Genomic DNA, 43,663 nt, shown 5'->3' on the forward strand with positions numbered 1-43,663 from the left:
ACCAGCCCCCGAGCGCGCCGCCCGGCCCGGACTCCACCGCGGACACGACGTCGGTCCGCTGCCGCCGCCCGGCGCCGCCGGGCGCGATCCGCAGCGCGAACACGTGCATGTGGCCGTCGGCGGTACGCGCCAGCCCGAGCCCGGGCGCGAGCACGCCGCCCCCGGGGCCGGGGAACACCTCGGGCCGCCGCCATGTGCCGCTGCCCGGCGCCGACTCGCGCCACCGGGCGATCCCGCCGTCGAGCACCGCCCACGCGGTCAGCCGCCCGTCGGGTTCGGCCGCGAGCCACGGCCCGGCCGCCGGATAGCGGTAGGTCGTGCTGCGCGGCCACGGCCCGTCCATGGCCCGCCCGCCGATCTTGCGGTCGCCGCAACCGGCTTTGTCCCCGCAGTAGTTCACCCCGTCCGCCCACCCGTACGCGTCCAGCGGACCGCGCTTCGCCGCCAGCGCGCCGGGCCCGAGGTTCGCCGGCCACCGCTCGTTGTAGTAGCCGCGGTACGCGGTCACCGACACGTGCCGCCCGCCGCCGGGCCCGGCGTACTCGCGCAGCGCCTCCCACGCGAAGAGCGCCGCCGCCGTGTGGTCTTGGTGGTCCGAGTGGTCCCCGAAGTCCGCGTGTTGCGGGTGCGCGGCGTCGTGTTCCTGGAGGTCCGGATCCGGGTCGAGCGTGCGCACCACGGTCGGACGCACCGCGCGGAGCAGGTCGACCAGCGACCCGATCAGCCCCGCCCTTGTATAGGAGTACGGTCCGCCGGCGCGGCTGCCGTCCGGCACCAGCGTCACGAGCCGGTCGTGCCGCCCGCTCCAGAGCGTCCGCAACCGCGCCCGCCCCGCGAGGGCCTTCTCCCCTTTACCGGTGTCGAGGAAGACGAGGCGCACGCGCGGCGCCGCGACGAGCGTGTCGAGTTCCGCGACCGCGCCGTCCCGCAGGCGAACGCTCTGCCGGCGCCACGCCGATGCGCGGTCGCCGGTCGCCATCACGGCGTACGCGGCGCGCGCGCCGTTGTTGCGGGCGGCCGCGTAGGCGTTCGTGTCGGGCCGCGCGCCGGGGCCGTTGCGCCCGTCCGACTCGCCCGCCGTCAGATACACCGTGACCGAGCCCGCGCCCGAGGCGATGCCGCGCTCGACGTCCGGGTTCATGAAGTAGAGGTCGTCGTCCTGGTGCGCGACGACCTGTAACGCGGTCCCCGGCACCGCCGCCGCCCCGGCACCGAGTTCCGCGAGCGGCACGACGTCGCGCGCCGGCCGCGTCGGACGCAGGTGCGGGCGCACGACCACGACGGTCGCCGCCGCGACCAACAGCGCGACCAGTACCGTGCCGACGAGGAAGCGCCGGGTGCCGGGAGGCGGGTTCACGGGCACGATTCTCGCCCGCCCGTCGTCCCACATCGCCCATATTCGGGGCGCTTTGCCCCCGCGCCCCTTTCCGCACAGCTCCCGAGGACCCGCCGCGACGGGGCCGTTCCAGTTTTCGAACCGACTGTGGGTCGGGCACCGGGAATAAGTAGCATTGCCGGATGTCTCCCTCCCGTCCCCGCGCCACCAAGGCGGTCATACCCGCGGCCGGTCTCGGCACGCGATTCCTTCCGGCGACCAAGGCCACGCCGAAGGAGATGCTGCCGGTCGTCGACAAGCCCGCCATCCAGTACGTCGTCGAAGAGGCCGTCGCCGCCGGACTGCGCGACGTCCTGATGGTGACCGGCCGCAACAAGCGTGCCCTGGAAGACCACTTCGACCGCGCCCACGAGCTGGAGCTGCTGCTCGCCGAGCGCGGCGACGAGGACCGCCTGGCGCGGGTGCGGGCGTCGAGCGAACTGTGCGCGATGCACTACGTACGCCAGGGCGACCCGCTGGGCCTCGGCCACGCCGTGCTGTGTGCGCGCGCCCACGTCGGCGACAACGCGTTCGCCGTCCTGCTCGGCGACGACCTGATGGACGAGCGCGACCCGTTGCTGTCGCGCATGCTCGACGTCCAGCAGCAGTACGGCGGCAGCGTGGTCGCGCTCATGGAGGTCGACCCCGCGCACATCCACCAGTACGGCTGCGCCGCCGTGAACCTGACCGACGAGGACGACCTGGTCCGCATCGTCGACCTGGTCGAGAAGCCCAAGGCCGAGGAGGCGCCGAGCAACCTCGCCGTCATCGGCCGCTACGTGCTCGCGCCGCAGATCTTCGACGTGCTCGCCGAGACCCGCGCCGACGGCCGCGGCGAGATCCAGCTGACCGACGCGCTGCGCCAGCTCGCCGCGACCGGTTCCGGCGGCCCGGTGCACGGCGTGCTGTTCCGCGGCCGCCGCTACGACACCGGCGACCGCAGCGACTACCTGCGCACCATCGTCAAGCTGGCGTGCGAACGCGACGACCTCGGCCCGGACTTCTCGTCCTGGCTGCTCGAGTACGTGGAGAAGGAGCTGGCCCCGCGCCTGCGCGGCGCCTGACCCGGCCCCGGAAGGCACGAGCCCCGGGCGCGAAGACGACAGAAGGCGGGGCGGACCGAGGAGGTCCGCCCCGCCTTCGTCGTCGTACCGCGAAGCGGCCGCGGCGCCCGGCTCAGTGCCGGCGCTGCCAGCCCTCCCACGCCGAGGACACCATGTCCTCGATGTCGTAGCGCGCCGTCCAGCCCAGCTCGTGCGCGATGCGGTCGGTGCGCCCGACCACGCAGGCCGGGTCGCCGGGCCGCCGGTCGACCACGACGGGCGGCAGGTCGGTGCGGCCGGTGACCCGGGCCACCAGGTCGATCACCTCGCGCACGGAAGTCCCGGTGCCGCGCCCGACGTTGAGGGTCAGCGCGGTCTTCGGGTCGGTCGCCAGGCGGCGCGCCGCGACGACGTGCGCGTCGGCGAGGTCCGCGACGTGGATGTAGTCGCGCACGCAGGTGCCGTCGGGCGTCGCGTAGTCGGCGCCGAACACGCGTGGCGGCTCGTCGGCGGTGAGCCGTTCGAGCACCATGGGGATCAGGTTGAAGACGCCCTCGTCGGCGAGCTCGGGGGCGGCCGCGCCGGCCACGTTGAAGTAGCGCAGCGACGCGTACGCGATCCCGTGCGCCTCCGCGGTGGTGCGGATCAGCCACTCGCCGGCCAGCTTGGTCTGGCCGTACGGGCTGAGCGGCACGCTCGGGTAGTCCTCGTCCACCAGGTCGGTGTCCGGCATGCCGTACACCGCGGCGCTGGAGGAGAACACGAAGCGCGAGACGCCGGCGTCGACGGCGGCGGCCAGCAGTATGCGCAGCCCCTCGACGTTCTGCTCGTAGTAGTAGAGCGGCCGCGCCATCGACTCGCCGACCTGCTTCTTGCCGGCGATGTGCACGATGCCGTCGGGCCGGTGCTCGGCGAGCACGTCGTCGAGCAGCGCGCGGTCGAGGATGGTGCCGACGACCAGCGGGACCTCGTCGGGCACCCGCGACCTGGTGCCGGTCGACAGGTCGTCGAGGACGACCGCCGACTCGCCCGAGGCGAGCATCGCCCGCACCACATGGGCCCCGATGTAGCCGGCTCCGCCGGTGACTAGCCACTTCATCTGAGCGATCCTACGGTTCGGTGCGCCGAACCGCCGAGACCGCCGACTGCGCGCCCACCGATTCGGCGGTGCCGGCGCCGGTTCCCTGGGCCGTCCGTGAGCGGTCGCCGGCGGCTTCCGCGCCCTCGCCAGGGGCGGGTTCGCGCAGGTAGAGCACCAGTCCGGTGGCGGCGACCACGATGGCCAGCGCGGGGCCGACGATCTGGGCGGTGACCGCCCAGAAGACCGCGTCGCCGGGGATGAAGAGCAGTGCGAACATTCCGGCGGTGCCCGCGGTCCACGACCACGTCACCCAGCGGTGCCGGTGCGCCGCCACCAGCGCGGGCTGCAGGACCTGCATGACCATGAGCCCGACGGTGCCGACCGCGAGCGCGGCGAGCGCGGTCCGCGAGACGTCGGCGTCGGCGCCGAAGAACACCCGCAGCACGGTCGGGCCGAGCGCCGCGGACCCGACCACGCCGAGCGCGCCGATGCCGACGAGCACGAGCATGACGGTGGTGACGCGGGAGCGCACGGCCGCCCGGTCGTGCCGCGTGACGCTGTCGACGAGCGACGGCATCAGCATCGACTGCAGCGGGCTGAACAGGAACAGCGGGATGCGGGTGAGCACGAACGCCTGGGCGACCGCGGCGGCCAGCTCCGCGTTGTCGTGCAGGCGCGTGTTGACGATGATGGGCGCGACGTTCGCCATCGTCTGCATGAGCAGCGACGCGCCGAGGAGCTGCAGCAGACCGACGCCGAGCACCTTCAGCGTCGGCACCGGCGGGCGGGCGCCGCCCGTGGGCGCCTCCGCGGGTTCGTCGGCGCCGTCGGTGCCCGGCCGCCAGAGCGCCAGGCAGCCGCCGATCAGCGCGAACGCGCCGCCGAAGGCGAACACCATGCAGTAGAGGACGGCGTTGGAGATCCCGGCCACGCCGAGCGCGGCCAGCGGGGCCAAACGGGTGGCGCCCTCGAGGATCAGCGTGAGCGCGTAGCCGCGGTACTGCCGGCGGCCCGCGAGCACGCCGCGCGCCACGGCCAGCGTGCCGAACGACACGACGCAGACCAGCAGCGACGCGAGCAGCCCCCACGAGCCGTGCAGCGGGCCGGCCACCAGCACGGGGGAGACGGCGCAGACGACGACGCCCGCGACGAGCATGAGCAGCCCGGCCAGCCGGCTCATGTGCCGGATGATCGGGGACTGCTCGAAGCCCCACGCGCGGGCCTCGCTGATCGCCCGGTTGGTCTCCTGCTCGACGGGGATCGCGATGCCCGGGCCGACGATGTTGGCCATCAGGTACAGCGACGCCACCGCGCTCGCGCTCTCGGCGCTGAGCGTGCGGCCCGCCAACGCGAGCAGGTAGTACCCCGCGGCGCCGATCAGGATCAGTCCCACGGCGAGCCGTGTGGACGAATTCAGGAAGCGGCGCATGCCCGAGGACTCACTTCACGAAGGCGGGCCGACGCTCGGCCGAGACGGTTGAGGCGGTGCCGACCGGCCGGAGCCGGTCGGCGTGTTCGTCGTGCGGGTCGGGCGCTGGCCCGACCTACTCGGCGATGTGCTTGCTCGGGCCGAAGGTGTGCCGGGAGAGGTTCCGGACGCCTTCCTTGTGCTTGCTCTTCGCCGCGGCGGGCAGCCGGGTGAGGGCGTGCAGGCGGGACGAGACGTGGTGCCGCGCGGCCCGGCCGGCACGGCTCCAGCCGAGCGCGTCGACCTCGTCGGCGATCTGCACGAAGTAGTTGCGCTCCTCGATGAACCGGGTGCCGGCCATCGCGCGCCACGACGAGTCGCTCGCCGCGTGACGGCGGTACTGGAAGCACACCGTCTCGTCGATGACCATGTCCTCGCCGCGCATGATGAGGTCCATCACGAGCGCGAGGTCCTGCACGACGTCGAGGCCCTCCCGGAAGCCGACCTCCTTGATGGCGTCGGTACGCCACGCGAGCGACGGGAAGTACAGCCAGTTGCCGCGCAGCAGGCTGAGCGCGAGGTCCTCGCCGCCCATGACGCGCCGGCCGTGCACCTTCGGCGCGTACAGGCGCCGCTTGGTGGAGTCGATCAGGTTCTTCGACGGCTTGTCCTCACCGTCGATGACCTGGACGCCCGGCTGGATCATGCCGACCGTCGGGAACGCGTTGTACGCGGCCTTCACCGCCGCGACGTACTTCGGCAGCATGAGGTCGTCGGCGCCCATGATGACCGTCAGGTCGTACTCGGCCATGCCGACGCACTTCTGGTAGTTCCGGTTCGCACCGAGGTTGGTCTCGTTGCGGAAGTACCGGATCCGCTTGTCCTGGAGGGACTCGAACCAACCCGGGATGCTCTCGTCGGGGTAGCCGTCGTCAACGACAGTCAGCCGCCAGTCGGGGTCGGTCTGCGCGATGATGCTTCGCACGGTGGCCTGCATCAGGCCAACGTCCCCGTAGTACGGCAGCATGATGTCGATGGTCGGCATGGTGCGCGACGCCTTTCTGGAGTCACCGGTCCGCGACGAACGCATCCCGGGGTCGGGGTTCAGCCGGACAGCTCAGTCGGACAACGGGGTGCCGTCGGTGAAGTACGGCGCGATCTTGTTGTCGTACATGCTGAGCGCGGACCCGATGGCCATGTGCATGTCGAGGTACTGGTACGTGCCGAGCCGGCCGCCGAAGAGCACCCCGCGGGTCACCGTCTCGCGCTTCGCGAGTTCACGGTACTTGACCAGCTTCTCCCTGTCTTCGGGAGTGTTGATGGGGTAGTACGGCTCGTCGCCTTCCTCGGCGAAGCGGGAGTACTCGCGCACGACGACCGTCTTGTCCTCGGGGTAGTCGCGCTCGGGGTGGAAGTGCCGGAACTCGTGGATCCGGGTGTACGGGACCTTCTCGTCCGCGTAGTTCATCACCGAGGTGCCCTGGAAGTCGCCGACCGGGAGGACTTCCTGCTCGAAGTCGAGCGTGCGCCAGCCCAGTTCGCCTTCGGCGAAGTCGAAGTAGCGGTCCAGGGGGCCGGTGTAGACGACCGGGACGCCCTCGGGCAGCTCGCTGCGGACCTCGAAGTAGTCGACGTTCAGGTGGACGTCGATGTTCGGGTGGTCCGCCATGCGCTCCAGCCAGGCGGCGTAGCCGTCGACCGGGAGGCCCTCATAGGTGTCGTTGAAGTACCGGTTGTCGAAGTTGTACCGCACCGGCAGACGGGTGATCGTCTCGGCGGGCAGCTGCTTCGGGTCGGTTTGCCACTGCTTGGCGGTGTACCCGCGGAAGAACGCCTCGTACAGCGGGCGGCCGACCAGCGAGATCGCCTTCTCCTCGAAGTTCGCGGCGTCCGCGCCGGAGATCTCCGCGGCCTGCGTCGCGACCAGCTCGCGGGCCTCGTCGGGGCTCATCGCGCGGCCGAAGAACTCGCAGATGGTCGCGAGGTTGACCGGCATGGGGTAGACGCGGCCCTCGAATATCGAGAAAACCCGGTGCTGATATCCCGTGAATGCGGTGAACTTGTTGACGTACTCCCACACTCGGCGGTTCGAGGTGTGGAAGAGGTGCGCACCGTAGCGGTGCACCTCGATGCCGGTCTCCGGCTCCGCCTCGGAATGCGCGTTTCCACCGAGATGGTCCCGGCGTTCCAGGATGAGTACCTTTTTGTCCAGTTCGCTGGCGGTACGCTCCGCGACGGTCAGCCCGAAGAAGCCGGACCCCACCACGATCAGGTCATAGTCGGTGAAGTTCACCGCTTGAGAATACCGTCTCCGGGGCGACGCGAGCCTGCGCAGGGATGACGGCCGGGCGAGCGGTGGCTGAACGGTGACAAAGGTGTTGCCGGGCGGTAGCCGGGCCGCGACCGCCCGCCGTGTGCGGATTCCCACGGTGTGCGACCATGTCGGCATGACGCTTGAACGGTGCGTCGGTCGGTCGTCCGGCGCCCGGGGCATGCCCTTGACGACGTCGGCTCGGAACCGAAACTATCGTGCCGCAAGTGTCGGCGTGGCCTTCGTGTTCGTGGTTTCCGTGAACCACGGCTGTCGCGTCCGCCCTGGACGCCGGGTTGTGAATGATCCGGACTTCCCGGGGGGATCTGTCCACCTTGTCCCCAGGTTTGGTTCCGTCCCTCCCGAGCATTCGGTAAAGGCGGACCACGGAACCTCCCACCCCGCGGGGCGCGCGGGGCGACGGGGACAGCCAGCGGCCCGGGCACAGGTCCCAGGGTCTGAGCCCCTGATATCGAGTATGTGATGAGACTCACTGTCCTGACCGCCATCACTGGCGTTCTCGTGTTGGCCGTCATTTTCGAGCTGCTGCGCCGTCGTCAGCTGCGCGAGAAATACGCCGTCCTGTGGATGGCCGTCGGCGTGCTGGTGCTGCCGCTCGCCTTCTTCCCGCACGCGCTGGACGATCTCGCGAGCAAGGTCGGCGTCGCGACCGGTATCAGCCTTCTGCTGTTCTCCGGTTTCGTGTTCCTGCTGCTCGTGTGCGTCCACCTCAGCTGGGAGTCGAGCCGGCTCGAGGAGGAGACGCGCACGCTTGCGGAAGAGGTCGCCCTGATACGCACCGAGCTCGCGAAGCGCGAAGAGCGGGAACCCAGCCATGATTAACGGAAAGCGCGTCCTCGTCATCGTCCCGGCGTGGGAAGAGTCGGAGTCGATAGACGCGACCGTCCGCGAGATCCGCGACGTCCTCCCCGAGGTGGACGTGCTGGTCGTCGACGACGGCTCCATGGACAACACTTCGGAGATAGCCCGCAACGCCGGTGCGATCGTCACCCGTCTGCCGTACAACCTCGGCGTCGGCGGCGCGATGCGCCTGGGCTACCTCTACGCGAAGCAGCACGGCTACGACGTGGCCGTCCAGATCGACGCGGACGGCCAGCACGACCCCCGTTACCTCCCCAAGCTCGTGGACCGGCTCGACGAGTCCGCGCTGGTGATCGGCGCGCGTTTCGCGGGTGAGGGCGACTACAAGGTCCGCGGGCCGCGCAAGTGGTCGATGGTGATGCTGTCGTTCGTGCTGTCGCGTCTCGCGAAGCGCAAGCTGACCGACACGACCTCGGGCTTCCGCGCGTGCAACCGCGACCTGATCGAGCTGTTCGCCGGCTGGTACCCGGTGGAGTACCTCGGCGACACGGTCGAGACCACGGTCCGCGTCATCCGTCTGGGCTACAAGATCGAGCAGGTTCCGGTCGCCATGCGCCCGCGTGCGGGCGGCACGCCGAGCCAGTCGCCGGTCAAGGCGATGATCTACCTGGGCCGGGCCTTCATCACGCTTCTGCTGGCGCTCAACCGCCGGTGACCGCCGCACAGGGCGGGTGCGCACACCGCGCGCCCGCCCTGTGCGCTGTCCGGGCGCTGTCAGGAGCGTGTGGGCGCCGCGTGCCGCGGCGCCGAACGTGCCGGTAGGTACGCTTTCGTGGCAGTTTTCGGCATTCCCGGCGGGCGCTCGCGGCGCCCGCCACCCCGGGAGAAGGGCTGTTTGGTGGCGGTACCCGACAACGCGCCGTCCCGGCGCCAGGTGCTGGCGGCGCTCGCGGCGGTACCGCTGGCCGGCGCGCTCGCGTCCGGCTGCTCCGACGACGGCGGTGGCGGCGACCCGCCGTTCACCGTCCCCTCGCCCGACCCCGCGCGGTCGGCCGACAAGGTGCTCAACGTCGTCGCCCACCACGACGACGACCTGCTGTTCATCAGCCCGCAGCTGGTGCGCGACCTCCAGTCGGGCGCGCACGTGCGGTCCTTGTACTTCAACGCCTCGGACTACGAGGACTACCCGAAGTACATGAAGGACCGCGAGGAGGGCATCCGGCAGGCGTACGCGATGGCGATCGGCGCCGACCCGGCCGGGTGGCGCCCGCAGCCGTACACCGCCGCCGGAGTCCAGGCGACGCTGTGGACGCTCGGCGACCGGCTGTCGGTCCTGGAGACGCGCATCCCGGACGGCTTCCGCAAGACCCCGCCCGGCGCCAAGCGGCTGTGGTACCTCTACGCCGAGAACATGCCGATCCAGACCCGGCCCGGCGACACCTTCCCCGAGCAGACCGTCGACCGCACCTCGCTGGTGGCGTTCCTGCGCGCGGTCGTCGAGGAGTTCCGCCCCGGCGTCGTCAACACCCTCGACCCGGTCGCCGACCTGCACGGCAAGCCCGACGTCGAGGCGGGCTTCCACCAGGACCACATCGCGGTGTCGCGCCTGGTGATGCTGGCGACCGAACGGTGGGCCGGCGCGCCGAACGTCGTCTACCACCGCGACTACACGATCGACAGCGAGAAGGACAACCTGACGAAGGAGCAGGCCGCGGCCAAGCGCGCGCTGTTCCACAAGTACACCGAGCACGACCCGGACGCCGCCAAGAACAAGGCGTACGACCCGTGGCTCAAGCGCATGTACCTGTCCGACGCGGCGTGGTGGGGCGACCTGGTCATCCCCATGCCCGCGCCGGTCGACGGCTGGGCCCGGCCGGTCCCGGTCATCGGCCGCACCTACCGGGTCGTGAACCGCGGCACCGGGCAGGAGCTCGTGCTGCCGGCCGGCGGCGCGGCGGCCACCCGCGCGCCCGGCGCGGACGGCCCCGACAACCGCTTCGAGCTGCGCGCCATGCGCCGCGGCTGGGCGCTCGCCGCGGGGGGCGCGGGCGGCACCGCGTGCCTGGAGGTCGCCGAGGCGGACGAGAAGGCGGGCGGCCCGGTGAAGCAGAACACCTGTGCGGTCGAGCCCTATCAGGCGATGCGGCTGCACGGCGCGGCGGACAGCGGCTACCTCGTCGTGCCCGCGCGCACCGACCTTGCGCTGACCGCGGGAGGCCCGGGCGGCGCGGTCACGCTGCAACCGCGCGGCGACGCCGCGGCACAGCGCTGGGACTTCCAACCAGTGGGCTGACCTGCGGTGGACGCCGCCCCGCGAAGGCGGGCGGCGCAGGGGCGCGCGATAGGATTCCGCGGGATCCCGCAGGGTTCCGCATCGGCCGCACCTCGCGCGGGGCGGCCGGAAAGCCGGTGAGCGCCGGCGCGGCCGCCCGGCGGCGGGCGCCCCCTCGGCGGACGACCACCCCTCGGACCCGAAGCGATCGAGGAGCACGTGACGATTTCCCAGACCCCCGCGTCCGCCGTCGCCGGCGGCGGCCCGGCACCCGACCGAGCGTCACGCGGCCGGCGGTATCCGCTGCTGGCCGGGGCGCTCGCCGCCGCGTGGCTGGTTCCGTTCCTCGCGTACCTCGCCGGTGTCGCGGTCATCGTGCCCGTGCTCGTCCTGGCGGGTACCGCGTCCCTGCTGCGCAGCGGCCGCACGGTGCTCGACCGGCTGATGATCGCGCTGGCCCTGCTGTTCGGCGTGACGTGCGTCGGAGGCCTGCTCTTCTCGGTGTGGCCGTGGGGCATCCACCCGGTGGCGATCGGCGGTCTCGGGCTGACCGTCCTGGTGGCGATCTCCGGATTCACCGGGCGGCGCCCGGAGGTCCCGGGCCTCGGCTCGCTGTCCGACCTGTGGGTGGTGGGCGGTGCCGCGGGCTTCGCGGCGGCGATGGCGTGGCCCTTCCTGGTCCGCTCGTTCAGCGGGAAGTTCGCGCTGATCGTGTCCGGCGAGGACCTGGCCCGGCACTTCTTCCTCTACGACACGATCCGCACGCACGGCGGCTTCCCGTGGATGGACAAGGCCGGGACCGCGACCGAGGTCAAGATCAACCTGGTCGCGTATCCGCAGGGCGCGCACATGAACATGGCCGTGCTGGACAACTTCGTGCGCTCCAGCACGGCGGACGGTTCGACGACGACGGCGCTCCACCACTTCATGTGGTTCTACGTCGCCGCCGTGGTCTTCCTGTGCCTGGCGCTGCTGTGGGCGATCCGCTGGGTGGCCGGTCCGACCGTGCTGGTGTGGCGCTGGCTCCCGGTCGCCGTCGCGGTCGTGGGCCTGCTGTTCTGGGGCGACGGGACCGCGATGTTCCTGCGCGGCTTCATGAGCGAGTTCGTCGGACTCGGCCTGCTCGCGATGACGATGGCGGTGCTGGTCCGGCCGCTGTCCCGGCATCGTGAGCAACTGCTGGTGCTGGCCGCGCTGCTGACGGCCGTGTCGTTCACCTACTACCTGTTCCTGCCGGTGTGCGGCCTGATGGCGCTGGTCTGGATGATCACGCGCCGCGCGACGCTGCTGACCACGCCGGTGTGGACCGGCGTGCTCGCCGTCCTCACCGTCGTGCTGACCGCGGTCACGCCGGTGGTCAACTACCTGAACGGCTACGGCTCCGCGGAGGAGCTCAACTCCACCGGCGGCATCAGCCCCGTGAACCGGCACCTGCTGTTCCTCCTGCTGCTGGTCGCCGGACTCGGGTTCCTGTCGCGTTCCGCGTGGCGGAACCCGGTGCGGCGTAACGCCGGGGTGTGGCTCGCACTCTGCTCGGTCGGCGCGTTCGGCATGTTCGCGTACCAGACGTGGGCGCTGCACAAGACGACCTACTACTACGAGAAGGTGCTGCACCAGCTGATCGTGGTGGCGGTCGTCGCCCTCGCGGCGTCGCCGTTCGTCACCCGTGACTGGTCGCTCTCCGCGAGCGCGCAGCGCCGCCGCCCGGTGATGAACATCTGGACGGCCGGGGCGCTGTCCGCCTCCCTGTTCGCGGCGCTGCTGCTGACCGCCGGCCCGGACCGGCCGGTGTTCCGCAAGCCGCCGGGCGAGCTGAGCTGGGGTGCGGCGTACCTCAAGGGCAAGATGCTGCACAAGGACCCGGCCGACGTCATCCTCGCGGGCATCAAGGCACGCAAGGCGGCGCACGCCGACAACCGCGCCAACATGATCCAGGTGAGCCGCAACCCCGAGGGCGCGAAGTGGCAGTCGAACTACTTCGGCAACCAGTGGACCGGCGCGCTGAGCCGCAACTACGGCGCCTCGTGGCCGTCGTGGCCGAGCATGGGCGCCGAGGCGGAGCCGAAGGACCTGCGTGACCTGATCATCGGGTACGGCAAACCGCTGCGTGTGCTGACCGACGACCCCGTCACGTTCGCCACCGTGCAGAAGCTCCGCCAGGAGCGCCCGGACCTGAACCTGGAGCTGTACTTCAGCGCGGTCGGGACCTGCACGTACGACTTCAAGCCGGTCGCGGCCGGGGTGTTCACGCCGCCGCAGGCCGCGGAAGCGGCGCGCTGCTGAACGCGTCCGACCCCGTAACGCCGAACGCCCCGTCCCCGCCGAGCAGGCGGGGACGGGGCGTTCGCCGTAAGGCGGCGGGGCTCAGCGGTGCACGAGCTGGAACACGTGCTCCCAGCGGGCCAGCACGGCGTCCGGCGAGAACCGCTCGGCGTCCTTGCGGGCCCGGGCGCCGAGTGTGGCGCGCAGCTCCGGGTCGCCGAGCAGCCGGTCGAGCTGGTCGGCGAACTGCCGGGTGTTGCCGGTGACGGCGAGCAGGCCGTCGGTGCCGTCCCGGATGATCTCGCGGACCCCCGGGGCGCAGTCGAACGCGACGCACGGCAGCCCGCACGCCATGGCCTCCAGGAGCGACAGCGGGAAGCCCTCGGCACGGGACGCCAGCGCGAACACCGAGGCCTTCTTGAGCGCGCCCTCGATGTCGGAGGTCTGCCCCGCAAAGTCGACGCTTCCGGCGATCCCGAGCGTCTCGGCCTGCGCGCGCAGCGCGGCCTCCTCGTCGCCCGTGCCGTGGAGGCGCAGCGTCCAGTCGGGGTGCTTGGGCGCGACGTCGGCCCACGCCTCCAGGAGAAGGTCGTAGCCCTTCTCGTAGGAGAGCCGGCCGAGGCTGACGACGGTCTTCTCGGTGCCGTCGGCGGGTTCGTCGACGACGAGCGGCAGGGGGTTGGGCATGTAGCCGACGTTGGTCATGTGGTCGACCGCCCACGCGTCGGCGTCCTCGTGGGTCAGCAGCAGCAGCCGGTCGGCGCGCGAGTAGTAGCGCTTCACGCGGCCGTAGCGGCTGGAGGCCCGGGAGGCCTCGTACGACTCGTGGGACATCGCGACGACCGGAAGCCCGGCGGTGTCGGCGAGCGCGACCCACTCCATCGCCCACACCTGCGCGACGATGATCACCGCGTCGGACGGCGCCGCGCGGAACACCTCCGACAACTGGTCGGCGGCCGCGCGCATCCCCGTGTCGCGCCGGTGCTGGCGGATCCGCGCCTTGACGTTGGCGTGCTGCCACGGCCGCCGAGGCCGCCACCCGGGCGGCGGGTGCTCGGTGTACAGCGTGCGCGTGCGGTACGGAACGTCGCGGTAGCCGGCGCGCGTGGTGGCCGGCGTGATGCCGATGAGCTCCACGCGGTGCCCGGACGCGACGAACAGCCGCGCGATGTGGTCGGCCCACCGGGTCAGTCCGCCGAGCTCGTCGACGCTGTTGCAGACGATGAAGATGTCCCGTGCGTGCGTCGTCTTCACCGCGCGCCTCCCGTCGTGCCCTTGCCGCCGAAGAACCGCTCCACGACCGCCCTGGCCGCGGTGCCGGTGTCGTACTCGCCGAACCTCTTCACGAACGCGCCGCGCGCGTCGGCGTACTCGGAGCGGCTCGCGTCGAAGCCGCGCAGCGCCGCGAACAGCCCCTCCTCGTCCTCGACGAACGGGCCCGGCGCGTGCTCGCGCAGGTCGAAGTACGCGCCGCGCTCCTGCCGCGTGTAGGCGTCGAAGTCGTAGGCGTAGAAGAACATCGGCCGGTCGAGCAGCGCGTAGTCGAACATGACCGACGAATAGTCGGTGACCAGTCCGTCGGCGAGCAGCAGCAGCTGCGTGATGTCGTGGATGTTCGACACGTTGCGCACGAAGTCCGCGGCCCCCGGCGGGACGGTGAACTCGTTGAGGTAGTGCGTGCGCACCAGCAGCACCCACTCGGAGCCGAACTCGCGGCCGAACCGGTCGAGGTCGAACGGCATCTCGAAGTCCGCGACGTCGGCCCCGTCCTGACGGAACGTCGGGGCGTACAGCAGCACGCGGCGGCCGTCGGCCAGCCCGAGCCGGGTGCGCAGCGCGGCGAGCTGCTCGGCGAGCGCCGCGCCGCCGTCGACCAGCGCGTCGTTGCGCGGGTAGCCGACCGGCAGTACCTCGGCGCGCAGGTTGAACGCGCGCACCAGGGTGTCCACGTCGTGCCGCGACCGCACCACGAAGTAGTCGAACCGGTCGAGCATGCGGCGCGTGGCGGCGCGCTGCGCCTGCGTGCGCCGCTTCTCGGCGGGCTGGTCGTCGCCCATCTGCTTGAGCGCGGAGCCGTGCCACGTCTGGATGTACGTGGTCTCGGGGCGCTTGAGGACGTCGCGCGGGAAGCCCTGGTTGTCGATCCAGAACTCGGCCTGCGCGAGCGCGCGGTAGTACTCCCACGAGCCGCGCTTGACGAGCTTGGCGTCCTTCGGGAAGCCGTCGGGCTTGCCGCTGTACGACCAGATCGCCTCGAACTTCACGCCGGCGCGGCGCATTTCCTCGTAGATGTACTTCGGGCTGTCGCTGTACTGCTTGCCCATGTGGCTCTCGAAGACCACCGTGCCCTGGCGGACCGGCAGCTTCATGAAGACGTTCGCGTAGACCTTGGCCTTGCTCTTGGGCCCGGTGAGCTTGTGCGCGAGGCCACGCGCGGCGACCGCGCGGCGCACCGTGGCCTCGCCGCGCGGCGAGTGCACGAAGTCGTGCACGAACTCGTGCGTGCGGCGGGCGGCGGCGGACTCCTGGTCGAGCCAGATCTCCAGCTCGCCGCGCGGCCCGCCGACCGCCTGGAACCGGTCGGCGGAGATCGGGCCGGTGAGCGGCAGGACGGGCACGCGCACCCCGTCCAGCGACACGTCGCCCATGGTCAGTCCGGTGACGACCTTCTGGTCGCCGACCTTGAGCCGCAGCCGGACGTCCCACACCTTGTCGACGACGCCGACGGGGTGGACGCGTCGGCCCAGCTCGACGCCGGCCTCCCACTCGACGGCCTCGCCGGTGTGCCGCAGCACGTCGACCGGCACCTCGACGCCGCGCCCGCGCAGCAGCCCGCGGCGCGGCCGGATCTCCAGCACCGCGGACAGCTTGGCGTCCCGGGGGATGCGCCCGAGCGTGTTGACGACGCTGCCGCCGAACACGATGCGCTCGCCCTCGACACCCAGCTTGGTCAGCCGGTTGCCCGGCCACAGCTTGGGCAACGTCCGGGTCTGGAAGCCCAGTTCGGTCACGTCGAGCAGTTCACGTCCGCGCTCGGTGTCGAGGTGTTCGGCGCACCAGTAGACGCGGTCGCCCTCGACGTGCAGCGGAACGGTCACCTTGTGGACCGGCACCGCCGGGACCCGGTCGACGTTCATGAGGCTGTCCGCGGCGGGCAGCAGGTTGTCCCAGTCGTGCCGCGCGGTCAGCAGCGCGCACACAGCGCGCATGCGCCCGGCGGCCTCGTACGCCTCGGGCTCCAGCTGCTCGAGGTACGCCCCGACGGCGTCCGCGAACCGCTCCCGGTAGTCGGTGTCGCGGTGCGGCAGGTCGCGCAGGTGCAGCACGAGGTCGTGCTTGAGGAACTTGATGTCCTTGCGGACCTTGAGCTCGTGGCTGCCGTACCGGGCGAAGACCGCGTCGATCCGCCGGTGGATCTCCATGCGGTCGAGCAGGTTGCCGATCTCGTGGCGCCGGTTGGTGACCGACGGGCGGTCGGTGCGGGTCGCGACGTTCCAGTAGTAGACGATGTTCGGGATGATCGCGATGCGCTCGGCGGCCAGCCACGCCTCCGCCGCGAACAGCAGGTCCTCGTAGAAGACGCCGGTCGGGTAGCGCAGCTCCTTGCCGAGCAGGAAGTCGCGGCGGTAGCACTTGTTGGTCGACAGGGTGTCCCAGACCACCAGGTCGGGCTCCTCGAGGACGGAGTCGAGGACGCGGCTGGTCTCGTACAGCCACGGGTGCCACTCGGTGATCTTGTTGCGCTTGTCGACGTGCACACGGACGACACGCGCCGACACCAGGTCGGCGCCGGTCTCCTCGGCGGCGTCCAGCATGCTCATGCAGGCGTGCCGGTCGAGCCGGTCGTCGCTGTCCAGGAACATCAGGTAGCGGCCGCGCGCGGCCTCGATGCCGGCGTTCCGCGGTCCGCCGCCGCTGCCGCTGTTCTCCGGCAGCTGGAGCGCGCGCACCCGGCCCGGGTGCGCCTCGGCGAGCCGGCGCGCCACGGCGTACGAGTCGTCCGGACTGTGGTCGTCGACGATCAGCACCTCGACGCTGTCGAGGGTCTGGTCGAGGACCGAACGCACCGCGGTCGGGAGACGCTCCGCGTCGTTGTAGACGACGACCACCACCGTGACATCGGGTGTGGCCTCGCCGGCCGAAGGCCCGGACACCGCTCGCTACCTCCCAAGGATGAAGGTCAGGGGAACGGCCCCGACTCTAGCCGCCCGCCCGCCTCCCGCCAGCTCCCGTGTTCGAACGCGCTGCCCGCACGCCACCCGTTTTCCGGGGTCGGTGATCGCACGTATCCGGCCAGTGTGCGGACGGGGGTGATCGGCTAACCTTGCGTGTCCTCTGCGGCACGTGACAGCAGGGGGATCCCCCGTCCCGCCCGCTCGTGGCGACATGCATAGGGAGTGATGGACGCCCTGTCGACCGTCCTGTCGACCGCCTTGGTCGTCACGCCCCCGCCCACCGGTGCTCCACGTGAAGCGCCGCCGGCGGGTCCCGCCGCCGACCTCGCCGCACTGGGCTGCCCGACCGTCGCCGTGCCCGCCGCGGACCTGCCGCGCGCGCTCGCCGAGGCCCCCGGCGACCGGGTGGCCCTGGTCGACGCCCGGTTCGTCGGGCACCGCCACCTGCTGCGCATCGCGGTCAAGGACACCCGCTTCACCGCCGTGCGGCTGCCCGGCGTGCTGGTCGTCGAGGGCGACGCCCGCGAGGCCCTGGCCCGCGTCGCCGCCGGGGCGCCCGGCACCGTCGACGACCTGGCCGCCCGCCTCGCGGCGACCGGCACCCCGCTGCGCGAGCCCGACCCGGGCGTGCTGGTCGCCGAGGTGCCCGCGACCGCCGCCGAGCGGGACGCCGCGCTGGCCCGCACGGCCGCCGTCGACGAGGAGGCCGTCCGGCTGACCTCGGCGGTCAAGGCCCGCGACGGCTTCTTCACCACGTTCTTCGTCAGCACCTGGTCGCGGTACGTCGCGCGCTGGTGCGCCGGCCGCGGCCTGACGCCCAACCAGGTCACCGTCGCCTCCCTGCTGGTCGCCCTCGCGGGCGCCGCGGGCGCGGCGACCGGCACCCGCGCCGGCTACATCGGCGCCGCGCTGGCCCTGTACTTCTCGTTCGTCCTCGACTGCACCGACGGCCAGTTGGCGCGCTACACGGTCGACTACTCGCGGATCGGCTCGTGGCTCGACGCGACGTTCGACCGGGTGAAGGAGTACGCCGTCTACGCGGGCCTGGCCTTCGGGGCCGCCCGCGACGGCGACGACGTATGGCTGCTCGCGGTCGCCGCGATGGCCTTGCAGACCACCCGCCACATCGTCGACTTCGCGTTCAACGAGACACGCGGTGACGGCGGGGGCGGCGGGGGCGGCGAGGACGGCGAGGAGGAGGGCGCGGGCGCACGGCTGTCCGGGCGCCTCGACAGCGTCGGCTGGACGGTCTGGGCGCGCCGCATGATCATCCTGCCGATCGGCGAACGCTGGGCCCTGATCGCGGTCCTGACCGCGACCACCCGCCCCCGCGTCGTGTTCGTCGCGCTGCTGGTCGGCTGCGGCCTCGCCGCCTGCTACACGACGGCCGGCCGCGTGCTGCGCTCGCTGCCGCGCCGCCGCCCGCAGGACCCGGCGGTCGCCTCGGTGCTGTTCGACCTGTCCGACTCCGGGCCGCTCGCGTGGCTGACCTCCCGGCTGCGCCCGCCCGGCGGCGGCGCGCCCTGGCTGGTGCCGCTCGCCGCGGCGACCGCGGCGCTGTGCCTGCTCGCCGACTCGGGCGCCGTCATGCTGGTCGCCGCCGGCGCGTACGTGCTCACAGCGGGCGCCGTCGTCGCCCGTCCGCTGGTCGGCCGACTGGACTGGCTGGTGCCGCCCGTACTCCGTGCGGCCGAGTACACCACTGTGATCACGCTCACAGCCCGGGTCGCCCCGGAAGCGCTCTCCGCGGCATTCGGGCTGGTGGCGGTGATCGCCTACCATCACTACGACACCGTCTATCGCCTGCGTGGCGGCCATCCGGCGCCACCGCGCGCGATCGTCTGGAGTATCGGCGGCCACGAGGGAAGGGTCCTCCTCATGGCCGCGCTCGCGACCGCCGGCTCCGGCGCGTCGCGCACCGGGATCGCGGTGTTCGCGATCGCGGCGGCCGTCCTGGTCGTCGGCGAGAGCGTCGCGTTCTGGGTACGGGGGGCCCGGCCGGACCTCGACGACGTCGTCCCGGCCGCGCAGCAGGACCAGAGCAACCATTCGGCCGGTCCGGACGTGGTAGCCGGTGTGCGTACGGGGCACCCGCTCGGGACCGACGGGCCGCCCACCCGAACAGGAGAACCACGATGATCGGTCTGATCCTCGCCGCGGGAGCCGGTCGACGGCTCCGGCCGTGGACCGACACCCTCCCGAAGGCGCTCGTCCCGGTGCGCGACGAGCGGTCCGTCGTGGACTTCACCCTGGAGAACTACGCGAAGGTCGGGCTGACCGAGGCCGCGATAGTCGTCGGCTACTGCGGCGACGCGGTCCGCGAGCGCAAGGCCTCCCTCGAACGGGCGTACGGCGTCAAGCTCCACCTCGTCGACAACGACAAGGCCGAGGAGTGGAACAACGCCTACTCCCTCTGGTGCGCACGCGACTACCTGGCCGAGGGCGTGCTGCTCGCCAACGGCGACACGCTCCACCCGGTCACCGTCCAGGAGGCGCTGCTCGCCGCGCGCGACGACGCCAAGGGCATCATCCTGGCGTTGGACGACGCCAAGCCGCTGGCCGAGGAGGAGATGAAGGTGCGGCTGTCCGCCGAGGGCGGCGTCGCACGCATCACCAAGCTGATGGAGCCCGCCGAAGCGGTCGGCGAGTACATCGGCGTCACGCTGATCGAGGGCCGTTCCGCGGCCGCGCTGGTCGACGCGCTGGAGACCACGTGGCGGCGCGACCCGAACCTGTACTACGAGGACGGCTACCAGGAGATGGCCGACCGCGGCCTGCGGATCGACGTCCAGTCGATCGGCGGCGCGGTCTGGACCGAGATCGACACGACCGAGGACCTGATGAAGGCCCGGGAGATAGCATGCCGGTACTGACCCGCCTGGTCCCCGCGCCGCTGACGGTCGACATCCGTGCCGGTGCGTTGGACGACCTGACCACGCTGCTCGCCGACGCCCGGATCTCGACGTCCGGGCGGCTGGCGATGGTGGTCAGCGAGGGCTCCGGGTCACGCATGCGCGAGCGCTTCGCGCCGCAGCTGCCGGACGCCGACTGGTACTCCGTGACCGGCGGCAGCCTCTCGGCGGCGGTGGACCTGGCGGACCGCATGCGTGCGGGCAGCTACGACGCGGTGGTCGGCGTGGGCGGCGGGCGCGTGCTCGACGCGACGAAGTACGCGGCGGCCCGGGTCGGGCTGCCGGTCGTCGCGGTCGCCACCAACCTCGCGCACGACGGCATCGCGTCGCCGGTCGCCAGCCTCGACAACGACGCGGGCCGCGGCTCGTACGGCGTGCCGACCCCCATCGCGCTGGTCGTCGACCTCGACCTGATCCGCGAGGCGCCGCAGCGGTTCGTCCGCTCCGGCATCGGTGAGGCGCTGTCCAACCTGTGCTCGGTCGCGGACTGGGAGCTCTCGGCGCGCGAGACGGGCGAGGAAGTCGACGGCCTGGCGGCCGCGTTCGCCCGTACGGCGGCGGAAGCGCTGCTCTACCGGCCGGACACCGCGGACGACGACGCGTTCCTCGTGGCGCTCGCCGAGGGCCTGGTGCTGTCCGGCCTGGCGATGTCCGTGGCCGGCACCTCGCGCCCGTGCAGCGGGGCCTGCCACGAGATCTCGCACGCCATCGACCTGAAGTTCCCCGAGCGCGACGGTCTGCACGGCGAACAGGTCGGGCTCGGCGGGGCGTTCGCGACCTACCTGCGCGGCGACCGGGACCTGACGGACCGTCTGATAGCCTGCCTCGACCGCCACAAACTGCCCGTACTGCCCGAGCAACTCGGGTTGAGCGCGGATGAGTTCGTGGACGTTCTTGAGTACGCTCCGAGCACCCGCCCCGGGCGGTACACCATCCTCGAACACCTCAATCTGGGGCGTGACGCCCTCAGGGACGCGGCGGCGGACTATGTCAACACCTACAGCGGCTGAACTGCGCGCGGTCTGCCACCCCGCGGGGTTGCTCGACCGCCGCAGCGGCGAACACTGGGCCGGGCGCCTCTACATGCGGCGGATCTCGCTGCAGCTGACCCGGCACCTGGTGGGCACGCGCATCACGCCCAACCAGCTGACCTACCTCATGATCGTCGCCGGTGTCGGCGCGGGCGCGGTCCTGGCGCTGCCGGGCCTGGCCGGCCCGCTGCTGGCCGCGATCCTCATCCAGGTCTACCTGCTGCTCGACTGCGTCGACGGCGAGGTGGCCCGCTGGCGCCGGCAGACCTCGGTCACCGGCGTCTACCTGGACCGGGTGGGCCACTACCTGTCGGAGGCCGCGCTGCTGGTCGGCGCCGGCCTGCACGCGTCGGACGTCGCGGGCGACGGCCGGCTCGGCGGCTGGGCGTTCCTCGGCGCGATCGCGGCGCTCGGCGCCATCCTCATCAAGTCCGAGACGGACCTCGTGGACGTCTCGCGCGCCCGCTCCGGGCTGCCGCCGGTACAGGACTCCGCGTCCGTGCCGCGCTCGTCCGGCGCCGCGACGGCGCGCAAGGTCGCCGCGTCGCTCAAGTTCCACCGGCTGGTCGGCGGCGTCGAGGCGTCGCTGCTGCTCCTCGCCGCCGGGCTGCTCGACGCGTGGCACGGCGACCTGGTGTTCAGCCGCGTCGCCGTCGCCGTCCTCGCGGCCGTCGCGGTCCTGCAGACCGTGCTGCACCTGGCGAGCATCCTCCTCTCGAGCAGGCTCAAGTGACGGCCCCGGCACCGGGCGTCCCCGCGTCGGACGGCACCGCCCCCAAGGCCCGCGGCCCGCGCCTGGGCGCGGTCGTGCTGACCATGGGCGACCGCCCCGAGCCGCTGGCCGCGCTGCTGGCCTCGGTCGCGGGACAGCACGGCGACCCGATCGACGTCGTGGTCGTCGCCAACGGCGGCCCCGTGCCGGACGTCGCGACGGCCGACGGCCGGGTGCGCACCATCGGGCTGCCCGAGAACGTCGGTATACCCGCGGGCCGCAACGTCGGCGCGGCGGCACTGGACGTCGACGTCGTGCTGTTCCTGGACGACGACGGCGACCTGCCCGACCCCGGCGTCGCCGAGCTGCTGCGCGCCGCGTTCACCGCCGACCCGCGGCTCGGCATCGTCAGCTTCCGCATCGTCGACCCGGAGACGCAGACCACGCAGCGCCGGCACGTGCCGCGGCTGCGGGCCGGCGACCCGACCCGCTCGGGCCCGGTGACCACGTTCCTCGGCGGCGCGTGCGCCATACGCGCCGACGTGATGGCGGAAGCCGGCGGCCTGCCCGACGACTTCTTCTACGCGCACGAGGAGACCGACCTCGCGTGGCGCGCGCTCGACCACGGCTGGTCGCTCGACTACCGCGCCGACATCGTGCTCACCCACCCCGCCACCTCGCCCGCGCGGCACGCGGTCTACCACCGCATGAACGCACGCAACCGGGTGTGGCTCGCGCGCCGCAACCTGCCGTGGCCGCTGGTCCCCGTCTACCTCGGGTCGTGGGCGGTGCTCACGGTGGCCCGCGGCTCGTCGCGCGCCGGCCTGCGCGCGTGGGCGGACGGCTTCCGGGAAGGGTGGAGGGAGCCGTGCGGACCGCGCCACCCGATGGCGTGGCGGACCGTATGGCGGATGACGAGGCTCGGGAGACCGCCGGTCGTGTGACCGGTGGCCGCCCCGGCGGCCCGTGGCTGGTGAACCAGGCAACCCACTGATGAGAAAGTGTCAATGTGGCCAATAGCGCGCACGCCGACACCCTCCCGCCGGGAGGGCACGCGGCCGACGACGAAGGCGAGCTCGCGCTCAAGGACCTCGCTGCCCGGTACGGGCTGAGCGTCAGCGGCGCGCGCCCCGGGCTGGTGCCGTACACCCGCCAGCTGTGGCAGCGCCGCCACTTCATCGTGGCCTTCGCGAACGCGAAGACGCGCGCCGCCTATGCGACGGCGCAGCTGGGCCAGCTGTGGCAGATCCTCACCCCGCTGTTCAACGCGGCGATCTACTACCTGGTCTTCGGCCTGATGCTGAAGAGCGACAAGGGCGTCCACAACTACATCGCCTTCCTGGTCACCGGCATCTTCATCTTCACGTTCACGCAGAGCGCGGTGCTGGCCGGCACCCGGTCGATCAGCGACCAGCTGCCGCTGATCCGCGCGCTGCACTTCCCGCGCGCGTGCCTGCCGATCTCGTTCACCGTCGTCCAGCTCCAACAGCTGCTGATCTCGATGCTCGTGCTGTGCGGCATCGTGCTGGGCACCGGCGAGCCGGTCACGCTCAAGTGGCTGCTCATCATCCCGGCGCTGGCGCTGCAGTTCGTGTTCAACACGGGGCTGAGCATGATCGTCGCGCGGATCGGCGCGCAGGTCACCGACATGAAGCAGCTCATGCCGTTCCTGCTGCGCACCTGGCTGTACGTCAGCGGCGTGTTCTACAGCATCTCCGTGTTCACCAGGAAGGCGCCGGAAGCGGTGCGGTGGATGCTGGAGGCCAACCCGGCGGCCGTCTACATCGAGCTGGCCCGGGACGCGCTCGTGGAGAGCCACCACAAGATTCCCATGCACACGTGGGCACTCGGCGTCGGCTGGGCGCTGGTGATCGGCATCGGCGGCTACGTGTGGTTCTGGCAGGCGGAGGAGAAGTACGGCCGTGGCTGATCGCAACGTCGCCCCCACCGTGGTCGTCGACGACGTCCACCTCGTCTACCGCGTGCACGGCGCGTCGTCCGGCAAGGGCAGCGCCACGTCCGCGTTCTCCCGTCTGCTCACCCGCAAGAAGGCGGCCGGCGTCACCGAGGTCCACGCGGTGCGCGGCGTCAGCTTCGTCGCCCGCCGCGGCGAGGCGATCGGCCTGATCGGGCGCAACGGCTCGGGCAAGAGCACGCTGCTGCGCTGCATCGCGGGCCTGCTGCCGCCGACCCAGGGGAAGATCTACACGGACGGCCAGCCGTCGCTGCTCGGCGTCAACGCGGCGATGATGAACGACCTGACCGGCGAGCGGAACATCGTGCTCGGCTGCCTCGCGATGGGCATGACCAAGCAGGAGGTCGCGGCGCGCTACGGCGACATCGCGGCGTTCTCCGGCATGGACGACTACAACGGCAAGGACTTCACCAAGCTGCCGATGCGGACGTACTCGTCCGGCATGGCGGCCCGGCTCCGGTTCTCCATCGCCGCCGCCAAGTCGCACGACGTGCTGATGATCGACGAGGCGCTGGCCACCGGCGACCGCGCGTTCCAGCTGCGCAGCGAGGCGCGCATCCGCGAACTGCGCGAAGAGGCGGGCACCGTCTTCCTCGTGAGCCACGGCATGAAGTCGATCCGCGACACGTGCGAGCGGACGATATGGCTCGACAAGGGGATCATCAAGATGGACGGGCCGACCGAAGAGGTCGTCGCGGCGTACGAGAAGAGCGCCTGACCACAGGTTCGGGAGGGAACCGCACAGACCTCCCGAACGTGATCTTCAAGGACGTTCTTCTCGGGAGGTAACCCCACGTGACGCTGCACGCCGTGCCGGCCGCCGTGACCGACGCCGCCCCGGTGCCCCTGGCTTCGGGCGACAACGCCGACCTCGACGTCCTGCGCGGTGTGAACGGCCTCGCCGACCACACCACGTGGGCCAACGGGTTCATGGAGTTCCTGGGGGAGTACGGGCTCCTGGCGGCGCTCGGCGTGGTGCTCGGCATCGCGTGGTTCCGGGCCCGCCGGCGGCCGGACAACGACGTGGCGGTCGCGGGCGTGCTGTGGGCGCCGCTCGCGGCGCTGATCGCCGAGCTCGCCAACATGCCGCTGCGTGACCTGGTCGACCGGCCCCGGCCGTTCGTGACGCACGCGGACATCACCGTGCTGGTCGAGGGCAAGGACGATCCGTCCTTCGCGTCCGACCACGCGCTGCTGACCATGGCGATCGCGGTCGCGCTGCTGCTCGTCGACCGGCGGCTGGGCGCGGTCGCCGCACTGATCGCGGTCCTGCAGGGCTTCTGCCGGCTGTACGTCGGCGTGCACTATCCGACGGACGTGCTGGGCGGGTTCGCGCTCGGGGCGCTGGTCGCGCTCGCGCTGTCGCCGCTCGCGCTGCGGGGGCTGATTCCGGTCGTGCGGAAGGCCGAAGGGACTGTGCTCCGGCCGCTGGTGACGGCCCGCGCGGCGGCCTGACGCGCGGGTCGCACATTCATCCGGTCGGGGCAAACAGTCCGGTTCCGCCCCGGAGCGCGGGTCGTTCCTGTCAGACTCGCCGCGTCCGGTGATCGGATCATCACATCCGATGCGTCACCCCTCCGCGCAGTGCCGGACGGCTTCCGCCTGCCGTCCTCCCGAGGGGTTCCACCGTGCCCGAGTCCGTTGTCTCAGTGCCCGTCCGCCTGTTCGCACCGCTCTTCGCCGCCGCCGTCCTGAGCCTGGCCGCCACGGGCCACGCACAGGCGACCGCCGCCACCCCGCAGCCGCCGAGCACCGACCAGATCCAGGCCGCGCTGAGCCACGTCGTCGACCTGCAACTGCTGCAGCCGACCTGCGGCGAGCCCGGCGCACTGACCGCCGCCGCCGTCCGCGCGCTCGACACCCTCGGCGTCGAGGCCAAGACGACCGGGCTGCGCAAGGTCGACCTCGGCCCGCTCGGCTGGATCGGCATCGGCGAGCAACTGCCGGGCCACGCCGTCGCGCTGGACGTCCATCTCCTCCCGCAGGGCCCGGTGCCGGTCAACGTGACCCTGGGCGACAAGCCCTGCCCCGCGCACCCGACCTCGCGCGCCCTCCCCGCGACGTCGGCGCCCGCGGCACCGACGACCGCCCCGGCCCCCGCGACCGGTCGTGCCGTACCGGCTCCGGCGAGCCTCGCGCACACCGGGAGCGACACCCCGACGTGGCCCTATCTGGCGGGCGGCGTCGGCCTGTTCGCGGTGGGCGCCGCCGCCGCGGCGACGGCCGCGAGGCGTCGCCGGGCGTCGTGACGCCGCTTCCCTCCTGACGCCGGAGCAGGCGCGCGTCGACCGTCCCCGTTCGCGCGGTGCGCGGCGTATGCCCCCTCACGCCCCTGTTGCCGCACGTCACCCGCGGCCCCTGAGCTGCGCCGAGGGTGCCGCTTCGGTTACGGTCTGGTGGGGACGCCGGCCGGCACGGGGGACCGTGCGGCCCTGCGGCGGGGGTGGCGCGCCGTGTCACGGAGGGACTTTGAGGACATGGGCGATGCGGACACCGGCGACGGTGCCGACCCGGCGGGTGACGCGGCCCGGCTCGGGGCGCGGCTGAGCCTGCGCGAGCAGGTCGCGCGGGCGATCCGGTCCGCTCTGGTGGCCGGCGAGATGCGGCCCGGCGTGGTGTATTCGGCGCCGGGACTGGCCGTGCGGTTCGGCGTGTCGGCGACCCCCGTGCGCGAGGCGCTGCTCGACCTCGCCAAGGACGGACTCGTGGAGCCCGTGCGCAACAAGGGCTTTCGGGTCCGGGCGCTGTCCGCCCACGACGCCGACGAGATCCACCGGCTGCGCTGCCTCCTGGAGATCCCGACGGTCGTGGAGCTGGCCAGGACCGGCGTCGCCGACGCGATGCCGATGCTGCGCGGGCTCGCCGACGACATCGTCAACGCGGTCAAGCGCGGCGACGTGCTCGCCTACGTGGACGCCGACCAGCGGTTCCACGCCTGTCTGTTGGAGCTGTCGGGGAACCAGCGCCTGGTCCGCATGGTCGTCGAACTACGGTCCCAGGCACGGCTGTACCGGCTGCGCGCGATGGTCGAGCGCGGCGAGGTCGGCCCGGCGGCGGAGGAGCACCACGAGATCCTCGACGCCGTCGAGGCGTGCGACCCGGCGGAGACAGGCCGGTTGATGGAACGTCACCTCGCGTGGTCCCGGCGGCTGCAGCCGGACGACAGCGCGGACGACGCCGGGGAATCCGAGGAGATTCCGCCCGCGCACCCGTGACCCCGGCACCTCCCGCTCGTTCTCCCGGTCGAGCGGTGTCGCGCCCGTCGTGCGCGCGCCCGCGCGGCCGTACGGGTCCGAGCAGGTTTTCCGTCATCGGGAGTCGTGGGATGAAGGTCCGGATCGTGCTGACCGGCGTCTGCGTGGGCGCACTGGGGCTGACCGGCTGTGGCGGCGGGGGAGGCGGCGGTGCAGAACCGGCCGCCGCCGGGTCGCCGGAGGCGGTGGCCGCGGTGCGGGCCGCGACGGCCACCACGATCGCCGCCGGCAGTTCGCGTACGAAGACGACGATGACGATGGAGTCCGGCGGCCGGAGCGTGACGCTCAACGGCGAGGGGCTGTTCGACTACAGCCGCAGGGTCGGCACGGTGAGCCTGGAGGTCCCGAAGGACTCGGGGCTGACCGGCCCGTTGCAGGAGATCGTGACGCCCGAGGCGCTGTACATGAAGAACGCGTCGCCGGGCATCCCCGCCGACAAGTGGGTGCGGATCGACGCGAACGGCCTCGCCGACGGCAACCTCATCAGCGGCGGCAGCGCCGACCCGACCACGTCGTTCGAAATACTGCGCGGTGTGAACGACGACGTGCGGCAGATCGGCGTGGAGAAGCTCGGTGACGCGCAGGTGCGGCACTTCAAGGGCACCCTCGACATCCGCAAGGCGCACGACGCGACCCCGGAGAACCGCCGCGCGCCGCTCGCGGCCGCGCTGAAGAGCTTCTCCAGCACCACGATTCCGTTCGAGGTGTACCTGGACGACCAGGGCCGGCTGCGCAAGGTGCAGGAGGAGTTCAACCTCGCGCCGGGCGGCGCCCCGGCCGGCAAGGACGCCAAGGGCCAGACGGCGAAGGTGGTTTCGGCGGCCGAGCTGTACGACTTCGGGGTGCCGGTGCAGGTGCAGCAGCCGCGTCCCGAGGACCTGTACGTCGCGCCGTCCGCGCAGAAGCCGCCGGCCGCGGCGGCGCCCCCGTCGTCGTCCGCGTCCCCGACCGGACGCAAGCCCTGAGCGGCTCCCGACCGCATTTCGTGCGCCCCGCCGGGCCGGTGCCCGCGTGGGGCGTATGGCGTAATGGTCCGGACCACCCCGTGCGCCGGTGGCGCGCCGCCCCGTGAGCGGGCGCACCCCCGGGGGCGGGCGGTGCGCAAATGGCCCATGCGTGTCATGCGCCCGGGCGGGCCGCGACCCTAGGCTTGGTACGCCCGGACGGGCGGACGCGCCCGCTCGTCTACGCCGATTCGAGGAGGTGGTGTGGGTGACGCCATTCTCTGATGTGCGCGTGCACGACCTCGTGATCTTCGACGAGATCGAGCTCTACGGCGAGCTGATCATCGCGGCGTCGCAGAGCGAAGGCCCGTTGTCCGCCGCGGAGATCGACGCGGTGCTGGGTCTGGGCGCCGCACGTCAGGCGGCCCGCCCCGCGGCGGCCGCGTGGTCCGAGTGCCCCGACGGGCCGGGCCGGCGTACCTGACGCCGGCCGACCCGCGGGCCGACCCGTCGCGCGCCGTCCGTGCGGCGCGGTTCAGGACCTGACGAGGCGCGCGATCGCCTGCGAGGCCTCCTTGACCTTCGCGTCCGCCTCGGGCCCGCCCTGCTCGACGGCGTGCGCGACGCAGTGCGCCAGGTGCTCCTCGAGCATGCTGAGCGCGAAGGCCTGCAGCGCCTTGGTCGCGGCGGAGACCTGCGTGAGCACGTCGATGCAGTACTCGTCCTCGGTCACCATGCGCTGCAGCCCGCGCACCTGGCCCTCGATGCGGCGGAGCCGCTTGAGATGCTCGTCCTTGCGCGGGCTGTAGCCGTGCCCCGCGTGGGTGTGCCCGGCCGCCTGCTCCTTGCCCTGGGTGTCGACCGCTGTGGTGTCCATACCGCAAACTTACCCCCGGGGGGTATTTTCGGCAAGCGGTGCGCGCTTCTGAGGCACGCTCCCGCCCCGGGCCCGCAGTGTGACTTCCGCAACATCGCGCAAGGTGCGGGAACCCGGTGGCCCGGACGACGGTACGTCCCCTTATCTTCCCCCGCACCGCCCGTCCGCCGCACGGGAGCGGCCGATTCCGGTTGCCGGCGCACGTCGCCCGGATGCCTCTTGGTGGTGGCGCGCGTGCACCCTGTCACGCCCGGGTACCAGGCGTGAGGTGTCGCGTCCCCCTGGTTTGTGAACCCGCGGTGACAAGCGCCTAGCATCGTCAGGACCGCATTCCTCATCCCGGAGATCTCTGTGCGATTGCGTCTGACCCCCAGGGAGACGAGCTTCTACGACATGTTCGCCACATCGGCGGACAACCTCGTCACCGGATCCAAGCTCCTGACCGAGCTGCTCGGCGCCGACGTCTCCGCACGACCGGAGATCGCCGAACGGATGCGGGCTGCCGAGCACGCCGGCGATGACGCGACCCACGCGATCATGCGCCAGCTCAACTCGTCGTTCATCACGCCGTTCGACCGCGAGGACATCTACACCCTGGCCTCGCAGCTCGACGACATCATGGATTACATGGACGAGGCCGTCGACCTCGTCGTGCTGTACCAGCTCGACGAGCTCCCGGCCCAGGTCGCGGACCAGATCGAGGTGCTGGTGCGGGCCGCGGAGCTGACCGCCGAGGTCATGCCGCGGCTGCGCACCATGAAAGACCTGACCGAGTACTGGATCGAGGTCAACCGGCTGGAGAACCAGGCCGACCAGATCCACCGCAAGCTGCTCGCGCACCTGTTCAGCGGCAAGTACGACGCGCTGACGGTGCTCAAGCTCAAGGGGATCGTCGACGCCCTCGAAGAGGCCGCCGACGGTTTCGAGCACGTCGCGAACACCATCGAGACCATCACGGTCAAGGAGTCCTGACCGGTGGATCTCGTCCTGTTGGCGACCATCGCGATCGTCGTGATCGCGCTGGCGTTCGACTACACCAACGGGTTCCACGACGCGGCCAACGCCATAGCCACCTCGGTGTCGACCCGGGCGCTCACGCCCCGGGCCGCGCTGGCGATGGCCGCCGTCATGAACCTGGCCGGCGCGTTCGCGGGTGAACAGGTCGCGAAAACGGTCGGCAAAGGCATCATCGCCGCACCCCAGGGCGACCAAGGCCTGGTGATCGTGGCGGCCGCGTTGTTCGGCGCGATCGCCTGGAACCTCATCACATGGCGGCTCGGCCTGCCGTCGTCCTCCACGCACGCCCTCATCGGCGGCCTGGTCGGTGCGGCGCTCGCGGGGGCGCAGACCGTGTACTGGAGCGGTGTCGTCGACAAGGTGGTCATTCCGATGATCGTCTCGCCGATCATCGGCTTCACCGTGGCGTACCTGCTCATGGTCGCGATCCTGTGGGCGTTCCGGCGCCGCAACCCGCACAAGGTGACCCGCGGCTTCCGCGTCGCGCAGACCGTCTCGGCGGCCGGCATGGCCTTCGGCCACGGCCTCCAGGACGCGCAGAAGACCATGGGTCTGATCGTCATGGCGCTGGTGGTCGGGGGCTACCAGACCGACTACGACGTGCCGATCTGGGTGACCGTCGCTGCGGCGTGCGCGATCAGCGCGGGCACCTACGCGGGCGGCTGGCGCATCATGCGCACCCTCGGCCGCCGCATCATCGAGCTCGACCCGCCGCGCGGCTTCGCCGCAGAGGCGACCGCCGCCGGCGTCCTGTACACCACGGCGTTCGTCTACCAGGCCCCGGTCTCGACGACGCACACCATCACCTCGTCGATCCTCGGCGCCGGCGCGACCAAGCGCCTGTCCGCGGTCCGTTGGGGTGTGGCCGGCAACATCGTCAGCGCCTGGGTGCTGACCATTCCGGCCGCCGCGCTCGTCTCGGCCGCCTCGTACGGCATCCTGGCGCTGATCTTCCTGTAAGCCGTCCGCCGGCCGCGACGTCGCACGGAGCGGGCGGGACACGGCCGGACGCAGGCCCGGCACGACGCGAGAGGGCGGTTCCCCGCGGAGCATCCGCGGGGAACCGCCCTCTCGCACGTCGTGCGCCAAAACCGGCCGCCGTCCTCGGTGCCGGCCGGATCAGCCGAAGCGGCCGGCGATGTAGTCGGCGGTCGCCTCGACCTCGGGCGCCGAGAAGATCTTCTCGGTGTCGCCGATCTCCACCAGCTTGCCGGGCAGGCCCGGGCCGGCCAGGTTGAAGAAGGCGGTGCGGTCGCTGACGCGGGCCGCCTGCTGCATGTTGTGCGTGACGATGACGATCGTGTACCGCTCCTTGAGCAGCGCGATCAGGTCCTCGATCGCGAGCGTGGAGATCGGGTCGAGCGCCGAGCACGGCTCGTCCATGAGCAGCACCTGCGGCTCGACGGCGATCGCGCGGGCGATGCACAGCCGCTGCTGCTGGCCGCCGGACAGCCCGGAACCGGGCTTGTTGAGGCGGTCCTTGACCTCGTTCCACAGGTTCGCGCCGCGCAGCGAGCGCTCGACGATGGCGTCGAGGTCGCCCTTCTTCTTGATGCCGTTCAGGCGCAGGCCCGCCGCGACGTTGTCGTAGATCGACATCGTCGGGAACGGGTTCGGGCGCTGGAACACCATGCCGACCGTGCGGCGCACCGCGACCGGGTCGACCGTCGGACCGTACAGGTCCTGGCCGTCCAGCTGCACCGAGCCCTCGACCCGGGCGCCCGGGATGAGCTCGTGCATGCGGTTCAGGGTGCGGATGAAGGTCGACTTGCCGCAGCCGGAGGGGCCGATGAACGCCGTGACCGTCCGGGGCTCGATGGTCATCGAGATGTCCTCGACGGCCAGGTGGCTGCCGTAGTAGGCGTTGAGTCCGGAGATTTCGATGCGCTTGGTCATGCCTGCCTCGTCACGGGCACCGGTGCCCGGGGTCGGTGTCTTCTGTCGCGGTTCGGGGATTCGGGTGGTCGCCACGGTCATCGCCCTGCCTTCGGGGCCTTCCACCGCGCGATCAGACGCGCGACGAGGTTGAGGAGCATCACGATGATGATGAGCGTGAGCGCCGCGGCCCACGCGCGGTCGGGGGCGAACCGGCTGCCGCTGTGGTTCTGGTCGAACACGAACAGCGGGATCGAGCTCTGCCACCCCGAGAACGGGTCGGTGTTGATCGACTGCGACAGGCCGACGAGCAGCAGCAGCGGCGCCGTCTCGCCGATGACGCGGGCGATCGAGAGCATGACGCCCGTGATGATGCCGCCGATCGCGGTCGGCAGGACCACCTTGAGGACGGTGCGCCACTTCGGCACACCGAGCGCCAGGCTCGCCTCGCGCAGTTCGTTCGGGACGAGCTTCAGCATCTCCTCGGCGGACCGCACCACCGTCGGCAGCATCAGGATCGCGAGGGCCAGCGAGCCGGCGAAGCCGGACGCCTCGAAGCCGAGCGCGAGGATCCAGAACGCGTAGACGAACAGGCCCGCGACGATCGACGGGACACCCGTCATGACGTCGACGAAGAAGGTGATCGTGCGCGCGAGCCGGCCACGGCCGTACTCGACGAGGTAGATCGCGGTCAGTAGGCCGAGCGGGACGGCGATCAGTCCGGCCAGGCCGACCTGCTCCAGCGTGCCGATGATGGCGTGGTAGATGCCGCCCTTGTCGTCGCGCGGGCCGACGCCGTTCATCGAGTGGCTGAGGAACTCGGGGGAGAGCTTCTCCCAGCCCTGCTGGACCGTGTACCAGAGGATCGACACCAGCGGGACGACCGCGACCACGAACGCGGAGTACACGATGCTGGTGGCCAGGCGGTCGCTCGCGCGGCGGCGGTCCTCGATCTGCCACGAGGCCAAGCTGACCACGACGACGTAGAACAGGCCGGCGAAGAAGCCGCCGAGCGCCCAGTTGCCCTGCACGGCCTTGGTGAGCAGGCCGACGCCGACGGCGGCCACGGCCACCGCCCACGGAATCCACGTGGGCATGCTGCGGCGGGTCAGCTGGAGCGGCTTGGGCTCCGCGGGGGGCGCGGCGGTGTCCGTCTTGACGATGCTCATGCGTTCGCCCCCGAGAACTCCTTGTGGCGGTTGATGACGACGCGCGCGGCACCGTTCACCAGCAGGGTGAGCACGAACAGCACGAGGCCGGAGGCGATGAGCGCCCCCCGGCCCAGGTCGTTCGACTCGGCGAACTGGTTCGCGATGTTCGCGGCGATCGTGTTCCCGCCAGGGTCCAGGATCTTGTACGTGAACTCCTGGCTGCTGGACAGCACCATCGCGACCGCGATGGTCTCGCCCAGCGCACGGCCGAGGCCGAGCATCGAGGCGCTGATGATGCCCGGCTTGCCGAACGGGAGCACCGCGGTGCGGATCATCTCCCAGCGCGTCGCGCCGAGCGCGAGCGCGGCCTCCTCGTGGGCGCGCGGCACCTGGAGGAAGACCTCGCGGGTCACCGCGGCGATGATCGGGAGGACCATGATCGCCAGGATGATGCCGCAGGTGAACAGCGTGCGGGCGGTGGTTCCCGTCTCGTCCTTGTCGAAGATCGGGATCCAGCCGAGGTAGTCGCTCAGCCAGGTGTGCAGGCCGAGCAGCTTCGGCGAGAGGAACACCAGGCCCCACAGGCCGAAGACGACCGAGGGGACCGCCGCCAGCAGGTCGACGATGTACCCCAGGGTCTGCGCCACGCGCCGGGGCGCGTAGTGCGTGATGAAGAGAGCCACCCCCACCGCCACCGGGACCGCGATGAGCATCGCGATTCCGGCGCTGATGACCGTGCCACCGACCAGACCCGCGACACCGAAGGCGGGCTTGCTGCCGTCGGTGACCCAGGTCGAGTCGGTCAGGAAGTTCCCGTTGTTGTCGCCTAGCGCGTCCAGCGCCTTGACGACGAGGAACACCGCGATGCCGGCCATGATGACCAGCAGCGTGATGCCCGCGCCGCGCGACAGGCCGAGGAACACCCTGTCGCCGAGCCGTACCTGGGTCTTGTTGGGCTTCGCGTCGGCGCCGTGGGCCTGGTCGGCCTTGGGGCTCCGGCGGCTGCCGGAGTCGCGCTGGGCGTTGTCGCGCGACTCCGGCGTGATGGAGGTGGACATCTCTTCTCCGTGGCTGTCGATCAGGGCTGGTGCCGGATCAGGACAGGGCGGCGACCGCGGTGCGGACCTTGGTGGCGATCTCGGCGGGGAGCGGCGCGTAGCCGTTCTTCGCGAGGATCGACTGGCCCTCCTCGCTCGAGGTGTAGGTCAGGAAGGACTTCACCAGCGGGAGCTTGTCCGCCGGGGTGCCCTTCTCGCACGCGATCTCGTAGGTCACCAGGACGATCGGGTAGGCACCCTCGGCCTTGGTCGCGTAGTCGAGCTGCAGCTTCAGGTCGTTGCCCGTGCCGGTGATCTTGGCCGCGGAGACGGCCTTGCCGGCCGCCTCGGGGGTGAGCTTGACCGGCGCGGCGGCACCGGTGTTGATCTGCGCGACGCCCAGGCCGGCGTTCTCCGCGAAGGAGCCCTCCATGTAGCCGATGGCGCCCGCGGTCGTCTTCACGACGTTCGCGACACCGTCGCTGCCCTTGGCGCTCTGGCCCTCCTGGCTCGGCCAGTCCTGCGACGGGGCCGCGGCCCACGCGTCGCCGCCGGCGGCCTTGAGGTACTTGGTGAAGTTCTCGGTGGTGCCGGACTTGTCCGAGCGGTGCACGGCCTGGATCGGCGTGCTGGGCAGCGTCGCCTTCGGGTTCAGCGCCTTGATCTCGGCGGCGTCCCAGGTCTTGATCTGGCCGGCGAAGATGCCGGCGATCGTCTTCGCGTCCAGGACCAGGTCCTTGACGCCCGAGACGTTGTACGCGACCGCGATCGGGCCGGTCACCATCGGGAGGTTGATCGCCGGGGTGCCCTTGCACGCGGCGGTGCCCTTGGCGACGTCCGCGTCCGCGATCGACGCGTCGGAGCCGGCGAACGCGACCTGCGAGTCGAAGAACGCCTGGCGGCCCGCGCCGGAACCGTTGCCGTTGTACTCGACCTTGGCGCCCGAGCACTTCTGCTGGAAGGCCTTGACCCACTCGTCCATCGCGTTCTTCTGCGCGCTGGAGCCGGCGCCCTGCAGGGTGCCGGTCGGGCAGTCGAGCTTGGCCGGAGCTGCGGCGGAGGAAGAGCCACCAGGCGGGTTGGCGGCGTTCGTCGTCTCGCCCGACGCCGGCTTGTCGCTGTTGTCGTCGGAGCCGCAGGCGGTGAGCGTGAGCGCGCCGGCGACGGCTATCGCGGCGAAGGCGGCGCTGCGCCGAGCGAGTCGGGGCCGAGTGGTCACGGCTGTTCCTTCCGATTGCTTCAAGAGCCTCGCGATGACCACGGTGGTCACCGTCGATGCCGACGTTAGGTCGCACGTGTGAAGCAAACGACGGGGGAAAGTGAACCGAGCGTGAACACAGGCAGGCCATCAGGGTTCACGCGACGGGCCCGGTTTCGCCGCCGCGCGGCTCGGGCGCGACGCGCTGATCAGGGCGTTTACCAGCGTTTTTGGGCGGTGTTCATCCTGTGTTCACAGTCGTTGAGGCTTCCGTTCCGCCCGCTGTGTCCGTTTCTTGACCGCGGCGCGACCGGACGGTGGTCACCCCTCCGTCGGATACGGGGCGTGACGATCGACGGCCGCCACCGCGCCCCCGTCGACGTGCAGCGCGACGAACTCACCGGGCAGCAGGAGCTCGTCCGACGCCCTCCCGGGCTGCGCCGCGTGCCCCACCGCGCCGAGCAGCGCGGGCAGCACCGGGCGGTGCGTGCACACGATCACCGGGCCGCCCTCGGCGACCAGCACCTTGATCAGCTCCGCCGCGGCACCCGGCTGCTCCGCGTGCCCCTCCTCCGACAGCGCCGGCACCACCTCGACGGCGACGCCCGCCCGGATGCAGTACGGGTCGACCGACTCCAGGCAGCGCAGCGACGGCGAACTGAGCACCGCCGCCGGACCGTACGCGGCCAGCACCTCGCCCAACCGGTCGGCCTGCGCCCGCCCCGCGGCGGTCAGCGGCCGGTCCGCGTCGGCGTCCCGGTGCGCCGCGCGCGCCACCGCGCCGCAGTGCCGCAGCACGATCACCGGCGCCGTCGCGAACGGCACCGCGGTCAGCTCGGCGGTCAGCTTGGCGTCCCGGCGGTACGACATGAGCGTGCCGACCTCGTCGGGCGGCAGCCACACCAGCCGGTCCACCTCGCGGTTGGCCAGGAACCGCCCGGCGCGTGCCTCGGCCGCCCAGTAGCGGACCAGCTTCAGGCGCTCGCCGACGGCGTACGACTGCACCCCGAGCTCACGGCCGAGCGCGGCGACGAAGCCGGTCTCCTCGTACACCTCGCGCACCGCGGCCATGGCGGCGTGCTCGCCGGGCTCGATCTTGCCCTTCGGCAGCGACCAGTCGTCGTAACGGGGTCTGTGGACGAGCGCCAGCTCGTAGCCGTGCGGGTTGTCGGCGGGACGCCACAGCACGGCGCCCGCGGCGCGCACCGGCGTACGCGCCGCCTCGTCGGACGGGTCGCCGCCGAACCGGCTCATACCGCTCAGTCGCCCCACCGCTCCACCTCGTCGAGCCGGTCCCGAAGCGTCGGCCACACCGTCGCGAAGGTCAGACGCGCCTCGGCGACCGCGAACCGCTGCACCGTGAACAGCTCGCCGAGCACGAACGCGGCCGCACCGCCGATACGCGGCGACAGGGCGAGCTCGCGCGCGACCTCGGCGGCGAGCGCGGCGTCCTGGTGCGTGCCGAGCGACTCGGTGACCTCCTTCATGCGCTTGGCCAGCGACTTCGCCGGCGCGCCGAACTCCGGGACGCACATGTCGGCGGCGTAGCGGGCCCGCTTGCCGAGGATCCGGACGCGGTGCCAGGCCTCGTCGTCCTCGCCGGACAACGGGACGGGGTGGGCATAGGGGACGGCCGCCTCGGCGAGCGGCAGCCCGGCCGCGCCGCGGGCCAGCCTGCGGAACGTCTTCGCGGCCAACGCGGGCACGACCACGGCAGCGGGCCCGTCGGCCTCGGCGGTGAACCCGAGCCCCAGCTCAGGCTCGGCGAGCCGGTCGACCAGCGTCGCGAAGTCCGCCGAGTCGAGTGCCCGCAACGCGGTGGTGTGCCCCGCGGCGAGCCCGCCCCGCAACCGCCGCTCCACCGCCGACCGCGCCCGAGGCGTCCCCGACCGCACCGGCAACTGCTCCAACGCGCCGACCAGGCGCTCGAGCAGCACCTCGTTGTCCCGCTCCCCGGCCAGACAGTCCGCGGCCCACCGCAGATCCACGGCCAGCGCCTGCGCCGCCTCCGGCTCGAGCAACGGCTGGCAGGTCCGCAGCGCACTCCGCATCCGACGAGCCGCCACCCGCATCTGATGCGCCGAATCCTCCCCGTGCTCCCGCACCCGAGGCACCTCGGCCATGAAGGCGGACACCTCACCCCGCAGATGATCGAGCAACACATCCCGCGCGGTCCGCACCGGGGAGCTGCCGCTGCGCGAGGTCTTGCCCCGCTTGCCGGCCGCAGCCTTCGCACCGTGCACCGAGCCCTCGGCCGACGCTACAGACGTGGTGACCTTGCCCGGGGCCCGCTTGCGGCCCTTCCCGGAGCTGCCGCTGTCGGCCGATGCGGCAGGAGCAGGAGCAGGTGCGGGCGCCGCGGCGGGTGCCTCGGCGTCGGCGCGGCTGCGGGCCTGCGGGCTGTCCGCCGACTGCTCGGCGGGTGCTGCGACACGCGCCGACTCGCCGTCGGGTTCGACCACCCCGTCCACGTGGCCGCCGGCCGGTGCCGGTGACGGGGCAGGCTCGCCGGGGGGCTGCTTGCGGCGCTTCGGCTTGCGGTCGGTGGGATTGGGCTTGCCGGGTTTGCGGGGTTTGGTGGGGGGCTTCGGGCGAGGTGGGGTGGGCGCGGGGGTGGAGTCTCCGCGTTGGCGGGGGAGGTGCGGGTCGGGCACCGCGTCCTCCGGGTCCGTGCCGGTTTCGGTACGCCGCTCACTCCGGCCCACGCCGTCGCCTCCTCAGCTCGATGAGGTGGTCCTGTACGTCGCGCAGCACGGCGCCGTCGGGGGCCGTGGCGTGCCGCGTCCACGTCCCATCGGGGCCGAGGTGCCACGAAGCGGTCTCGTCGCTCATGCCGAGTTCGACGAATTCGGCGATCTGGTCCCGGTGTCGGCCGCTCAGGCGTACCGCGGCCTCCACCCGGCGGTCAAGGTTTCGGTGCATGAGATCCGCGGATCCGATCCACACCTCGGGCTCGCCGCCGTTGGCGAAGACCCACACGCGCGAGTGTTCGAGGAAGCGGCCGAGGACGCTGCGGACGCGGATGTTCTCCGACAGCCCCCGAACCCCGGGGCGGATCGCGCAGATGCCGCGGATCCACAGGTCGACGGGCACGCCGGCCTGCGACGCGCGGTACAGGGCGTCGATCACGGTCTCGTCGACGATCGAGTTCGACTTGAGGCGGATGTGCGCCGGCAGCCCCTGCTCGTGGTTGGCCACCTCGCGGTCTATGCGTTCGACCAGCCCGTTGCGCAGCGAGTGCGGCGCGACGAGGAGCCGGCGGAAGGTCTGGGCGCGCGAGTAGCCGGACAGCCGGTTGAACAGGTTCGACAGGTCCTCGCCGACCTGCGGGTCGACCGTCAGCAGGCCCATGTCCTCGTACAGCCGCGCGGTCTTCGGGTTGTAGTTGCCGGTTCCTATGTGGCAGTAGCGGCGCAGCGTGTCGCCTTCCTGCCGGACGACGAGCGACAGCTTGCAGTGCGTCTTGAGCCCGATGACGCCGTGGACGACGTGGCAGCCGGCCTGCTCGAGCTTGCGCGCCCACTCGATGTTGTTGCTCTCGTCGAAGCGCGCCTTCAGCTCGACGAGCACGAGGACCTGCTTGCCGGACTCGGCGGCGTCGATGAGCGCGTCGACGATCGGCGAGTCGCCGGAGGTGCGGTACAGCGTCTGCTTGATGGCCAGCACGTGCGGGTCGGCGGCGGCCTGTTCGAGGAAGGCCTGCACGGAGGTCGCGAACGAGTCGTACGGGTGGTGCACCAGGACGTCGCGCTTGCGCATCGCGGAGAACACGTCCGCCGAGTGCGCGGTCTCGACCTCGGCGAGGTCGCGGTGCGTGCCGGCGACGAACTTGCGGTACTTGAGCTCGGGCCGGTCGAGGTCGGCGATCGCGTGCAGCCCGGTCAGGTCGAGCGGGCCGGGCAGCGGGTAGACCTCCTTCTCGGCGATGCCGAGCTCGCGGACCAGTAGGTCGAGGACCATCGGGTCGATGCTCTCCTCGACCTCCAGGCGCACGGGAGGGCCGAAGCGGCGGCGCATCAGTTCGCGCTCGAGGGCCTGGAGGAGGTTCTCGGCGTCGTCCTCCTCGACCTCCAGGTCCTCGTTGCGGGTGACGCGGAAGGTGTGCCGGCCGATGATCTCCATGCCGGGGAACAGGTCGCCCAGGTGCGCCGCGATGACGTCCTCGAGCGGGACGAACCGCGCGGGGGAGACCTCGACGAAGCGGGCCAGCAGCGGCGGCACCTTCACGCGCGCGAAGTGCTGGTTGCCGGAGCGCGGGTTGCGGACGACGACCGCGAGGTTGAGCGACAGCCCCGAGATATAGGGGAAGGGGTGCGCGGGGTCGACGGCCAGCGGGGTGAGGACCGGGAAGATCCGCTCGCGGAAGAGCGTGTACAGCGACTGGTGCTCGCCCTCGGTCAGGTCGTCCCAGCGCAGGATCTCGATGTCGGCGTCGGCGAGCGACGGCAGCACGTCGTTGTGGAAGCAGGTGGCGTGCCGCGCCATCAGCGAGCGGGAGCGGGTCCAGATGTTCTCCAGGACCTCGCGCGGCTGCAGGCCGCTGGCCGCGCGCACGGCCATGCCGGTGGCGATGCGGCGCTTGAGGCCGGCGACCCGGACCATGAAGAACTCGTCCAGGTTGGACGCGAAGATCGCGAGGAACCGGGCCCGCTCGAGCAGCGGTGTCTCGGGGTCCTCGGCGAGCTCGAGCACCCGCTCGTTGAACGCGAGCCAGCTGGCCTCGCGGTCCAGGAACCGGTCCTTGGGCAGGTCGGAGGGCCCCGAGTCGGCTGAGACGACCGCGACCGCCGGGCCGACCGGATTCGTTTCCCCGTCGTCGGGGACGGGGGAGAGGTGGCGGGGTCGAGCGGAGGCGGGCAGATCGGCGGTCATCTGATGATCCTCCCTCGGCTCGGTGTCTCCACGGTAAAAAGGAAACGACTCCCCGGAAACCGGAGAGCCGTCCCGCTGCGCTTTCCGGTCGGGCGTCGGCCCGTCCGGCGGGGGCAGTGCGTGGGTGTTTTCGGGGTCCGCGGCCGTGCGGGCGCGGTCCGGTCAGTCCTCCTGCTTCCGGTACATCACATCCACCGTATGCACGCGGAAGCCGAGACGCGTATAGACGCTGACCGCGGCTTCGTTGTCGGCGTCCACATACAGCAGCACCTCCGCCAGCGGGCCGCCGTCGGCCTCGGTCTGGGCGAGGTGGCGCAGGCCCACGGCGGTCAGCACCTTGCCGAGGCCGCCGCCCTGGGCGGCCGGGTCGACGCCGACGACGTACACCTCGCCGAGCGCGCCCTCGTCGGCGGTGGCCGGGTGGACCTTGGTCCAGTGGAAGCCGACCAGCCGGCCCGACGCGTCCTCGGCGAGGAAGAATCCGGCCGGGTCGAACCACGGCTCGGCGATGCGGCGGCGCAGGTCGTCCAGCGTCCAGGCGCCCTGCTCGGGGTGGTGCGCGAACGCCTTGGCGTTGATCGCGAGCCACGCCTCGTCGTCGCGGCCCGGCACGAAGGTCCGGATCGTCACGCCGGGCGGCGGCGGGGTCTCCGGCACGGCGAGGTCGGTCGCGCGGCGCATCTGCCACAGCTCGCGGAACGCCGTGAAACCGAACTCGGCCGCCAGGTGCTCGGCGGCGGGCTGCTTGCCGTGCGCCCACACCCGGAGCCTGCCGGTCGCGTCGCGGTGCCGGGCCTCCTCCCACAGCGCGCCGACCAGTTTCCGGCCGTCGCCGCGGCCGCGGTCGGCGGGGGCGACCACGAGCTCGCCGGACGGGCCGTCGTGCGGGTCGGAGAGGTCGAGGTGCGCGTACCCGGCGACGGTGCCGTCGGCGCGGCGCAGCAGCAGCTCCCGCGTGCCGGGCGCGCCGTGCCGCAGCTCGAGCCGGGTCTGCTCGGACAGCGGCGACGCGCCGTCGACGCGGGCGGCCTCCTCGGCGAGGGCGAGGACGGCGACGACGTCCGCGGCGTCCGCGCGGTCCACGCCCTCGACGTACGTCGCCTCCGACGAGCCGGACGCGGGGTCGGCCGCCTGGCCGGTTTCAGAGTGGGTCTCCTCGTGCACCATGCCCCAACCGTACGGCGCACGCCGGTGCCCGACGGCGAGGCGGTGCGCGCCATCCCCCGTTCCGGCCTGGGGTTTTCCCTCGTCCTGCCCGGCAAATCACCGCAATATTGGCGAACCTGGGCAGCAACTGCCAGTATGGCCAATCGACTTCAACGGGAAGGGCCGCGATGCCGGTAGCGTGTCGAGGCTTGCGAGTACCCGCCGACCAGCCCCCCACGTCGAACAGGAATGACCAATGTCGTACGCGCCTCCGACAGGACCGCACGGCGGCATACCCCAACAGCAGCCCTGGGGTGCCGCGCCTCCTCCCCCGCCGTACAGCGGCCCGGCCGCGCCCAGGAAGCTCCTGGTGGGGGCCGTCGGGTTCCTCATCGTCGCCGCGGTGGTGTCGGTCTTCGTGTTCTACGTGCTGTGGGGCGACAACATGGTGAAGGAGACGGGTTTCACCGGCACGGACGATCTGAAGGAACTCCCGGCCCCGAAGGGCATGGGCGTGACCGCGCCGCTCGTTCCCGGCGCGTCGGTCGCGGGGGGTGGCGCGTGACGACTCCGCCGTCGTTCCAGATCCCGGACGACAACGAGGACCCGAACAACCCTCGTCGGCAGCAAGGGCAGCAGGGGCAGCAGCCGCAGCAGGGGCAGCAGCCGCCGTCCTTCGCCCCGCCGCCCGCCAGCCAGCCGCAGCAGGGGGCACCGTCGTTCGGTCCGCCGCAGGGTGCGCCGTCGTCGTACGGTCCGCCGCCGCAGAGCGGCCCGTCCTCGTACGGTCCGCCGCCGCAGAGCGGCCCGTCCTCGTACGGTCCGCCTCCGCAGAGCGGCCCGTCGTCGTACGGTCCGCCGCCCGGCCAGGCACAGCAGCAGCCGTACACGCCGCCGCAGTCCGCGCAACCTCCGTACGTGCCCCCGCAGTCGGCGCAGCCGCCGTACGTGCCGCCGCAGTCCCAGCCGCAGCCGCAGTGGTCGGGCGGGGGCGGCGGCGGGTACGCCGGCGCGCCCGCCGGGCCGGGCAACGCGTACGCGCCGTGGGGCCAGCCGCCGCCCGGGAACATGCCGCCGCCGAGCGGTCCGCAGACGGGCGGGCCGGTTCCGCCGGGTGCGAACCCGCCGCCGGGGCAGGCGTTCTCGCCCGCGAACATGCCGCCGCCGTCGGGCCCGGCGAACAGTGGCGCCTTCCCGCCTCCGGGCGGGCCCGGGGCCTTTCCGCCGCCCGGGGCTCCGGCCGGGTACCCGCCCCCGGGCCAGATGCCTCCGCCCGGCGCGGTCCCGCCGCCGCGCGGCCGCCAGGCCGCCGCGCCGCCGGTGCCGACCGGCCCGCTGCCGACGGACGCGGAGCGACGGGACATGCACCTGGGGCCGCCGCGTGCACAGCGCCCCGGGAAGCGCAAGCGCTCGCTGCTGATCCCGGTCGCCGTCGTGTGCCTGCTCATCGCGGCGTCGGCGACGGCCGGGGCGATCAAGCAGGCGACCAAGGACAAGAACGACGGTCTCGGCGAGGCGCTGGCCAAGGGCACCGTGCAGTGGTCGATCATGGACGGCCGGGACGGCCCCGCGCCGGACCCGGCCGCGAACGCGTCGATCACGCCCGGCACATGGTTCTCCGGCGACAACATCGTGGTCACCGAGTCGAACCGGATCGTCGCCTACAACATGGACACCGGCAAGGTCGCCTGGGAGTACAAGTCGGGTTCGGGCGACGCGTCTCTGGTGTGCATGGCGGCGCCGCAGTTCGACGACAAGACGGCGATCGTCGCGTTCGGCCCCAAGGACGGCTGCACGTCGATGGAGGCCGTTGACGTGACGACCGGCAAGAAGATCTGGTCGTCCCCGGTCAGCCCGGCGAAGGGACTGGCGGGCATCGGCACCGAGGAGGTCGACCTCCCGCTGTCCGGCGGCGTCGTGGTGTACGGCGGTCAGGCGTACCAGGTCGCCGACGGCAAGCCGACGTGGAACGTCAAGACCGTGTTCCCGGCCGGCTGCTCGTCGCAGAAGGTGTACGGCGGCAAGGGCATGGTCGTCACGGCCTCGTGCCGCGGCGTGTACAACGTGGCCGAGATCGACCCGGCGACCGGCAAGGCCAAGTGGACGACCGAGTACAAGGGCACCGGACCCGTGTCCGGCTACGGAACCCAGGTGATCGGCACCTCGCCCGTGATGGTCATGGAGGGCAACTCGGTCCAGGGGAACACCGTCATCACGGTCCTGGACGCGCAGGGCAAGGCCGCCTTCAAGATCGACAAGAACCACCCGGTCGTCTCGGCGCCGGGCGGCTTCATGTCCTCCGTGAGCGGCGCCACGCCGGTCCTCGCCGACGACAAGCACATCTACGTGCCCGGCAGCGACATGTCGGCGTCGTTCGGCGCGGGAGGCGTGTCGGCCAACCAGATGACGGCCTATGACCGGGCCACCGGCCAGGAGCTGTGGACGAAGACGGTCGCGACCGGCCTCAAGGTCTTCAAGCTCACCACACAGGGCCAGCTGCGCCCGTTGCGTGTCGACGACAACGGCGACGTGCTCGCGCTGGCGACGGGTGGGACGGGGTCCTTCAAGCCGATCCACCTGGTCAAGTTCTCCGCGCAGGACGGGACGATAACCCACCTCAAGGAGTTCCCGGGTGTGGCGGCGTACGGCGCGTCGCAGATGCAGGCGTCCACGCCGTACGAGCACGGCGGCAAGCTCTTCTACGTCGGTGACTCGACGTCCCAGAAGGACTCGGACTCGATGAAGGAGATCGCGCCGAAGCTCGAGAACGCGACGGCGGGCCTCAAGAACTACCGGGTCATCGCGCTCGGGTAGCGCGTAGGCGGAACACGAAGGAGGGGCGGGGGGGGGGGGGGGGGGGGGGGGCCCGCCCGGGGGGGGTGGGGGGGCGGCGGCGGGGGTCGGGGGGGGGGC

At 72.0% G+C, this 43,663-nt stretch carries 37 protein-coding genes; 21 read left to right on the forward strand and 16 right to left on the reverse strand.

Annotated features, from left to right (window positions below; genetic code table 11):
• Positions 1-1,357, reverse strand: a 1,357-nt coding sequence (locus QI554_RS36795; RefSeq protein ID WP_281476656.1) for a PIG-L family deacetylase, incomplete at its 3' end; no start/stop codon positions are given.
• Positions 1,358-1,518: 161 nt separating this feature from the next.
• On the opposite strand from QI554_RS36795, the gene galU reads away from it, so the two are divergent.
• Positions 1,519-2,439 (forward strand): UTP--glucose-1-phosphate uridylyltransferase GalU, encoded by a 921-nt coding sequence (gene galU, locus QI554_RS36800; protein WP_281476658.1) that lies wholly within the window; start codon positions 1,519-1,521, stop codon positions 2,437-2,439.
• A gap of 112 nt (positions 2,440-2,551) precedes the next feature.
• Here galU and galE read toward each other — a convergent pair whose 3' ends face one another.
• The 4 genes from galE to glf all read right to left on the reverse strand — a co-directional run bounded on the left by galE (position 2,552) and on the right by glf (position 7,200).
• Positions 2,552-3,517 (reverse strand): UDP-glucose 4-epimerase GalE, encoded by a 966-nt coding sequence (galE, locus tag QI554_RS36805; RefSeq protein ID WP_281476660.1) that lies wholly within the window; start codon positions 3,515-3,517, stop codon positions 2,552-2,554.
• Between the two features lie 10 nt (positions 3,518-3,527).
• Positions 3,528-4,928, reverse strand: coding sequence for a lipopolysaccharide biosynthesis protein (locus QI554_RS36810; protein ID WP_281476662.1), 1,401 nt, complete (start codon positions 4,926-4,928; stop codon positions 3,528-3,530).
• Between the two features lie 115 nt (positions 4,929-5,043).
• The gene (locus tag QI554_RS36815) at positions 5,044-5,952 is read right to left on the reverse strand and encodes a glycosyltransferase family 2 protein (RefSeq protein WP_281476664.1); all 909 of its coding nucleotides are present in this window, start codon (positions 5,950-5,952) and stop codon (positions 5,044-5,046) included.
• A gap of 72 nt (positions 5,953-6,024) precedes the next feature.
• Entirely contained in the window at positions 6,025-7,200 is a 1,176-nt protein-coding gene (gene glf / locus QI554_RS36820; RefSeq protein ID WP_281476678.1) for a UDP-galactopyranose mutase, read from the reverse strand.
• A gap of 501 nt (positions 7,201-7,701) precedes the next feature.
• On the opposite strand from glf, the gene QI554_RS36825 reads away from it, so the two are divergent.
• The 4 genes from QI554_RS36825 (at position 7,702) to QI554_RS36840 (ending at position 12,595) form a co-directional block, all read left to right on the forward strand.
• Positions 7,702-8,061, forward strand: a complete 360-nt coding sequence (locus QI554_RS36825) for a DUF2304 domain-containing protein (protein ID WP_281476679.1) — start codon at positions 7,702-7,704, stop codon at positions 8,059-8,061.
• The gene (locus QI554_RS36830; protein ID WP_281476681.1) at positions 8,054-8,755 is read left to right on the forward strand and encodes a glycosyltransferase family 2 protein; all 702 of its coding nucleotides are present in this window, start codon (positions 8,054-8,056) and stop codon (positions 8,753-8,755) included. Before QI554_RS36825 ends, QI554_RS36830 begins: the two co-directional genes overlap by 8 nt.
• A 183-nt stretch (positions 8,756-8,938) precedes the next feature.
• Positions 8,939-10,333, forward strand: coding sequence for a PIG-L family deacetylase (locus QI554_RS36835; protein ID WP_281476682.1), 1,395 nt, complete (start codon positions 8,939-8,941; stop codon positions 10,331-10,333).
• A 198-nt stretch (positions 10,334-10,531) separates the two neighbouring features.
• The gene (locus QI554_RS36840; protein ID WP_281476684.1) at positions 10,532-12,595 is read left to right on the forward strand and encodes a hypothetical protein; all 2,064 of its coding nucleotides are present in this window, start codon (positions 10,532-10,534) and stop codon (positions 12,593-12,595) included.
• 81 nt (positions 12,596-12,676) lie between these two features.
• Here the strand turns inward: QI554_RS36840 and QI554_RS36845 are convergent, their stop codons facing one another.
• Positions 12,677-13,828, reverse strand: coding sequence for a glycosyltransferase family 4 protein (locus QI554_RS36845; protein WP_281476685.1), 1,152 nt, complete (start codon positions 13,826-13,828; stop codon positions 12,677-12,679).
• Positions 13,825-16,728 (reverse strand): bifunctional glycosyltransferase/CDP-glycerol:glycerophosphate glycerophosphotransferase, encoded by a 2,904-nt coding sequence (locus QI554_RS36850; protein WP_281476686.1) that lies wholly within the window; start codon positions 16,726-16,728, stop codon positions 13,825-13,827. Before QI554_RS36850 ends, QI554_RS36845 begins: the two co-directional genes overlap by 4 nt.
• A 246-nt stretch (positions 16,729-16,974) precedes the next feature.
• Between QI554_RS36850 and QI554_RS36855 the strand changes: the two genes are divergently transcribed.
• The 12 genes from QI554_RS36855 (at position 16,975) to QI554_RS36910 (ending at position 28,061) form a co-directional block, all read left to right on the forward strand.
• Positions 16,975-18,888: a DUF5941 domain-containing protein gene (locus tag QI554_RS36855; protein WP_281476688.1), complete on the forward strand. Its 1,914-nt coding sequence runs from the start codon at positions 16,975-16,977 to the stop codon at positions 18,886-18,888.
• Entirely contained in the window at positions 18,885-19,622 is a 738-nt protein-coding gene (locus tag QI554_RS36860; RefSeq protein ID WP_281476689.1) for a phosphocholine cytidylyltransferase family protein, read from the forward strand. Before QI554_RS36855 ends, QI554_RS36860 begins: the two co-directional genes overlap by 4 nt.
• Positions 19,610-20,671, forward strand: a complete 1,062-nt coding sequence (locus tag QI554_RS36865) for an iron-containing alcohol dehydrogenase family protein (protein ID WP_281476691.1) — start codon at positions 19,610-19,612, stop codon at positions 20,669-20,671. The genes QI554_RS36860 and QI554_RS36865 overlap by 13 nt, the downstream gene beginning before the upstream one ends.
• Positions 20,649-21,425, forward strand: a complete 777-nt coding sequence (locus QI554_RS36870; protein WP_281476693.1) for a CDP-alcohol phosphatidyltransferase family protein — start codon at positions 20,649-20,651, stop codon at positions 21,423-21,425. Before QI554_RS36865 ends, QI554_RS36870 begins: the two co-directional genes overlap by 23 nt.
• An 83-nt stretch (positions 21,426-21,508) precedes the next feature.
• A complete protein-coding gene (locus QI554_RS36875; protein WP_425528119.1) occupies positions 21,509-22,348 on the forward strand; it encodes a glycosyltransferase family 2 protein in 840 nt (279 codons plus the stop codon).
• Between the two features lie 65 nt (positions 22,349-22,413).
• On the forward strand, positions 22,414-23,334 hold the full coding sequence (locus tag QI554_RS36880; protein ID WP_281476695.1) for an ABC transporter permease: 921 nt from the start codon (positions 22,414-22,416) through the stop codon (positions 23,332-23,334).
• Complete coding sequence (locus QI554_RS36885) at positions 23,327-24,097, forward strand: ABC transporter ATP-binding protein (protein ID WP_281476697.1); 771 nt, start codon at positions 23,327-23,329, stop codon at positions 24,095-24,097. The genes QI554_RS36880 and QI554_RS36885 overlap by 8 nt, the downstream gene beginning before the upstream one ends.
• Before the next feature lie 77 nt (positions 24,098-24,174).
• Complete coding sequence (locus tag QI554_RS36890; RefSeq protein ID WP_281476699.1) at positions 24,175-24,834, forward strand: phosphatase PAP2 family protein; 660 nt, start codon at positions 24,175-24,177, stop codon at positions 24,832-24,834.
• Positions 24,835-25,007: 173 nt separating this feature from the next.
• Positions 25,008-25,628 carry a hypothetical protein gene (locus tag QI554_RS36895; RefSeq protein WP_281476700.1) on the forward strand — a complete coding sequence of 207 codons (621 nt, stop codon included), beginning with the start codon at positions 25,008-25,010 and terminating at the stop codon, positions 25,626-25,628.
• A 228-nt stretch (positions 25,629-25,856) separates the two neighbouring features.
• Complete coding sequence (locus QI554_RS36900) at positions 25,857-26,594, forward strand: GntR family transcriptional regulator (RefSeq protein ID WP_281476701.1); 738 nt, start codon at positions 25,857-25,859, stop codon at positions 26,592-26,594.
• Between the two features lie 110 nt (positions 26,595-26,704).
• Complete coding sequence (locus QI554_RS36905) at positions 26,705-27,598, forward strand: SCO4651 family lipoprotein (protein ID WP_281476703.1); 894 nt, start codon at positions 26,705-26,707, stop codon at positions 27,596-27,598.
• A gap of 247 nt (positions 27,599-27,845) precedes the next feature.
• On the forward strand, positions 27,846-28,061 hold the full coding sequence (locus tag QI554_RS36910) for a hypothetical protein (RefSeq protein WP_281476704.1): 216 nt from the start codon (positions 27,846-27,848) through the stop codon (positions 28,059-28,061).
• A gap of 51 nt (positions 28,062-28,112) precedes the next feature.
• On the opposite strand, the gene QI554_RS36915 is transcribed toward QI554_RS36910, so the two are convergent.
• Complete coding sequence (locus QI554_RS36915; RefSeq protein ID WP_281476705.1) at positions 28,113-28,454, reverse strand: metal-sensitive transcriptional regulator; 342 nt, start codon at positions 28,452-28,454, stop codon at positions 28,113-28,115.
• A 351-nt stretch (positions 28,455-28,805) separates the two neighbouring features.
• On the opposite strand from QI554_RS36915, the gene QI554_RS36920 reads away from it, so the two are divergent.
• Positions 28,806-29,426: a DUF47 domain-containing protein gene (locus QI554_RS36920; RefSeq protein ID WP_281476706.1), complete on the forward strand. Its 621-nt coding sequence runs from the start codon at positions 28,806-28,808 to the stop codon at positions 29,424-29,426.
• A gap of 18 nt (positions 29,427-29,444) precedes the next feature.
• Complete coding sequence (locus tag QI554_RS36925; protein ID WP_281476725.1) at positions 29,445-30,431, forward strand: inorganic phosphate transporter; 987 nt, start codon at positions 29,445-29,447, stop codon at positions 30,429-30,431.
• A 159-nt stretch (positions 30,432-30,590) separates the two neighbouring features.
• Here the strand turns inward: QI554_RS36925 and pstB are convergent, their stop codons facing one another.
• The 8 genes from pstB to mshD all read right to left on the reverse strand — a co-directional run bounded on the left by pstB (position 30,591) and on the right by mshD (position 40,771).
• The gene (gene pstB, locus QI554_RS36930) at positions 30,591-31,367 is read right to left on the reverse strand and encodes a phosphate ABC transporter ATP-binding protein PstB (RefSeq protein WP_281476708.1); all 777 of its coding nucleotides are present in this window, start codon (positions 31,365-31,367) and stop codon (positions 30,591-30,593) included.
• A gap of 77 nt (positions 31,368-31,444) precedes the next feature.
• A complete protein-coding gene (gene pstA / locus QI554_RS36935) occupies positions 31,445-32,515 on the reverse strand; it encodes a phosphate ABC transporter permease PstA (protein ID WP_425528118.1) in 1,071 nt (356 codons plus the stop codon).
• Positions 32,512-33,555 carry a phosphate ABC transporter permease subunit PstC gene (pstC, locus tag QI554_RS36940; RefSeq protein ID WP_281476710.1) on the reverse strand — a complete coding sequence of 348 codons (1,044 nt, stop codon included), beginning with the start codon at positions 33,553-33,555 and terminating at the stop codon, positions 32,512-32,514. Before pstC ends, pstA begins: the two co-directional genes overlap by 4 nt.
• Before the next feature lie 37 nt (positions 33,556-33,592).
• Positions 33,593-34,753: a phosphate ABC transporter substrate-binding protein PstS gene (pstS, locus tag QI554_RS36945; RefSeq protein WP_281476712.1), complete on the reverse strand. Its 1,161-nt coding sequence runs from the start codon at positions 34,751-34,753 to the stop codon at positions 33,593-33,595.
• A 300-nt stretch (positions 34,754-35,053) separates the two neighbouring features.
• Positions 35,054-36,004 carry an NUDIX hydrolase gene (locus QI554_RS43475; RefSeq protein ID WP_343230849.1) on the reverse strand — a complete coding sequence of 317 codons (951 nt, stop codon included), beginning with the start codon at positions 36,002-36,004 and terminating at the stop codon, positions 35,054-35,056.
• On the reverse strand, positions 35,992-37,437 hold the full coding sequence (locus QI554_RS36960; RefSeq protein ID WP_281476714.1) for a CHAD domain-containing protein: 1,446 nt from the start codon (positions 37,435-37,437) through the stop codon (positions 35,992-35,994). The genes QI554_RS43475 and QI554_RS36960 overlap by 13 nt, the downstream gene beginning before the upstream one ends.
• Complete coding sequence (locus QI554_RS36965) at positions 37,424-39,604, reverse strand: RNA degradosome polyphosphate kinase (RefSeq protein WP_281476715.1); 2,181 nt, start codon at positions 39,602-39,604, stop codon at positions 37,424-37,426. Before QI554_RS36965 ends, QI554_RS36960 begins: the two co-directional genes overlap by 14 nt.
• Positions 39,605-39,766: 162 nt before the next feature.
• Positions 39,767-40,771 (reverse strand): mycothiol synthase, encoded by a 1,005-nt coding sequence (mshD, locus tag QI554_RS36970; RefSeq protein WP_281476717.1) that lies wholly within the window; start codon positions 40,769-40,771, stop codon positions 39,767-39,769.
• Positions 40,772-41,006: 235 nt separating this feature from the next.
• Between mshD and QI554_RS36975 the strand changes: the two genes are divergently transcribed.
• On the forward strand, positions 41,007-41,315 hold the full coding sequence (locus QI554_RS36975; protein ID WP_281476719.1) for a hypothetical protein: 309 nt from the start codon (positions 41,007-41,009) through the stop codon (positions 41,313-41,315).
• Entirely contained in the window at positions 41,312-43,564 is a 2,253-nt protein-coding gene (locus tag QI554_RS36980; RefSeq protein ID WP_281476721.1) for an outer membrane protein assembly factor BamB family protein, read from the forward strand. Before QI554_RS36975 ends, QI554_RS36980 begins: the two co-directional genes overlap by 4 nt.
• Positions 43,565-43,663 lie beyond the last annotated feature (99 nt).

Origin of the sequence: Yinghuangia seranimata, from assembly GCF_029953285.1 — a bacterium.
Classification (GTDB): domain Bacteria; phylum Actinomycetota; class Actinomycetes; order Streptomycetales; family Streptomycetaceae; genus Yinghuangia; species Yinghuangia seranimata.

Bases quoted from the DNA above. Each gene is read 5' to 3' on its own strand.
- galU (WP_281476658.1), top strand. From the start codon at position 1,519: ATGTCTCCCTCCCGTCCCCGCGCCACCAAGGCGGTCATACCCGCGGCC.
- galE (WP_281476660.1), bottom strand. From the start codon at position 3,517: ATGAAGTGGCTAGTCACCGGCGGAGCCGGCTACATCGGGGCCCATGTG.
- QI554_RS36810 (WP_281476662.1), bottom strand. From the start codon at position 4,928: ATGCGCCGCTTCCTGAATTCGTCCACACGGCTCGCCGTGGGACTGATC.
- QI554_RS36815 (WP_281476664.1), bottom strand. From the start codon at position 5,952: ATGCCGACCATCGACATCATGCTGCCGTACTACGGGGACGTTGGCCTG.
- QI554_RS36825 (WP_281476679.1), top strand. From the start codon at position 7,702: ATGAGACTCACTGTCCTGACCGCCATCACTGGCGTTCTCGTGTTGGCC.
- QI554_RS36830 (WP_281476681.1), top strand. From the start codon at position 8,054: ATGATTAACGGAAAGCGCGTCCTCGTCATCGTCCCGGCGTGGGAAGAG.
- QI554_RS36855 (WP_281476688.1), top strand. From the start codon at position 16,975: ATGGACGCCCTGTCGACCGTCCTGTCGACCGCCTTGGTCGTCACGCCC.
- QI554_RS36860 (WP_281476689.1), top strand. From the start codon at position 18,885: ATGATCGGTCTGATCCTCGCCGCGGGAGCCGGTCGACGGCTCCGGCCG.
- QI554_RS36865 (WP_281476691.1), top strand. From the start codon at position 19,610: ATGCCGGTACTGACCCGCCTGGTCCCCGCGCCGCTGACGGTCGACATC.
- QI554_RS36870 (WP_281476693.1), top strand. From the start codon at position 20,649: ATGTCAACACCTACAGCGGCTGAACTGCGCGCGGTCTGCCACCCCGCG.
- QI554_RS36875 (WP_425528119.1), top strand. From the start codon at position 21,509: ATGGGCGACCGCCCCGAGCCGCTGGCCGCGCTGCTGGCCTCGGTCGCG.
- QI554_RS36900 (WP_281476701.1), top strand. From the start codon at position 25,857: ATGGGCGATGCGGACACCGGCGACGGTGCCGACCCGGCGGGTGACGCG.
- QI554_RS36905 (WP_281476703.1), top strand. From the start codon at position 26,705: ATGAAGGTCCGGATCGTGCTGACCGGCGTCTGCGTGGGCGCACTGGGG.
- QI554_RS36915 (WP_281476705.1), bottom strand. From the start codon at position 28,454: ATGGACACCACAGCGGTCGACACCCAGGGCAAGGAGCAGGCGGCCGGG.
- pstB (WP_281476708.1), bottom strand. From the start codon at position 31,367: ATGACCAAGCGCATCGAAATCTCCGGACTCAACGCCTACTACGGCAGC.
- pstA (WP_425528118.1), bottom strand. From the start codon at position 32,515: ATGAGCATCGTCAAGACGGACACCGCCGCGCCCCCCGCGGAGCCCAAG.
- pstC (WP_281476710.1), bottom strand. From the start codon at position 33,555: ATGTCCACCTCCATCACGCCGGAGTCGCGCGACAACGCCCAGCGCGAC.
- QI554_RS36965 (WP_281476715.1), bottom strand. From the start codon at position 39,604: ATGACCGCCGATCTGCCCGCCTCCGCTCGACCCCGCCACCTCTCCCCC.
- mshD (WP_281476717.1), bottom strand. From the start codon at position 40,771: ATGGTGCACGAGGAGACCCACTCTGAAACCGGCCAGGCGGCCGACCCC.
- QI554_RS36975 (WP_281476719.1), top strand. From the start codon at position 41,007: ATGTCGTACGCGCCTCCGACAGGACCGCACGGCGGCATACCCCAACAG.